This window comes from Thalassobaculum salexigens DSM 19539, assembly GCF_000423805.1.
Lineage (GTDB): Bacteria > Pseudomonadota > Alphaproteobacteria > Thalassobaculales > Thalassobaculaceae > Thalassobaculum > Thalassobaculum litoreum.
Genome location: NZ_KE384093.1, coordinates 1994164 through 2050737, shown reverse-complemented (window position 1 = coordinate 2050737; position 56574 = coordinate 1994164). Strand labels below are relative to the sequence as shown.

General features: G+C 66.9%; 51 protein-coding genes and 1 tRNA gene. 21 read left to right on the top strand and 31 right to left on the bottom strand.

Annotation, left to right across the window (positions count from 1 at the left end):
- Positions 1-35: 35 nt before the first annotated feature.
- Positions 36-1427, bottom strand: coding sequence for a sodium:proton antiporter (locus G578_RS0113950; protein WP_245565612.1), 1392 nt, complete (start codon positions 1425-1427; stop codon positions 36-38).
- Positions 1428-1692: 265 nt separating this feature from the next.
- Here G578_RS0113950 and G578_RS0113945 point away from each other — a divergent pair, with 265 nt between their 5' ends.
- The 10 genes from G578_RS0113945 to G578_RS26365 all read left to right on the top strand — a co-directional run bounded on the left by G578_RS0113945 (position 1693) and on the right by G578_RS26365 (position 14229).
- Complete coding sequence (locus tag G578_RS0113945) at positions 1693-2469, top strand: SRPBCC family protein (protein WP_342664898.1); 777 nt, start codon at positions 1693-1695, stop codon at positions 2467-2469.
- Positions 2470-2534: 65 nt separating this feature from the next.
- Positions 2535-3644, top strand: coding sequence for an S-(hydroxymethyl)glutathione dehydrogenase/class III alcohol dehydrogenase (locus G578_RS0113940; protein WP_028794756.1), 1110 nt, complete (start codon positions 2535-2537; stop codon positions 3642-3644).
- A gap of 313 nt (positions 3645-3957) precedes the next feature.
- Positions 3958-4419 (top strand): (2Fe-2S)-binding protein, encoded by a 462-nt coding sequence (locus tag G578_RS0113935; RefSeq protein WP_028794755.1) that lies wholly within the window; start codon positions 3958-3960, stop codon positions 4417-4419.
- A 105-nt stretch (positions 4420-4524) separates the two neighbouring features.
- Positions 4525-6900 carry a xanthine dehydrogenase family protein molybdopterin-binding subunit gene (locus G578_RS0113930; RefSeq protein WP_028794754.1) on the top strand — a complete coding sequence of 792 codons (2376 nt, stop codon included), beginning with the start codon at positions 4525-4527 and terminating at the stop codon, positions 6898-6900.
- Between the two features lie 41 nt (positions 6901-6941).
- On the top strand, positions 6942-7739 hold the full coding sequence (locus tag G578_RS0113925; protein WP_028794753.1) for an FAD binding domain-containing protein: 798 nt from the start codon (positions 6942-6944) through the stop codon (positions 7737-7739).
- Positions 7740-7847: 108 nt separating this feature from the next.
- Positions 7848-8330: an anti-virulence regulator CigR family protein gene (locus G578_RS0113920; protein ID WP_028794752.1), complete on the top strand. Its 483-nt coding sequence runs from the start codon at positions 7848-7850 to the stop codon at positions 8328-8330.
- Positions 8331-8410: 80 nt separating this feature from the next.
- The gene (gene ppa / locus G578_RS0113915; RefSeq protein WP_028794751.1) at positions 8411-8950 is read left to right on the top strand and encodes an inorganic diphosphatase; all 540 of its coding nucleotides are present in this window, start codon (positions 8411-8413) and stop codon (positions 8948-8950) included.
- A 135-nt stretch (positions 8951-9085) separates the two neighbouring features.
- Positions 9086-10276, top strand: a complete 1191-nt coding sequence (locus G578_RS0113910; protein ID WP_051244791.1) for a CaiB/BaiF CoA transferase family protein — start codon at positions 9086-9088, stop codon at positions 10274-10276.
- Positions 10273-11802 (top strand): aldehyde dehydrogenase family protein, encoded by a 1530-nt coding sequence (locus G578_RS0113905; RefSeq protein ID WP_084618880.1) that lies wholly within the window; start codon positions 10273-10275, stop codon positions 11800-11802. Before G578_RS0113910 ends, G578_RS0113905 begins: the two co-directional genes overlap by 4 nt.
- A 39-nt stretch (positions 11803-11841) precedes the next feature.
- A complete protein-coding gene (locus tag G578_RS26365) occupies positions 11842-14229 on the top strand; it encodes a penicillin acylase family protein (protein ID WP_051244790.1) in 2388 nt (795 codons plus the stop codon).
- 105 nt (positions 14230-14334) lie between these two features.
- Here the strand turns inward: G578_RS26365 and G578_RS0113895 are convergent, their stop codons facing one another.
- A complete protein-coding gene (locus G578_RS0113895; RefSeq protein WP_156907319.1) occupies positions 14335-14955 on the bottom strand; it encodes a hypothetical protein in 621 nt (206 codons plus the stop codon).
- A gap of 292 nt (positions 14956-15247) precedes the next feature.
- Here G578_RS0113895 and G578_RS0113890 point away from each other — a divergent pair, with 292 nt between their 5' ends.
- Positions 15248-16510 (top strand): threonine ammonia-lyase, encoded by a 1263-nt coding sequence (locus G578_RS0113890; RefSeq protein WP_038014188.1) that lies wholly within the window; start codon positions 15248-15250, stop codon positions 16508-16510.
- A gap of 8 nt (positions 16511-16518) precedes the next feature.
- On the opposite strand, the gene G578_RS0113885 is transcribed toward G578_RS0113890, so the two are convergent.
- A complete protein-coding gene (locus tag G578_RS0113885; RefSeq protein ID WP_028794746.1) occupies positions 16519-17007 on the bottom strand; it encodes a flavin reductase family protein in 489 nt (162 codons plus the stop codon).
- Between the two features lie 166 nt (positions 17008-17173).
- Between G578_RS0113885 and motA the strand changes: the two genes are divergently transcribed.
- The 3 genes from motA to G578_RS0113870 all read left to right on the top strand — a co-directional run bounded on the left by motA (position 17174) and on the right by G578_RS0113870 (position 20008).
- The gene (motA, locus tag G578_RS0113880) at positions 17174-18034 is read left to right on the top strand and encodes a flagellar motor stator protein MotA (protein WP_028794745.1); all 861 of its coding nucleotides are present in this window, start codon (positions 17174-17176) and stop codon (positions 18032-18034) included.
- Positions 18035-18136: 102 nt separating this feature from the next.
- Entirely contained in the window at positions 18137-19267 is a 1131-nt protein-coding gene (locus tag G578_RS26360) for a flagellar motor protein MotB (protein WP_084618879.1), read from the top strand.
- 9 nt (positions 19268-19276) lie between these two features.
- Positions 19277-20008, top strand: coding sequence for an arginyltransferase (locus tag G578_RS0113870; protein ID WP_028794744.1), 732 nt, complete (start codon positions 19277-19279; stop codon positions 20006-20008).
- A gap of 81 nt (positions 20009-20089) precedes the next feature.
- Here the strand turns inward: G578_RS0113870 and parC are convergent, their stop codons facing one another.
- The 9 genes from parC to folK form a co-directional block, all read right to left on the bottom strand.
- Complete coding sequence (gene parC / locus G578_RS0113865) at positions 20090-22345, bottom strand: DNA topoisomerase IV subunit A (protein WP_038014186.1); 2256 nt, start codon at positions 22343-22345, stop codon at positions 20090-20092.
- The gene (gene recO / locus G578_RS0113860; protein ID WP_084618878.1) at positions 22342-23115 is read right to left on the bottom strand and encodes a DNA repair protein RecO; all 774 of its coding nucleotides are present in this window, start codon (positions 23113-23115) and stop codon (positions 22342-22344) included. Before recO ends, parC begins: the two co-directional genes overlap by 4 nt.
- Positions 23116-23297: 182 nt before the next feature.
- A complete protein-coding gene (era, locus tag G578_RS0113855) occupies positions 23298-24200 on the bottom strand; it encodes a GTPase Era (protein ID WP_028794741.1) in 903 nt (300 codons plus the stop codon).
- The gene (gene rnc / locus G578_RS0113850; protein ID WP_028794740.1) at positions 24197-24880 is read right to left on the bottom strand and encodes a ribonuclease III; all 684 of its coding nucleotides are present in this window, start codon (positions 24878-24880) and stop codon (positions 24197-24199) included. The genes era and rnc overlap by 4 nt, the downstream gene beginning before the upstream one ends.
- Positions 24877-25605: a signal peptidase I gene (gene lepB / locus G578_RS0113845; protein ID WP_028794739.1), complete on the bottom strand. Its 729-nt coding sequence runs from the start codon at positions 25603-25605 to the stop codon at positions 24877-24879. The genes rnc and lepB overlap by 4 nt, the downstream gene beginning before the upstream one ends.
- Before the next feature lie 127 nt (positions 25606-25732).
- Complete coding sequence (acpS, locus tag G578_RS0113840) at positions 25733-26161, bottom strand: holo-ACP synthase (RefSeq protein WP_028794738.1); 429 nt, start codon at positions 26159-26161, stop codon at positions 25733-25735.
- 11 nt (positions 26162-26172) lie between these two features.
- Entirely contained in the window at positions 26173-28317 is a 2145-nt protein-coding gene (locus G578_RS0113835) for a RelA/SpoT family protein (protein ID WP_028794737.1), read from the bottom strand.
- Between the two features lie 78 nt (positions 28318-28395).
- Positions 28396-28827, bottom strand: coding sequence for a DNA-directed RNA polymerase subunit omega (gene rpoZ / locus G578_RS26355; protein ID WP_038014184.1), 432 nt, complete (start codon positions 28825-28827; stop codon positions 28396-28398).
- A 128-nt stretch (positions 28828-28955) separates the two neighbouring features.
- Positions 28956-29459: a 2-amino-4-hydroxy-6-hydroxymethyldihydropteridine diphosphokinase gene (gene folK, locus G578_RS26350; RefSeq protein WP_038014181.1), complete on the bottom strand. Its 504-nt coding sequence runs from the start codon at positions 29457-29459 to the stop codon at positions 28956-28958.
- A gap of 253 nt (positions 29460-29712) precedes the next feature.
- On the opposite strand from folK, the gene G578_RS0113820 reads away from it, so the two are divergent.
- Positions 29713-30393 carry a LabA-like NYN domain-containing protein gene (locus G578_RS0113820; RefSeq protein WP_028794736.1) on the top strand — a complete coding sequence of 227 codons (681 nt, stop codon included), beginning with the start codon at positions 29713-29715 and terminating at the stop codon, positions 30391-30393.
- A 32-nt stretch (positions 30394-30425) separates the two neighbouring features.
- Positions 30426-31064, top strand: a complete 639-nt coding sequence (locus tag G578_RS0113815) for a uracil-DNA glycosylase (protein WP_028794735.1) — start codon at positions 30426-30428, stop codon at positions 31062-31064.
- Positions 31065-31207: 143 nt separating this feature from the next.
- On the opposite strand, the gene smpB is transcribed toward G578_RS0113815, so the two are convergent.
- A complete protein-coding gene (smpB, locus tag G578_RS0113810) occupies positions 31208-31678 on the bottom strand; it encodes an SsrA-binding protein SmpB (protein WP_028794734.1) in 471 nt (156 codons plus the stop codon).
- Between the two features lie 138 nt (positions 31679-31816).
- Positions 31817-32719, bottom strand: a complete 903-nt coding sequence (gene dapA, locus G578_RS0113805) for a 4-hydroxy-tetrahydrodipicolinate synthase (RefSeq protein ID WP_028794733.1) — start codon at positions 32717-32719, stop codon at positions 31817-31819.
- 197 nt (positions 32720-32916) lie between these two features.
- Here dapA and G578_RS26345 point away from each other — a divergent pair, with 197 nt between their 5' ends.
- From G578_RS26345 to G578_RS0113790, 3 genes are read left to right on the top strand one after another with little or no spacing between them, the layout of a single operon-like run.
- Positions 32917-35037 (top strand): lytic transglycosylase domain-containing protein, encoded by a 2121-nt coding sequence (locus G578_RS26345; protein WP_051244789.1) that lies wholly within the window; start codon positions 32917-32919, stop codon positions 35035-35037.
- A 10-nt stretch (positions 35038-35047) separates the two neighbouring features.
- Positions 35048-35758 carry a haloacid dehalogenase type II gene (locus G578_RS0113795; RefSeq protein WP_028794732.1) on the top strand — a complete coding sequence of 237 codons (711 nt, stop codon included), beginning with the start codon at positions 35048-35050 and terminating at the stop codon, positions 35756-35758.
- A 10-nt stretch (positions 35759-35768) separates the two neighbouring features.
- Positions 35769-36617, top strand: a complete 849-nt coding sequence (locus tag G578_RS0113790) for an alpha/beta fold hydrolase (protein WP_051244788.1) — start codon at positions 35769-35771, stop codon at positions 36615-36617.
- Between the two features lie 153 nt (positions 36618-36770).
- On the opposite strand, the gene G578_RS0113785 is transcribed toward G578_RS0113790, so the two are convergent.
- Genes G578_RS0113785 through G578_RS26340 form a run of 9 tightly spaced genes read right to left on the bottom strand, consistent with a single transcriptional unit; the run spans position 36771 to position 46093 of the window.
- Positions 36771-37757, bottom strand: a complete 987-nt coding sequence (locus tag G578_RS0113785; RefSeq protein WP_028794730.1) for an NADPH:quinone oxidoreductase family protein — start codon at positions 37755-37757, stop codon at positions 36771-36773.
- A gap of 4 nt (positions 37758-37761) precedes the next feature.
- Positions 37762-38904 carry a CaiB/BaiF CoA transferase family protein gene (locus tag G578_RS0113780; protein ID WP_038014172.1) on the bottom strand — a complete coding sequence of 381 codons (1143 nt, stop codon included), beginning with the start codon at positions 38902-38904 and terminating at the stop codon, positions 37762-37764.
- Positions 38904-39554, bottom strand: coding sequence for a 3-hydroxyacyl-CoA dehydrogenase family protein (locus tag G578_RS0113775; protein ID WP_211228903.1), 651 nt, complete (start codon positions 39552-39554; stop codon positions 38904-38906). Before G578_RS0113775 ends, G578_RS0113780 begins: the two co-directional genes overlap by 1 nt.
- Positions 39555-39557: 3 nt before the next feature.
- The gene (locus tag G578_RS0113770) at positions 39558-40433 is read right to left on the bottom strand and encodes a 3-hydroxyacyl-CoA dehydrogenase family protein (protein WP_028794727.1); all 876 of its coding nucleotides are present in this window, start codon (positions 40431-40433) and stop codon (positions 39558-39560) included.
- A 4-nt stretch (positions 40434-40437) separates the two neighbouring features.
- On the bottom strand, positions 40438-41613 hold the full coding sequence (locus G578_RS0113765) for an acyl-CoA dehydrogenase family protein (protein ID WP_051244787.1): 1176 nt from the start codon (positions 41611-41613) through the stop codon (positions 40438-40440).
- Positions 41613-42383 carry an enoyl-CoA hydratase/isomerase family protein gene (locus tag G578_RS0113760; protein ID WP_028794725.1) on the bottom strand — a complete coding sequence of 257 codons (771 nt, stop codon included), beginning with the start codon at positions 42381-42383 and terminating at the stop codon, positions 41613-41615. Before G578_RS0113760 ends, G578_RS0113765 begins: the two co-directional genes overlap by 1 nt.
- A 13-nt stretch (positions 42384-42396) precedes the next feature.
- Positions 42397-44049: a class I adenylate-forming enzyme family protein gene (locus tag G578_RS0113755; RefSeq protein WP_028794724.1), complete on the bottom strand. Its 1653-nt coding sequence runs from the start codon at positions 44047-44049 to the stop codon at positions 42397-42399.
- Between the two features lie 11 nt (positions 44050-44060).
- On the bottom strand, positions 44061-44846 hold the full coding sequence (locus G578_RS0113750) for an enoyl-CoA hydratase-related protein (protein ID WP_028794723.1): 786 nt from the start codon (positions 44844-44846) through the stop codon (positions 44061-44063).
- A 41-nt stretch (positions 44847-44887) separates the two neighbouring features.
- Complete coding sequence (locus tag G578_RS26340) at positions 44888-46093, bottom strand: CaiB/BaiF CoA transferase family protein (protein ID WP_051244786.1); 1206 nt, start codon at positions 46091-46093, stop codon at positions 44888-44890.
- Positions 46094-46192: 99 nt separating this feature from the next.
- Here G578_RS26340 and G578_RS26335 point away from each other — a divergent pair, with 99 nt between their 5' ends.
- Positions 46193-47809, top strand: a complete 1617-nt coding sequence (locus G578_RS26335) for a sigma-54 interaction domain-containing protein (protein ID WP_038014169.1) — start codon at positions 46193-46195, stop codon at positions 47807-47809.
- Between the two features lie 22 nt (positions 47810-47831).
- Here G578_RS26335 and G578_RS28475 read toward each other — a convergent pair whose 3' ends face one another.
- On the bottom strand, positions 47832-48500 hold the full coding sequence (locus tag G578_RS28475) for a DUF4286 family protein (RefSeq protein WP_051244784.1): 669 nt from the start codon (positions 48498-48500) through the stop codon (positions 47832-47834).
- 42 nt (positions 48501-48542) lie between these two features.
- Positions 48543-49262, bottom strand: a complete 720-nt coding sequence (locus tag G578_RS26325) for a DUF502 domain-containing protein (RefSeq protein WP_051244783.1) — start codon at positions 49260-49262, stop codon at positions 48543-48545.
- Positions 49263-49543: 281 nt separating this feature from the next.
- On the opposite strand from G578_RS26325, the gene G578_RS0113720 reads away from it, so the two are divergent.
- Positions 49544-50716: an aminotransferase class V-fold PLP-dependent enzyme gene (locus G578_RS0113720; RefSeq protein WP_028794722.1), complete on the top strand. Its 1173-nt coding sequence runs from the start codon at positions 49544-49546 to the stop codon at positions 50714-50716.
- A gap of 23 nt (positions 50717-50739) precedes the next feature.
- Here the strand turns inward: G578_RS0113720 and G578_RS0113715 are convergent, their stop codons facing one another.
- From G578_RS0113715 to gyrA, 6 genes are all read right to left on the bottom strand, one after another.
- A complete protein-coding gene (locus G578_RS0113715) occupies positions 50740-50970 on the bottom strand; it encodes a hypothetical protein (RefSeq protein ID WP_028794721.1) in 231 nt (76 codons plus the stop codon).
- Between the two features lie 122 nt (positions 50971-51092).
- A complete protein-coding gene (locus tag G578_RS0113710) occupies positions 51093-51404 on the bottom strand; it encodes a hypothetical protein (protein WP_028794720.1) in 312 nt (103 codons plus the stop codon).
- Positions 51405-51633: 229 nt separating this feature from the next.
- Positions 51634-51709, bottom strand: a tRNA-Lys gene (locus G578_RS0113705).
- A gap of 117 nt (positions 51710-51826) precedes the next feature.
- Positions 51827-53086: an HD domain-containing phosphohydrolase gene (locus G578_RS28470; protein ID WP_051244782.1), complete on the bottom strand. Its 1260-nt coding sequence runs from the start codon at positions 53084-53086 to the stop codon at positions 51827-51829.
- Between the two features lie 116 nt (positions 53087-53202).
- Positions 53203-53775 (bottom strand): pantetheine-phosphate adenylyltransferase, encoded by a 573-nt coding sequence (gene coaD, locus G578_RS0113695; RefSeq protein WP_028794719.1) that lies wholly within the window; start codon positions 53773-53775, stop codon positions 53203-53205.
- The gene (gene gyrA / locus G578_RS0113690; RefSeq protein WP_028794718.1) at positions 53772-56474 is read right to left on the bottom strand and encodes a DNA gyrase subunit A; all 2703 of its coding nucleotides are present in this window, start codon (positions 56472-56474) and stop codon (positions 53772-53774) included. Before gyrA ends, coaD begins: the two co-directional genes overlap by 4 nt.
- Positions 56475-56574: the final 100 nt, after the last annotated feature.

The window sequence follows — 56574 nt, the reverse complement described above, 5'->3', positions numbered from 1 at the left end:
CCGGCCTTTTTTCATGCCGTCGTGTCGACGCCCCGTCAGGCGAAGAACACGAAGCTGATCAGGAGGAAGATCGGCATCAGGATCAAACCCGACCAGATCATATATCCGAAGAAGCTCGGCATCGCGATGCCACGCTCCTCGGCGATGGCCTTGACCATGAAGTTCGGTGCGTTGCCGATATAGGAGTTGGCGCCCATGAACACCGCACCGGCGGAGATCGCCAGCAGGGTGTTGGCCATCGGCCCCATCAGCTCCTGGGCGTCGCCGCCGGCGGTGTTGAAGAACACCAGGTAAGTCGGTGCGTTATCCAGGAAGGACGACAGAATGCCGGTCAGCCAGAAATAGGCCATATTCACCGGCTCTCCCGTCTCCGTCGACACCGCCGACACCACGTCGCGCAGGGAACCGTCGGTGCCCGCCTTCAGAATCGCGATCGCCGGAATGATGGTCAGGAAGATGCCGGCGAACAGCTTGGCCACCTCCAGGATCGGGAACCAGGTGAACCCGTTGGCCAGGCGACTCTCCAGGCTGGTGACCTTCCAGGAGATGAAGGCGATCGCCAGCAGCAGGACGTCGCGGACGATATTCTGGATATCCCACGGCACATGGTAGATCACGAGGCTGATGCCCGGCTTCCACACGCCGGACAGCAGGACCGCGCCGACCACGCCGGCGAGCAGCAGAATATTGAACTTGCCCTCCAGAGCGATTTTTTCGCCCGCCGTGCTCGGAACCGCCCGGACCTCCTCGCTCTCCTTGGCCCAGAAGTACTTGTCGATCCCGTAGAACAGCACCAACAGGATTACCGAGACCAGCGCCATCGGCGCCAGCATATGCGTGGTCGGCCAGAAGAACGACACGCCCTTCAGGAATCCAAGGAACAGCGGCGGATCCCCGAGCGGCGTCAGCGAGCCGCCGACATTGGCCACGAGGAAGATGAAGAACACGACGACGTGGACCTTGTGCTTGCGGTCCTCGTTGGCGTTCAGGATCGGCCGGATCAGCAGCATGGCCGCGCCGGTGGTTCCCATCCAGCTCGCGATCACCGTGCCGAGCAGCAGGATGCCGGTGTTCATCTCCGGCGTGCCGCGCAGGGTGCCCGTCACCCGGACGCCGCCGGCGACGGTGAACAGCGACAGCAGCAGAATGATGAAGGGGATGTACTCCAGCAGCCCGACATGGATGACCTCGTACAGGGCGAGGTCGAACCCGAAGATCAGCGCGAAGGGCACCAGGAAGGACAGTGCCCAGAGTGCCGAGATCTTGCCGAAGTGATGGTGCCAGAACTCACCGGCCACCAGCGGAAAGATGGCGATGGACAGCAGGATGCCGGCGAAGGGGATCACCCAGAGGAGATTGAGCTCGGCGCCGTTCAGATGCGGCGCCCCCTCGCCCGCCGCCATGGCCGACCCGGCGCTGAGCGCCATCAGGGCCATCGCCGCCGGCACGGATCTGAATAAATGGCGCGCCCCGTTCCGGCCAATCGCCCAACTTCCGCCAATCAACGTCTTCGGCATCCTCGTTCGTCCTCCCACGGCGTCTTCGCGACCGATACCCCGCCGATGCTCGGACACCGGCCTTTAAAAGCGCGCGAGTATGCCCGATGCCCCACGCCGCCGAAACCCCGGATGCGCCCGAACTGACACACCGCCGGGTCGGTGACAAGCCGCGCGCAATCATGATAGATCCCGTGTGATACGTGACTGCGACGACAGCCCGCCGACCGAGGAGATCGTCCCGATGGACATGACCGGCAAACAGATCATCCCCGCTCCCCGCCAGACGGTTTGGGAGGCGCTGAACGATCCGGACGTGCTGAAGGAATGCATTCCGGGCTGTGAGGAAATCGAGAAGACCGGTGAACATGGTTTCACCGCGAAGGTCTCCGCCAAGGTCGGCCCGGTGAAGGCGAAATTCGCCGGCGCGGTCGAGCTCCAGGATCTCAATCCGCCGGTCAGCTACACGATCGTCGGCGAAGGCAAGGGCGGCGCCGCCGGCTTCGCCAAGGGCGGGGCCAAGGTCAACCTCGAGGAAACCACCGAGGACGGCGCCCCCGCCACCATCCTGACCTATGAGGTCAATGCAAGCGTCGGCGGAAAACTCGCCGCGATCGGCAGCCGGCTGATCGATTCGACGGCGAAGAAATACGCCAACGACTTCTTCGAGAAATTCAAGGAAATCGCCTCGGAACGCGCACCCGGCGACGCTGCCGCCGCGCCGGCCGCCGAAACCCCGGCGTCCGACGCGAAGCCCGCCGGCGCCCAGACCGCGGCGGCCGCTCCCAAATCTGCCCCTGCCAAGAAGGAGGACCATGCCGTGACCGAAACCGCCGACCCGCGTAGCGAAGAGATGAAGCGCCTCGGGATTCCCGCCGAGAACGTCTACGACGGCCTGCATTGGGCCGCCGCCCTTTCCTGGGTGGCCCTGGCCGCCGCCACCGTGCTGCTTGTCGTCACAGCGAACGCCTGATCCGACACGATGAGGACCGGGCACCAAGACCCGGATCCGTTGCCGCCGAGCCCGAGGGGGAAACCATGAAGACACGCGCCGCCGTCGCTTTCGCCGCCGGCAAGCCGCTGGAGATCTGCGACGTCGACCTGGATGGCCCGAAGGAGGGCGAGGTCCTGGTCGAGGTCAAGGCCACCGGTATCTGCCATACCGACGCCTTCACCCTGTCGGGCGGCGACCCGGAAGGCATTTTCCCCTCGATCCTCGGCCATGAGGGGGCGGGCGTCGTCGTCGATGTCGGCCCCGGCGTGAAGACCCTGAAGAAGGGCGACCACGTGATCCCGCTCTACACCCCGGAATGCCGGGAGTGCGAGTACTGCCTGAATCCGAAGACCAACCTGTGCCAGAAGATCCGCGTCACCCAGGGCCAGGGCCTGATGCCGGACGGCAGCTCGCGGTTCTCGCTCGATGGCAAGCCGCTGTTCCACTACATGGGCTGCTCGACCTTCGCCAACCACACGGTGCTGCCGGAGATCGCGCTGGCGAAGGTCCGCCAGGACGCGCCGTTCGACAAGATCTGCTACATCGGCTGCGGCGTGACCACGGGTATCGGCGCCGTGGTGAACACCGCCAAGGTCGAGCCGGGCTCCAACGTCGTCGTCTTCGGTCTCGGCGGCATCGGCCTGAATGTGATCCAGGGCGCCAAGATGGTCGGTGCCAACATGATCGTGGGCGTGGACCTGAACCCGGCGCGCAAGGCGCTGGGCGAGCAGTTCGGCATGACCCACTTCGTCAATCCCAAGGAGATCGACGGCGATATCGTCGGCCACCTGGTGGAGCTGACCGGCGGCGGGGCCGATTACTCCTTCGAGTGCATCGGCAACGTCACCACCATGCGCCAGGCCCTGGAATGCGCCCATAAGGGCTGGGGCGAGAGCATCATCATCGGCGTCGCCGGCGCCGGCCAGGAGATCTCCACCCGCCCATTCCAACTGGTCACCGGCCGGTCCTGGCGCGGCACGGCCTTCGGCGGGGCCCGCGGCCGCACCGACGTGCCGAAGATCGTCGACTGGTACATGGACGGGAAGATTGATATCGACTCCCTCATCACCCACACCATGCCGCTCGACGAGATCAACGAGGGCTTCCACCTGATGCACGAGGGCAAGTCGATCCGCAGCGTCGTGGTGTACTGAGGGCTCTTCCTTCTGATCTCCACATTGATCGATGGCCGCCGGGAGCACTCCGGCGGCCATTTTCGTTTCGCCCCCTCCCCTTACCTCACTCCCCGGAATAAATCCGGGGAGTGTTTGAGAGGAGGAAGGTTGGTGGCACACCCCGACAAGCCGGCGCGACATAACGGGGCACCCGCATCGCGGCCTCGCCGCTTGACCTTGGGCGGGCGGGGAATGAGACTGCACCCAGAGAGGGGCGGCACCGTATACGGGAACGCCAAAACGCCCCCTGCCAACCAAACCAGTCGACTGCTTCACGAGGGAGTATAAGGGCATGCCCACGGTATCCATGACGGTGAACGGCAAGAAGGTCTCCGGCGAGGTCGAGGGCCGGACCCTGCTCGTTCAGTTCCTGCGCGAGAATCTCCGACTGACCGGCACCCATGTCGGCTGCGACACCAGCCAGTGCGGCGCCTGCGTCGTCCATGTGAACGGCGACAGCATGAAGTCCTGCACCCTTCTGGCCGTCCAGGCCGAGGGCGCCGAGGTCACCACCATCGAAGGCCTTGCCGACGGCGATACCCTGCACCCGATGCAGGAAGCCTTCCGCGACAACCACGGCCTGCAGTGCGGCTTCTGCACCCCGGGCATGGTGATGAGCGCGGTCGATCTGGTGAAGAAGAACCCGAAGGCCAGCGAGCACGAAATCCGCGAGTGGCTCGAAGGCAACATCTGCCGCTGCACCGGCTACCACAACATCGTGAAGTCGATCCAGCAGGCCCAGCAGACGATGTGACCGGACCGGCGACTCGCGTGGTTCGCTTAGACTGATCTCGAAACAATGTCCGGCAACCCCTTGTCAGAAAAAGAACAAGGGGACCGGCGACTAGGGAGAGAGAGCATGCCTGAGGGAGGTACCGGCATCGGCGCGGCCGTGAAGCGCGTCGAAGACAAGCGGTTCCTGACCGGTCGCGGCAACTATACCGACGACATCAACCGTCCCAACCAGACCTACGCCTATATCCTGCGCAGCTCCCACGCCCATGCCACGCTCAACAGCGTCGACACCGGTGCCGCCACCTCGGCGCCGGGCGTGCTGGCGGTCTTTACCGGCGCGGATATGGAGACCGGCGGGCTGCCCTGCGGCTGGCAGGTGCATTCCAAGGACGGCTCGCCGATGCACGAGCCGCCGCACCCGCCGCTGGCCAAGGGCAAGGTGCGCCATGTGGGCGACCCTGTGGCCGTGGTGATCGCCGAGACCTACGCCCAGGCCAAGGACGCGGCCGAGCTGATCGCCGTCGACTACGGAGAGCTTCCGGCCGTCGTGCACATGAACGACGCCCTGGCCGGCAAGTCTCTGGTGCATGACGAGATCGGCACGAACCTCTGCTACGACTGGGAGATCGGCGACGAGGCGCAGATCGACGAGGCCTTCGCCAAGGCCCATCACGTCACCGAGATCGACATCGTCAACAACCGCCTGATCCCCAACGCGATGGAGCCGCGGGCGGCGGTCGGTGAGTACGACCGGTCGACCGACGAGTACACCCTGTTCACCACCAGCCAGAACCCGCACGTGATCCGGCTGCTGATGGGTGCCTTCGTCCTGTCGATTCCCGAGCACAAGCTGCGGGTTGTCGCCCCCGATGTGGGCGGCGGGTTCGGCTCGAAGATCTATCACTATGCCGAGGAGGCGATCGTCACCTGGGCGGCCCCGCGGGTCGGCCGGCCGATCAAGTGGACCTGCGACCGCTCGGACGCCTTCATCTCCGACGCCCATGGCCGCGACCACATCTCCAAGGCCAAGATGGCGATGGACAGCGAGGGCAAGTTCCTGGCGCTGAAAGTCGAGACCAAGGCGAATATGGGCGCCTATCTGTCCACCTTTGCCCCCTGCGTTCCGACATATCTCTACGCCACGCTGCTGGCCGGCGTGTATTCGACGCCGCTGATCTACTGCAATGTGAAGGCGATCTTCACCAACACGGTGCCGGTGGACGCGTATCGCGGTGCCGGACGGCCGGAGGCGACCTACCTGCTGGAGCGGTTGGTGGCCAAATGCGCCCGCGAGATGGGCATGAGCCAGACCGATATCCGCCGGGCAAACTTCATCCCGGCCGACGCCTTCCCCTACCAGACGCCGGTGGCGCTGCAATACGACAGCGGCAACTACACCGCGACCCTGGACAAGGCGGAGTCCGTGCACGACGTCGCCGGCTTCGAGGCGCGGCGCAAAGAGTCGGAGGCCAGGGGCAAGCGCCGCGGCATCGGCTACTCCACCTATCTGGAGGCCTGCGGCATCGCGCCGTCGGCCGTCGTCGGCTCGCTCGGCGCCCGCGCCGGTCTCTACGAGTCGGCCGAAGTGCGGGTGCACCCGACCGGCTCGGTGACGGTCTTCACCGGCTCGCACAGTCACGGCCAGGGCCACGAGACCACCTTCGCCCAGCTCGTGTGCGAACGGCTCGGTCTGCCGATGTCGAATATCGAGATCAGCCACGGCGACACCAACAAGGTGCAGTTCGGCATGGGCACCTACGGCTCGCGCTCGCTGGCCGTCGGTGGCGAGGCGATCATGAAGGCCATGGACAAGGTGGTGAACAAGGCCAAGAAGATCGCCGCCCATATCCTGGAGGCGTCGGAAAGCGACATCGAGTTCAAGGACGGCACCTTCACCGTCGCCGGCACCGACCGCTCGATGGCGTTCGGCGAGGTCGCGCTGGCCGCCTACGTCCCGCACAACTTCCCGCACGATGAGCTGGAGCCCGGGCTGGACGAGAAGGCGTTCTACGATCCGCTGAACTTCACCTTCCCCGGCGGCTGCCATATCTGCGAAGTGGAGGTCGACCCCGATACCGGAGTCGTCTCCGTGCAGCGGATGACCGCAGTGGACGATGTCGGGCGGGTCATCAACCCGATGATCGTGGAAGGCCAGATCCATGGCGGCCTCGCCCAGGGAATCGGCCAGGCCCTGCTGGAAGGCTGCGTCTACGACGCCGACGGACAGCTGGTGACCGGTTCCTACATGGACTACTGCATGCCGCGGGCCGATAACTTCCCCAGCTTCTCGGCCGGCACCGAAATCACGCTGTGCGCCCATAACTCCCTTGGGGTGAAGGGGTGCGGCGAGGTCGGAGCCATCGGCTCGCCGCCGGCGGTGATCAACGCGGTGGTCGACGCGCTCTGGGATTTGGGCGTACACGACATGCCGATGCCCGCAAGCCCGCAGACGGTGTGGAAGGCCCTCAAGGCCGCCTCCCCCGCCGTCGCCGCCGAATAGACGACAGATGACCTGACCAAGGGTTACAGGAGACACAAGCCATGTACGATTTCGCCTATCACAAGCCGTCGTCCGTCGCCGATGCGGTCGCCGCCCGCAGCGGGGCCGAGGACGGTACCTTCGTGGCCGGCGGCATGACGCTGGTGCCGACGCTGAAGCAGCGTCTGGCCCAGCCGTCGGATCTGGTCGATCTGGGGGGCATCGGCGAGCTCCACGGCATCGCCGTGTCCGGGGATACCGTCACCATCGGTGCGATGACGACCCACGGCGCCGTCGCCAAGTCCGCCGAGGTCCAGTCGGCGATCCCGGCCCTGGCCGCCCTTGCCAGCGGCATCGGCGACCCGCAGGTCCGCAACCGCGGCACCATCGGCGGCTCGGTGGCCAACAACGACCCGGCGGCGGACTATCCCGCGGCCTGTATGGCGCTCGGTGCCACCATCAAGACTGACAAGCGCGAGGTACCGGCGGACGAGTTCTTCACCGGCCTGTTCGAGACCGCGCTGGACGAGGGCGAGATGATCGTCTCGGTGTCCTTTCCCAAGCCGGAGAAGGCGGCCTACCAGAAGTTCATCAACCCGGCCTCGCGCTATGCCCTGGTCGGCGTGTTCGTGGCCAAGACCGGCGGCGGCGTAAAGGTCGCGGTCACCGGAGCGGGCCAGGACGGCGTGTTCCGGGTACCGGAGATGGAGAGCGCGCTGTCCTCCAACCTGTCGGCCGACGCCATTGCCGACGTGGCCGTGGATGCCGACACGCTGAACTCGGACATCCATGCCAGTGCGGAGTACCGCTCGCACCTGATCACCGTGATGGCCAAGCGCGCGGTCGCGGCACTTTCCTGACCGTCTATCGGAATTTCTGAAGGCCGGGCCGGTTCTATCAGTGGAACCGGCCCGTTGCTTTGGCGTGTGTGATATCGTCAAGCGTTTGAGCTTTCAGGAGACACCCCCATGGCTTTCAAGCCAATCGCCCTTGCCGCAGCCCTGTCCATCGCCCTCGCCGGCCCGGCCCTGGCCAAGAACGACAAGGCACCGGGCAATGCTGGCAACGGTAAGCCCGCCCATGCGGGTAATCCCGGCAACAAGGGAGGCGGCGGATCCAGCAGCACCTCCGACGGGGTGGCGGCGGCCGCTGCGGCCGGTGCCGTGCTCGCGGGCATTCTGCTGAGCGACAGCGAGCGCGCGACGATCACCCGCTACTTTCAGACCCATCCGCAGCCTGCGAAGCCGCTGCCCCCGGGCATCGCCAAGAACCTTGCCCGCGGCAAGCCGCTGCCCCCGGGCATCGCCAAGCAGGTGGCGCCGAACGACCTGCTGCGCCAGGTCTCGATCCCGAGGGGCTATTCGCTGGAGACCGTCGGCACCGACGTCGTGCTGATCGAGATCGGGACACGGATCGTCGCGGACATCCTCAAAGACGTGGTGCGCAACTAATCGCGCCTTGCCCTCGGCTCGCGGGCGGTCTATGTCGCAGCGCAACATAATCCACTTCACGCGAGCCCGGGGACTTTCCCATGCGCATCTCCCACATTCCCATCGGCAAGAACCCGCCCTACGACGTCAACGTCCTGATCGAGGTATCGCTCGGCTCCGACCCGGTGAAGTACGAGTTCGACGAGGACAGCGGCGCGCTGTTCGTCGACCGCTTCCTGCACACCGCGATGACCTATCCGTGCAACTACGGCTTCGTGCCGCACACCCTGGCCAATGACGGCGACCCGGTGGACGTTCTGGTGGTCGGCAGCAACCCGATCATGCCGAAGGCGGTGATCAACGTGCGGCCCGTCGGCGTGCTGATCATGGAGGACCAGGAAGGCATGGACGAGAAGATCCTGGCCGTGCCGGTCGACAAGCTGCACCCGTACTACTCGGACGTCGCCTCCTGGACCGACCTGCCGGCGATCCTGACCGACCAGATCAAGCACTTCTTCACCCACTACAAGGACCTCGAGGTCGGCAAGTGGGTACGGGTCGACCGTTGGGGCGACGCCGAGGAAGCCATGGAACTGATCCGCCAGGGGATCGAAAGCGCGAAGAAGAAGGCCGAGGCCTGATCACAGGCACGATCGTCCCCTCTCTCCCCTGGATCGAGACAGACGGCGACAGGCGGCAGATCGCCCGCTTGTCGCCCTCCCGCCCGTGGTCTAAAACCGGCCAAAAGCGTGTAATCCAGGAAGGGAGAGCCCCGCATGGCAGCAGAGCAGACAGCGGCCGGGACATCTGCGGCCGACAAACAGGCCGGGCCGCTCAGCGGCATCACCGTCGTCGATTTGAGCCGCATTCTCGCGGGCCCCTACTGCACCCTGATGATGGCCGAGCTCGGCGCCCGGGTGATCAAGGTGGAGACCCCCGGCACCGGCGACGACGCCCGGCACTACGGCCCCTTCGTCAACGGCAAGTCGGCCTATTTCCAGTCGGTCAACCGCGGCAAGCAGAGTATAGCGCTCAACCTGAAGGACGACGGCGACCGCGCCACCTTCGAGAAGCTGCTGGCGAAGGCCGACGTCATCGTCGAGAACTTCCGCCCCGGCACGATGGAGAAGCTCGGCTACGGCTGGGAGGATCTCCATCCCAAGTATCCCAAGCTGATCTACGCCTCGGCCTCCGGCTTCGGCCATTCCGGCCCGGAGATGAAGCGCCCGGCCTATGACATGGTCGTCCAGGGCATGGGCGGCATCATGAGCATCACCGGTCACGAGGGATCGCCGCCGACCCGGATCGGCACCTCCATCGGCGACATCGGCGCCGGCCTGTTCACCGCGATCGGCGTGATGTCCGCCCTGTTCGGCCGCGCCATGACCGGCGAGGCGCGCAAGGTCGATATCGGCATGTTCGACTGCCAGGTGGCGCTGCTGGAAAACGCCGCCATGCGCTATTTCGTGACCGGCAAGGCGCCCGGTCCGCTCGGCGCCCGGCACCCGTCGATCACCCCGTTCCAGGCTTTCAACACCCAGGACGGCTACATCATCATCGCCGCCGGCAATGACGGACTGTTCCACAAGATGGCCGACGCCCTGGGCAAGCCGGAGTGGAAGACCGACGACCGCTACACCACCAACGACCTGCGGGCGACCCACGTCACCGAACTCGAGGCCGAAGTGGAAGCGGTGCTGAAGACCCAGCCGACCGCCCACTGGATGACCGTGATGGACGCCGCCGGCGTGCCGGCCGGGCCGATCAACGATATCGGCCAGGCCGTCGAGTATCCGCAGACGGCGGCCCGCAACATGGTCGTCACCGTGGACGACCCGGTCACCGGCCCGATGAAGGTGGTCGGTAACCCGATCAAGATTTCCGGCTTTCCGGACCCGACAACGCGGCTCCCGGCTCCGAACCTGGACCAAGACCGCGATGCAATTCTGAGGGAGATCGAACAATGAACCTGATGGTGAGCGATCTCGACTACGGCCAGGAGCCGTCGCTCGAGCCGAACCTGGACCCCTACGCGCTGGCCAAGGCCCTCAGCGGCCGCCACCTGATCGGCGGCAAGCTCGTTCAGGCCGCGTCGGGCAAGACCTTCGAGGTCATCTACCCGGCGACCGGCGAGATCATCGGCTTCGGAGCCGCCGGCGATGCGGAGGACGTGAACCGGGCCGTCGAGGATGCCGCCGCCGCGCAGAAGGCCTGGGGCAAGATGCGTGCCCGCGACCGCGGCAAGCTGCTCTACAAATGCGCCGAGGCGCTGGAGGAGCATGTCGAGGAGCTGGGCCGGCTGATCGCCCTGGAGACCGGCAAGGCCCTGCGCACCGAGAGCCGGGTGGAAGCCTCCATCCTGGCGGACGCCTTCCACTTCCATGCCGGTCTCGGCTCGGAGCTGAAGGGCGAGACCGTCCCGCACCATCCGGACATGCTCACCATCACGGTGCGCGAGCCGATCGGCGTGGTCGGCGCGATCATCCCGTGGAACGTGCCGCTGCTGCTGATGGCGCTGAAGATCGCCCCGGCGATGCTGGCGGGCAACGCGGTGGTGGTGAAGTCGGCCGAGGAAGCGCCGCTGACGGTGCTGCGCGTCTGCCAGATCATGAACTCGATCCTGCCGCCGGGCATCTTCAACATGCTGTCGGGCTTCGGCCCGGAATGCGGCGCGCCGCTGGTCGAGCACAAGAAGGTCGGCAAGGTAACCTTCACCGGCTCGGTGGAGACCGGCAAGATCGTCTACAGGACCGCCGCCGACAAGCTGATCCCGGTCACGCTGGAGCTGGGCGGCAAGTCGCCGATGATCATCATGGCCGACGCCAATATCGACAAGGCGTTGAACGGCGCCGTGGTCGGCATGCGCTTCACCCGCCAGGGCCAGTCCTGCACGGCGGCCAGCCGCATCTTCGTGCATGACAGCCTCTACGACACCTTCGTGGAGAAGCTGCGCGCCCAGGTCGACGCCATGGTCATGGGCGACCCGCTGGACGAGAAGACCGATATCGGCACCATCATCTCGCCGGAGCAGTTCAAGAAGGTCACCGGCTATATCGAGCACGGTAAGTCCGAGGCCGGCGCGAAGCCGATCGAATGCTCGGCCATGCCGACCGACGAGAAGTTCAAGGACGGCCTGTTCGTGCGCCCCGTGCTGTTCACCGAGATGACCAACGACAGCAGGCTGTCGCGCGAGGAGATCTTCGGACCGGTCACCTGCATCATCCGCTGGACCGACCTGGACGAAGTGGTCGCGGCGGCGAACGATACCGAGTACGGGCTGGCGGCCACCCTGTGGACCAACGACCTGCACGCGGCGCTGAACGTGACCGAGAAGCTGGAAGCCGGCTTCGTCCAGGTGAACCAGAACCTGGTTGTGCAGCCGGGCCTCAGCTACGGCGGCGTGAAGAATTCCGGCCTCGGCAAGGAAGCCACGCTGGAGGCGATGCTGGAGCACTTCACCCACAAGAAGACGGTCATCTTCAACAAGACCTGATACCGTCGGGATCGCGCAGACACAGAGCGGGAGAGCGGTATGGGCTCCAGCCTGATCCGTCGCCTGGTGATCGGCGCGGTCCTCGTCTTTCTAGGCCTGAACTTCATCGGCGCCCTGGGGCTGTTCTGGCTCCAGGGCTCCGTGCCGGAGATCGACGGCGAGATCGTCGGCCTCTCCGCCCTCGCCGCCCCCGCGCTTATCGAGCGCGACGAGGCGGGCACCGTCACCATCCGCGCCGCCCGCCCGCAGGACGCCAGCTTCGCGCTCGGCTATGCCCATGCCCAGGACCGTCTGTGGCAGATGGAGATGATGCGCCGCGCCGGGGCCGGCCGCCTGTCCGAGATCGTCGGAGAGGCCACCCTGCCCACCGACAAGCTCCTGCGCACACTCGGCCTGCGCCGGCTCGCCGAGGTCGCCTACGGTCGGCTGTCGGACCGCGCGAAGGCCCATGTGGACAGCTACGTGGCCGGGGTGAACGGCTATCTGGAGACCCGCACCGGCCCGCTGCCGCCGGAATTCCTCATTGCCGGTATCGATCCGGAGCCCTGGGAGCCGGCGGACAGTCTGGTCTGGGCGCGGCTGATGTCGATGCAGCTCGCCGGCAACTGGTTCGGCGAGATCACCCGGGCCCGGATGCTCAAGGCCGGGCTCTCCACCGATCAGATCGACCTGCTCTATGCCCCGTTCGAGGGCAGCGACGGCAGTCTCACCGCTCCGGACCTCTCGGGCGTTGATCTGGTGGGCGGCACCCGTCTCGCCGCACTGGATCGGATGCTGCCGGAGATCCTGCGGCCGCGCCGCGCCTCCAACGCCTGGGCGGTGGACGGGCTGCTGTCCCCCTCGGGCGTGCCGATCGTGGCGGGCGATCCGCATCTCGGCCTGCAGAGCCCGAACCTGTGGTGGCTGGCCCGGGTGGAGTCGCCGGGTTATCTGCGCGTCGGCGCCTTCGTGCCGGGCGTGCCGTTCCTGGTGATCGGCCATAACGGCGCGGTCGCCTGGACCTTCACCACCACCCATTCCGATACCCAGGACCTGTTCGTCGAGCGCATCGATCCGGCCGATCCGAGCCGATACCTGACACCGGACGGATCCGCACCGTTCGAGACCCGGGTGGAACGCTTCCGCGTGGACGGCGGGACCGTCGAGCACACGGTGCGCACGACCCGCCACGGTCCCGTCGTCTCCGATGCGATGGGCGACGCCGCAGACGCCGCCGCGGATGGCACGGTGCTGGCCCTGGCGTCGGCCTCCTTCACCGAGGACGACGACACCTCCCAGGCGCTGTTCGACATGGGTGCCGCGATCGACGTCGACGGCATGGTCCGGGCACTGCGCAAGTTCCACGCCCCGCAGCAGAACGTGCTCTTCGCCGATACGGCGGGCCGGATGGGACTCGTGTCGGCCGGTCGGGTGCCGCTGCGTGCCACCGGCGACGGCTTCTATCCCAGCCCGGGCTGGACCGGCACCCACGACTGGACCGGCTGGGCGCCGTTCGAGGCCCTGCCCCAGGTGCTCGATCCGGAGGACCGGGTGCTGGTGAACGCCAACGAGCGGGTGATCGGTGCCGATCCCGACCTGTTCATCGCCCGTTCCTTCGACGCGCCGTACCGAGCCCGGCGCATCGCCGACATGCTCGCCGACGGCGACCGCTCCGTCGCCGGGATGGCATCGATGCAGATGGATACGGCCTCGCTGTTCGCCAGGGACCTGCTGCCGCTCATGCTGCCCCACCTTCCCGAGGCCGAGGGCAAGGGGCTGGAGGCGCGTGCCGCCGCCCTGCTGCGCGACTGGGACGGCACCATGGCGGCCGACCGGGCCGAGCCGCTGATCTTCGCCGCCTGGGTGCGGGCGCTGACCGTCCGGCTGTTCGCCGATGAGCTGGGTCCCCTGCTGGCCGACTACAGCCGGGCCCGGGCCGCCACCCTGCTGACGGTTCTGCGCGACGAGCACGCCTTCTGCGACGACACCCGCACGGCCCCGGAGCGCGAGAGCTGCGCCGACATGATCGCCGGCGCCTACGAGGACTCGCTGACGCTCCTGGCGCGGCTGCACGGCAACAGCATCGACACCTGGACATGGGGAGCGGCACACCGGGCCTGGTTCTCCCATCCGCTGTGGACCCGTGTACCGGTGGTCGGCGAGGTCCTCACCACCCGAACCCCGACCGGCGGCGGCGACTACACCGTCTCCCGAGGCAGCTTTTCCGGGCCGCAGGACGATCCGTTCCGCCATCGCCACGGGGCCGGCCTGCGGGTGATCTACGATCTGGCCAACCTGGAGAACTCGCGCTTCGTCGCCGCCCTGGGCCCGTCCGGCAACCTGCTGTCGCCCATGAGCCTGACCTGGCACGAGGCCTGGGCGCGGAACGAGGGCCTGCGCCTGGTCGCCCAGGAAGAGCCGACCCACGAACTGACTCTCTCCCCGTAAGGGATCGGCTTTCGTCGGACGGGAAAGGCTCATCCCGGAACCGGTCATGGCCGGCGTTTCTGCGATGCCGACTTAGAATGTCTATTATAATTAAATATCAAATCGTTAGAAGCGCAACCTCGCCCCAATCATGAACTTCTGATCGAGTTGCGGTTCCTGCTCCACGCCGGAATCGGCGGCGCCGCGTACCGAGGCGCGGTATTCGGCACTCAGGTCGAGGCTGGCGGACAGGCTCACATCCGCACCGATTCCCACCTGCATGGCTGGGGCCATCTCGCCCCCCGCGCCGCCGTCCTGGCGAAGCCTGGTGGGGACGGCGTTCGAATCCAGGTAGCTGACGCCGACACCGGCCATGAAGCGCGGCGTGACGATCGTGCCCGTATGCCAGTCATAGGCGCCCGACACCAGGAAGGTGAACCGGTCCTCGGCATCGCCCCCGAGGTCCGTCGACGGGGCCGTGAAGCTCAACGTGCGTTCGGCCTCGGCATTGGAGAAGGTCAGCCCGAGCCCCATGCCGCGGGTGCCCTCGTCCGCCAGGACACGGCGGTCGTCGAACCCGACGAAGCGGTCGATTTCGGTATGGTCGTCGCGGTCGACATTCCCGACCACGTACCAGGCGGCCGGCGGCGCGTCCTTCGCAGCCCCCGTCTCCGAGGGAGCAGACGATCCGGCGAGCGAATGGCCTGAGAGCGGCTGGCCTGAGAGCGATTGGGCACCGGCAGGCATCGCCAGACACAGCATGGCCGATACCGCTACGACGCTCGCCGCGGAGGTCCAAAGCCGATGCTGAATGCGACTGCCAGACAAGGACGCCTCCACGAAAAGGCAATAAATAGGCGGGCCACCAGACGATGCCCGCACCCCTTCCCCCTGACGTCTTAGTGTTACCATTTTGCAATGCGGAATCCAATCGGAGGATCGCCGGACCGGACGGAAATCGGACTCGCATCACGCGCATTTTCGGCAACCAACGGGAATCGCTTCCGTTCCGACGGCCCGCGAGTATGATCCCGCCGCCATGACAACCTCACCCGAGACGCTCCCCACCGACCTGCCGGTCACCCCGGACATGGTCGAGGACGCCGCCCGTCTGCTCGACGGCGCCGTTCTGCGCACCCCGCTGATCGAGGCGCCGAACCTGAGCGCCACCCTGGACTGCGCCCTGTCGCTGAAGCTGGAGAACCTGCAGCACACGAGTTCGTTCAAGGTGCGCGGCTCCTTCGTGAAACTCCAGGGGCTGAGCGAGGCGGAACGCAGGCGCGGTGTCGTCGCCATGTCCGCCGGAAACCACGCCCAGGGGGTAGCCTACCATGCCGCCCGGCTCGGCATCCCCGCCACCATCGTGATGCCCGCGACCACCCCGTTTTCAAAGGTCGAGCGCACCCGTGCCCATGGCGCCCGGATCGTACTCGAAGGCCGCACGGTAGCCGATTGCGTCGCCCGCACCCAGGCGCTGATCGACGGCGAAGGCCTGGTCCCGGTTCATCCGTACGACGATCGGGACATCATCCGCGGTCAGGGCACGCTCGGCCTGGAGATCGATGCCGATGCGGGCCACCTGGACAGCGTGATCGTCCCGATCGGTGGCGGCGGGATGATGGCGGGCATGGCGGTCGCCCTGAAGGCGCGTCGCCCGGACATCCGCATGATCGGTGTACAGGTCGACAGCTATCCGTCCATGTACGACGCGGTGAAGGGCCTGCCCAACCGGGCCGGCGGCTCGACCCTGGCCGAGGGGATCGCGGTCAAGGAGCCCGGCGTTCTGACCCGCCGGATCATTGCGGCCTTGGTCGACGAGATCATCCTGGTGCCGGAGCGGGCGATCGAGCGCGCGGTCCAGTTGCTCGTGGAACAGCAGCGCGTGGTTGCGGAAGGTGCCGGTGCAGCCGGTATCGCCGCCCTGCTCCATGCGCCGGAACGGTTCGCCGGACAGTCGGTGGCGACGGTGATCTGCGGCGGCAACATCGATTCCCGGCTGCTGTCCTCGGTGCTGATGCGCGGGCTGGTGCGCGACGGGCGGCTGATCCGTCTGCGCCTGGAGATTCACGACGAGCCCGGCATGCTGGCGACGGTGGCCGAAACTATCGGCAAGACCGGCGGCAACATCGTGGAGGTCCTGCATCAGCGGATGTTCCAGGACACGCCGATCAAGAACGCCGACCTGGACGTGGTGGTGGAGACCCGCAACCCGGCCCATGTGGACGAGATCCTGGCCCGGTTCGTCGAGTTGGGGATCGAGGCCCGGCTGCTCGGCACCGAAGCCGGCCCCGGCAGCGGCTGACGCGGTGCTCAGCCGAGCTTTCGGTAGACACCGCGCCAGTAGATCAGCGGCTCGTCATCGGACAGCACCGCAAGCCGCCGCACCCGGCCGACCAGAATGATGTGATCGCCGCCGTCGTGGCGCGCATGCACGGTGCAATCGAGCGCCGCCAGGGCGTCCGCCAGGATCGGCGCGCCGGTCGACCAGTCGGCCACCCCCTCGCCGTCGAAACGGGCTGCCTGCGGATCCGCAAAGCGGTTCGACACCGCCGCCTGATCCGCGCTCAGGATGTTCACCGCGAAACCGTCCGCCGTCTCGAAGGCCGGCAGGCTGCCCGCCTCGCGGTCGAGGCAGAACAGGACCAGCGGCGGATCGAGGGAGACCGAGGTGAAGCTGTTCACCGTCAGCCCGACGGGTTCACCGTCGGGCGCGCGCGTGGTCACCACGGTCACGCCCGTCGCGTAGCTTCCTAGAACGGCCCGGAAATCTCCGGGCGACACGTCGGCAGGGGCGGTCATCGGAACCTCGCGTTAAGGCGGCGGGACGCTACATAGCGCGCGCGGCGGCCTGTTTCAAACCGCCGCGCTTCGAAAGGCTCGCGAATACGCTCAATACCGGGTATTCTGTTTCATCGTACCGGAAGCGGTGCATGGCAAAGCGGCAGAATCGCGAGCGGGGCCGGGGATGTTCATTATCATCGGATGGGTGGTTGTCACCGTCTGTGTGATCGGCGGCTACATGGCGATGGGCGGAAAGCTCGCGCCGTTGTGGCAGCCGTTCGAGCTGGTCATCATCGGCGGCGCCGGCGTCGGCGCGTTCATCGTCGCCAACCCCAAGCACATCCTCGCCAAGGCCGGGTACGGATTCAAATCCGCGCTGAAGGGTGCGAAATACAATAAGGACGATTATCTGGAGTTGCTCTCCCTGCTCTACGCCATCTTCAAGCTGGCGAAGACCAAGGGCATGCTCGCGATCGAATCCCATATCGAGAGACCGGAGGAGAGTTCGCTCTTCCAGGCCTTTCCAAAATTCTCCGCCGACCACCATGCCATGGAGTTCTTGTGCGACTACCTGCGCATGATGACTCTCGGTACCGACAACCCGCATGAACTGGCCGACCTGCTCGACGAGGAGCTGGAGACCCACCATGCGGAAGATGCCGCGGTTCAGAGCGCTTACCAGACCATGGGCGACGGCTTCCCAGCGCTCGGGATCGTGGCCGCCGTGCTCGGCATCATCAAGACCATGGGCTCCATCACCGAGCCACCCGAGGTGCTCGGCAAGCTGATCGGCGGCGCCCTGGTCGGAACCTTCCTCGGCATTCTGCTGGCCTATGGCTTCGTCAGCCCGCTGGCCGCGGCTATGAAGAATACTTTTGATGCCGACGCCAAATATTTAGCATGCATCCGCGCCGGGTTGCTGGCCCATGTGTCCGGCTATGCCCCGGCCGTGTCCGTGGAATTCGCGCGCAAGACGCTGCTGTCCAAGGACCGGCCGTCGTTCTTCGAGGTGGAAGAAGCCGTTGCCGCCCTGCCCCCGGTCTAGCCGACGCATCTGCGAGGGCCCCCGTCCGGGGGTTGACGGGGTCGGGTTCGGCACCGACCTTGCAAGAGCGTAGCCACTGGTCACGATTAGGGGACGCGAACGGTGGACAACCACGCCACAATCGTCATCAAGAAGGTCAAGAAGGGCGGACATGGCGGACACCATGGCGGCGCCTGGAAGGTGGCGTATGCCGACTTCGTGACCGCGATGATGGCCTTCTTCCTGCTGCTCTGGTTGCTGAACGCGACCACGGAGGAGCAGAAGATGGGTATCTCCAACTATTTCGACCCCACGGCCATCAGCCGCTCCACCCGCTCCGGCTCCGGCGGCGTGCTCGGCGGCACGTCGATCACCGTGCCCGGCGCGCTGAAATCCGCCTCCTCGCCGCCGATGATCTCGACCCCGCAGGTCGCCCGACCGCAGGCGGAGCGCACTGAATCCCTCGATCCGGACTCCGACGATCCCGAGAACATCGAATCCCGCCTCGGTTCCCGCGAGGACGAGGAAGGCACGGTGAACCAGGAAGTCATGGAGCAGATGCTGCGCGAGCGCGAGCAGCAGCAGTTCGAAGAGGCCGAGGCCGCCCTGAAGGAGGCGATCGAGCAGACGCCGGAGCTGTCGGAGGCCGGTGAGTCGCTGAAGATCGACGCCGTGCCGGAGGGCCTGCGCATCCAGCTCATCGACCAGGAGCGTATCGCCCTGTTCCCGAACGGCAGTGCCGCCATGTACGACCAGACCCGCGCGCTGCTGGAGAAAGTGGCCGAGGTCATCAAGAAGATGCCGAACAACATCGAGATCTCCGGCCATACCGACAGTTCGCAGTTCGCACCGGGGTCGACCTATACAAACTGGGAGCTGTCCTCCGACCGCGCCAACGCCTCGCGCCGGGTGCTGGAGGAGAACGGCATTCCGATCAGCCGGATCGAGAAGGTCGCCGGCCGCGCCGACCGAGAGCCGCTGGTGGCCGACGATCCCGCCGATCCGACCAACCGCCGCATCAGCATCGTGCTGAAGAACCTGACACCGGAACAGGCGCAGGAGCTGAACCTGCTCGATCCCTCGGTCGCCGGCAACAGCCCGGGCGTCTCCCTGGGCGGCAGTCCCGCCGGCGGCGCCGACGATTCCGGCGCGCCTCCGGGCACACCGCCACGTACACCGCCGGCCGCCTCGAACGATCGGGGCGGACCGGTCCTGAACGACACCGGGGGCCCCGCCCCACGGGTGGGAGGCTGATCACCCCGCATGCATGACGCCACGCTTGCTCCGCCGCTGACCTTCTTCCATACGCTGCCGATGCCGTGCCCGTACCTCCCGGATCGTCAGGAGCGGCGCCTCGTCTGCGATCTCTCGACCCGGCGCGGGCGCCACGCCCACGACACCCTGGCGCGGGCCGGTTTCCGCCGCACCCAGCACCTGGCCTATCGTCCCGCCTGCGAAGGCTGCCGGGCCTGCGTACCGGTGCGGGTCCGGGTGGCGGATTTTCACTGGACCAAGGGACAGCGCCGAATCCTGCGCGCCAATGCCGACCTCACCGGCGAGGTGGTGCCCAACGAGGCCACCCGCGAGCAGTTCGATCTGTTCTCCCGTTACCAGTCGGGACGTCACGGCGATGGCGAGATGGCTCTGATGGACGAGGCCGACTACGCCGCCATGGTCGAGCGTTCGCCTATCGAGTCCTCGCTGATCGAATACCGCGACGCCCGGCGGGTGCTGTGGGCCACGATCCTGATCGACCATCAGGATGACGGGCTCTCCGCCGTCTACAGCTTCTTCGAACCCGGTGCGCCGAAACGGGCGCTCGGCCGGTTCATGGTGCTCGACGCGGTCCGCCGCTCGACCGAGGCGGGCCTGCCCTACGTCTATCTCGGTTACTGGATCGAGGGCTGCCGGAAGATGTCCTATAAGACGCTGTACCGCCCGGTGGAGCTTCTCGGACCGGACGGGTGGGAAACCTATACGGCACCGGCGGAATAGGCGCCGCCCCTTCCCCACTTCCAAGTTCGTCATCCCGAAACGAGTTCGGGATGACGATAGGCGATGGGATAATGAGCGCGGCTACGTGAACCGCGGCGGACGGGGGAAGCCGGTCGGCGGCATCTTGCCCGCACCGGCGCGCTTGCCGCGCCACGGCGTCAGGTCGGTCTCCGTGCGCCGGCGACCGCCCTGGAGCGACCAGGACAGCCCCTCCTCCGCCTTGAACACCGTCACGTCGGCCAGAGTGCCGCCCGCCTTGTACTTCTGCAGGATCACGCCCTTGCCTCGGCCCATCTCCGGCAGGTCGGCGACGTCGAAGACCAGCAGCTTGCGGTTGGTACCGACCACGGCCACGGCGTCGCCGGCGACGGGGATACAGACCCGCGCCTTCGATTTCGCGTCGGTGCCGAGCACCTGCTTGCCCGAGCGGGTCTGGGCCAGCACATCGTCGGCCGGCACGATGAAGCCCCGCCCCTCGGTCGACGCCACCAGCAGCTTCTCGCCGGTCTTGTGCGGGAAGATGGTGACGATGTCCTCGTCATTGGCGAGGTCGATCATCAGGCGGATCGGCTCGCCATGGCCGCGTCCCGACGGCAGCTTGTCGCCGCCGATCGTGTAAAAGCGACCGTCGGTGGCGAAGACCAGGATCTTGTCGGTGGTCTCGGCATGGACGCGGAACCTTTCGCCGTCGCCCTCCTTGTATTTCACCTCCTGATCTGCCCCGATATGGCCGCGCAGGGCGCGGATCCAGCCCTTCTCGGAGCAGATGACGGTGATCGGCTCGCGTTCCACCATGGCCTCGGTCGGGATGACCACCGCACTCGGCGCGGTGCCGATATCGGTGCGGCGGCGGCCGATTTCGGTCGACTTGCCGAAGGCCCGGCGGATCTCGCCGATCTGCTGGCCGATCACCTTCCAGCGGCGCTCCTCGTTGCCCAGCAGATCGTTGAGGTCGTCGCGTTCGGCCGAGAGCTGCTCGTGCTCCTTGCGCAGCTCGATCTCCTCCAGCTTGCGCAGGGAGCGCAGGCGCATGTTCAGGATCGCCTCGGCCTGGACATCGGACAGCTCGAAGGTCCGCATCAGTTCGGCCTTGGGCTCGTCCTCCTCGCGGATGATGCGGATCACCTCGTCCAGATTGAGGAAGGCGATCAGATAGCCGTCCAGCACCTCCAGGCGGTGGGCGATCTTGCCCAGCCGATGGTTGGTGCGCCGGACCAGAACCTCGTGGCGGTGATCGAGGAACGCCTTCAGTGCCTCCGGCAGGCTCATCACCCGCGGGACGTTGTCCTTGTCGAGCACGTTCAGGTTCAGCGAGATCCGGCTTTCCAGATCGGTCTGACGGAACAGGCTCTCCATCATCACGTCGGGGTCGACGTTGCGGCTCTTCGGCTCCAGCACCAGGCGGATATCGGCCGCCGACTCGTCGCGGATGTCGCCGAGCAGCATCAGCTTGCGGGCCTGCAGCAGCTCCGCCATGCGCTCGACCAGCCTCGATTTCTGCACCTGGTACGGGATCTCGGTGACCACGATCTGCCAGGTGCCGTTCTTCAGCGGCTCGACTTCCCAGCGCGCCCGCACGCGGAACGATCCGCGTCCCGTGCGATAGGACTCGATGACCGACTCGCGCGACTCGACCAGGATGCCCCCGGTCGGGAAGTCCGGGCCGGAGACCTTGTCCACCAGAGTCTCGATGCGCGCGTCGGGAGACTTGATCAGGTGCTGCAGCGCGTCGCAGAGCTCGTCCACGTTATGCGGCGGGATCGAGGTCGCCATGCCGACGGCGATGCCCTGGGCACCGTTGGCCAGCAGGTTCGGGAAGGCGGCCGGCATGACGACGGGCTCCTCACCCTCGCCGTCATAGGTGGCGCGGAAGTCGACGGTGTCCTCGTCGATACCCTCCAGCAGCCGCTGGGCGACCTCGGTCAGCCGCGCCTCGGTGTAGCGCATGGCCGCGGCGTTGTCGCCGTCCACATTGCCGAAATTGCCCTGGCCGTCGACCAGCGGGTAGCGCACGGCGAAATCCTGGGCCAGGCGCACCATGGCGTCGTAGATCGCCGAGTCGCCATGGGGATGGAACTTACCCATGACGTCGCCGACCACGCGGGCCGACTTCTTGAACGCGCTGCCCGGATCGAGTTTGAGCTGCCGCATGGCGAACAGCAGCCGTCGGTGAACCGGCTTCAGCCCGTCGCGCACATCCGGCAGCGAGCGCGCCATGATGGTCGACAGGGCATAGGCCAAGTAGCGCTCGCTCAGCGCATCGGCCAGCCAGGTGTCGCGGACGGTGCCGGGCTCGCTCGGGGGCGGCGGCGGCAGATCAGAAGATGTCGTACTCATGCGTTGGAACCTCCACCAGATACTGTAGCGCGCTCGGCGAACCGTTCAACGAATCGCGTCCGCGCCGGGGGCGGTTGGCGGCCATGGGTCGCAAACACATGGCGCTCAAGGAAGAATCCCGTCAGGGCCAGGCCGGCGAACAGATCGTCCGAGTCGCCCCCGCCGCGACTCCCAGGGTTTCCGACAAGGAATCGGGGCAGGGTCAGCAGCTTGTCGCGATACGGTTCGCCCGCCGCGAGCGACACCGCCCGGCCGGAGCGTGGACTGACATAGGCGAGGTCGTCGTTGGTGCCGGTCGCGGCACAGGTGTCCAGGTCGAGCCCGTAGCCGAGATCGGTCAGCAACCCGATCTCCCAGCGGACATAGACCGCGATCCAGGCATCGCCCAGGCTGTCGTCGGCCATGACCTCCAGCAGAGCGCCGAGCGCCTCGTACAGACGCGGATGCGGCTCGCGCTCCGGCAGGGCGGCGTCGGCGAGGGCGCAGACGGCGGAAAGACCGGCCAGCCGCAGCGGGTCGTGCATCACCCCGGCGGCATATCCGGTGTCCAGCTCGCAGGTCCAGCTTCCCAGATGTTCCGCCAGCCGGGCGCGCCATTCCGCGGTGACCCGGTTGCCCGGCTGATACACCCCGCGTCCACGCCCGCCGAAGGCCCCCCGCGCCAGACCGGCATGGCGGCCGTGCTCGGCGGTCAGCAGGGTGACGATCGCCGAGCCTTCGCCATGCGGCCGGGCGGAGAGAACGATGCCGGTGTCTTGCCAGTCGATCATGGGGCCGTGTGGTCGTGGGCGGAAGACGGAACTCTTTTCATCCCCACCTTAACCGTCATCCTGATGCACATCAGGATCAACGCTCTGGCGGTAGTGCCCCGCAGCTCCTGACGTTCGTCAGGATGACGGTCGAGGCGTGGAGGTGTCTAGGTAAGGTCCCGACTGTCGTCAGGATCACGGCACTAGACGTCCCATTCCAGGCCCCATTCGCGCAAGTGCTGGCGGTCGTCCTGCCAGTTCTCGCGGACCTTCACGAACAGGAACAGGTGCACCCGGCGCTCCAGCATCTCCTCCAGTTCGGTGCGGGCCAGGGAGCCGATCTCCTTGATCTTCTGCCCACCCTTGCCGAGCGCGATCTTCTTCTGGCTGTCGCGCTCCACATACAGCGTCTGGTCGATCCGCACCGAGCCGTCGTCGCGCTCGGTCCACTGGTCGGTCTCAACCGTCGCCGAATACGGCAGTTCGTCATGCAGACGCAGGAAGACCTTCTCGCGGGTGATCTCAGCCGCCATCAGCCGCATCGGCAGGTCACTGAGTTCGTCCTCGGGATACAGCCACGGACCAGGCGCCATGCGTTCGGCCAGATACGTGCGCAGGTCGGCGCAACCGTTGCCGTTCAGGGCGGAGATCATGAACACCCGCTCGAACTCGAACGCCTCGCTGAACTCGGCGGCGATCGGCAGCAGCTTCTCGCGTTTGATGTCGTCCACCTTGTTCAGGGCGAGCACCGCCTTGCGGCCGGCTGCCTTCAGGCCCTCGATGATCCGCATTGTGTCGTCGTCGAGGCCCTGGCGGGCATCGGCGACCAGCACGACCACGTCGGCATCCCCGGCCCCGGCCCAGGCTGCGTGCACCATGGCCCGGTCGAGCCGCCGCTTGGGCTTGAAGATGCCGGGCGTGTCGACCAGAACGATCTGGGCGTCGCCTTCCAGGGCGATGCCGCGGATCCGGGTGCGGGTCGTCTGCACCTTGTGGGTGACGATGGAGACCTTGGCCCCGACGAGCTGGTTCACCAGCGTAGACTTGCCCGCGTTCGGCGCGCCCAGCAGGGCGACGAAACCGCAATGGGACTTGGGCGCGTTCATGCTCCAACCCGTTTGATGAGTTCGGCGGCCGCCGCCTGTTCGGCGAGCCGCTTGGATCGGCCGATGCCGGTCGTCGGCTCCTGGCCCTCGACGATGACCTGGACCGTGAATTCAGGCGCGTGTGCCGGACCGGACTGGGTCACCGTGACATAGCGCGGCAGCGCCAGCTTGCGACCCTGTGCCCATTCCTGCAACGTGGTCTTCGGGTCCTGGGGCGGACGCAGGTCCAGCTCCAGCAGCCGGTTCCATTCAGTCAGGATGAAACGCCGGGCCGCCTCCAGCCCGCCATCCAGATAGAGCGCACCGATCACCGCTTCCATGGCGTCCGACAGGATCGTGTCGCTGTTGCGCGATCCGGCATCGTCCTCACCGCGCGACAGGATCAGGAACCGTCCCAGGTCGATCGTACGGGCCACCTGGGCCAGCGCCTCGCGGCGCACCAGGTTCACGTGACGCTTGGCGATGGCGCCCTCGCGCTCGTGCGGAAAGCGGTCGAGAAGCTGCTCGGCGACGACCAGCGCCAGCACCCGGTCGCCCAGGAATTCAAGGCGCTCATAAGCGTTCCAGGCCCGCGGCTCTGCGCTGGCATGGGTGACGGCACGGCGCAGAACCTCGGTATGCTCGAACTCATGGTTCAGGATCGTAGCCAGGGTCGCCAGATCCGAGTCGTCGGAGGTCATTCGATGCCGTCCAGCAGACGGCCGTACCGGATCGCGAAGGGCCACTTCCAGACCTCCCAGAGCCGGGCATCGCCGTCATGAGAGAAGAACAGGATGTCGGCCCGGCCGACCAGGTTCTGCTCGGGAATGGGTCCGACCTCCGGGAAACGGCTGTCGCGGGAATTGTCCCGGTTGTCGCCCATCGCGAAGTAGTGACCGGCGGGCACGTGATAAACCGGCGTATTGTCGGCGCTCATGGTGTCGCTGAGTTCCAGGATCCGGTGCTCCCGGCCGTTCGGCAGGGTCTCGATGAACTGCGCCACCGGCCGCGCGCCGTTCTCCGGCTGGAAATCCTCGATCTGCCGGCGTTTCACCGCCGCGCCGTTGATGTGCAGGATGCCGCCCTTCACCTGAACGGTATCGCCCGGCAGGCCGACGATCCGCTTGATGTAGTCGGTGCTGTTGTCGCTCGGCAGTTTGAAGACGACCACGTCGCCACGCTCCGGCGGGGTGAACAGCACCCGTCCGGGGATCAGCGGCAGCGCCAGCGGCAGCGAATAGCGGCTGTAGCCGTAGGATGCCTTGGAGACGAACAGGTAGTCGCCGACCAGCAGCGTCGGGATCATCGAGCCCGAGGGAATGTTGAACGGCTCGTAGAAGAACGTCCGGATGCCAAGCGCGATGGCACAGGCGATTACCACGGTGCGGATCAACTCACCGTACCCGCCCGATTTTTTTGCAGCCATCGAAACCCATCCTGACATGATCCTGGCACCCTCCGCCACATGCGAGAGCATGGATGGGTATGCCGAATTTGACGCGCCGGAGCAAGCAATGCCCTCGGCCTTTCGCCGCGAGGCGACGGTTTGCCGCCTAACCGTCCGCCGGCCGCAAGACCTCCAGGGAGGCCGGTGCCGCCGAGACCACGACGAACGCCTGTGCGTAAGGCGGTTCGTCCGACAGAGACAGATCGATGCGCGCAATCATTCCCTTGGGCGTCAGTTCCGCCAACCGAGCCGCCGCCCGACCGCTGAGCACGAAGCGCGGCTTGCCCGAGCGGGCGTTCTCCACCACCAACTCGCGCCACTTGATGCCGTCGCGGGCCTCGTCCCCCAGGGCCTTCCAGACCGCCTCCTTGGCCGCGAACCGCTTGGCATAGACCAGGGCGGGGTTCGACGCGCCTTCGGCCCGGGCGATCTCCAGGTCGGCGAAACAGCGGTTGCGGAAGCGGTCGCCGAACCGGGCCAGCGCCGCGGCGATCCGCCTCGTGTCGACCAGATCGGCGCCGATGCCCAGGATCATGCCGCTCCCCCTCAGCCGCGCGCGCGGTCGACGGAGTTGATGACCGGCGTCGCCCGTAGGGCGGCGATGATCGTCGTCAGATGGCGGATATCGGCCACCTCCACATCGATCAGCATCTCGAAGAAGTCGATGGAGCGGTTCACGATCTTCAGGTTCATGATGTTGCCGCCGTTCTTGCCGATGACGGTCGACAGCGATCCAAGACTGCCCGGCTCGTTGGCGATCACCACGTACAGCCGGCCGACATGGGCCGAGTCCGCATCGTCGTCCCAGGCCACGTCGACCCAGCGTTCCGGCTGATCCTGGAACCCCTCCAGGGTCTCGCAGTCGATGGTATGGATGGTCACGCCCTTGCCGGTCGTGACGATACCGACGATCCGCTCGCCCGGCAGCGGATGGCAGCACCGCGCGAAATGCATCGCCATGCCGTCTATCAGGCCACGGATCGGTAGCGCGTCCTTCTGCCGTCCGCGCTTGGTCCGGCCGCGCGCCCGGGCGATCGGAACGACGTTCTCTTCCTTCTTCGGCTCGACCACCGGCGGATGGACGGCGTGGACCACCTCCAGGGCGCTCTCCAGCCCCTCGCCGATACCGGCGTAGAGATCCTCCACCGCCTCGGCGTGGAAGCGTCCCAGCAAGGGTTCGATCTGTTTTTCGGAGAACGGGTGGCCCTCCTGGCGGAACGCCTTCTGCAGCATCGCCTTGCCGAGGTCGGAGAACTGCTGGCGCCGTTTCAGGCGCACGAAGCGGCGGATCCGCGCCTTGGCCTTGCCGGTGACGACGATCTGTTCCCAGTTCGGCGACGGCGTGGAGGTCTTGGAGGTGACGATCTCCACCTGATCGCCGTTGCGCAGCTGGGTCATCAGCGGCACCAGACGCCCGTTCAGCTTGGCACCGACGGTGCGGTCGCCGACCTCGGAATGGACGGCATACGCGAAGTCGATGGGGACCGCCCCCTGCGGCAGGGCGATCAGGTCGCCCTTCGGCGTGAAGCAGAACACCTGGTCCTGGTACATCTCCAGCTTGGTGTGTTCCAGGAACTCTTCCGGGCCGGATGCCTGCTCGAGAATGTCGAGCAGTTCGCGAATCCATCGGTACTGCTTGCCTTCGTTGATCCCGTCGCGCTGCTTGTAGTTCCAGTGGGCGGCGACGCCGAGTTCGGCGATGTCGTGCATCTCGCGGGTGCGGATCTGCACCTCGATGCGCTGCCGGTGCGGGCCGATCACGCCGGTATGCAGCGAGCGGTAGCCGTTCGGCTTCGGCGTGGAGATGTAGTCCTTGAAGCGTCCCGGCACCACCGGATAGGAGCCGTGCATGGCGCCGAGGCACTGGTAGCACCCCCCGATATCGTCGACCACCAGCCGGAACGCCATGATGTCGGAGAGCTGCTCGATCCCGACCTCCTTGCGCTGCATCTTCTGCCAGATCGAATACGGCGTCTTCATCCGCCCGGAGATGTCGGCGATCACGCCGGCATCGGCCAGCTTCTCGTGCAGCTCGGCGATGATGCTGTTGACCATGTCGCCGCCCTGGCTGCGCAGGTAGTCGAGCCGGGCTTTTATGGAGGTGCGGGCGTCCGGGTTGATCTCGGCGAAGGCCAGATCTTCCAGCTCGTCCTTGATCTCGTTGATGCCGATGCGCGCGGCGAGCGGCGCATAGATGTCCATGGTCTCGGCGGCGATCCGCCGGCGCTTGTCCGGGTTCTTTATGAAATGCAGGGTGCGCATGTTGTGCACCCGGTCGGCCAGCTTCACCAGCAGCACGCGGATGTCCTGGCTCATGGCCAGCACGAGCTTGCGGAAGTTCTCGGCCTGCTTGGTGCGGTCGGACTGCAGCTCGATCCGGGTCAGCTTGGTGACGCCATCGACCAGCCGGGCGATCTCATCGCCGAACAGGTTGCGCACATCGGCGAGCGTCGCCTCGGTATCCTCTATGACGTCGTGCAGCAGCGCGGTGATGACCGTGCCGTGATCGAGTTTCATCTCGGTCAGGATGCCGGCGACTTCCAGGGGATGGGAGAAATACGGATCGCCGGAGGCCCGCGTCTGCGAGCCGTGCATCTTCATCGCGTAGACATACGCGCGGTCGAGCGCCGCCTCGTCCGTGGTCGGATCGTAGGCACGCACGCGCTCGACGAGTTCGTATTGCCGGATCATGGCGTCAGCACCTCAGGCAGGTGCTGACGAGTGTGGGGTCGCCGGGCCGGGCCGCAAGCCGCGCGCACAGCAGTCGGATCAACCTTCGCGGTCGAGCTCGCTGTCGTCGACATCCTCGAACTGCTGGCCACCGTCACTCTGCTCGATTCCCATGCCGAGACCCGCCGCCGCATCCTCATCGAGAGTTTCACCCTCTGCGAGCCGGCCGTCCAGTCCGACGCTGCCCGAACCGGCATCGGAGCCGATCAGGCGCTCCATGTCGTCGTCCTCGGGCTCGTCGACCTCGACATGCTTCTGCAGACCTTTGATGAGGGCTTCGTTCAGCGCGGCGATATCGACAGTCTCGTCGGCGATCTCGCGCAGGGCGATGACCGGGTTCTTGTCGTTGTCGCGTTCGACGGTAATGGCGGAGCCGGCGGAGACGTCGCGCGAGCGCTGGGCCGCGGCCATCACCAGGTCGAACCGGTTCGGGATCTTGACGATGCAGTCTTCGACAGTAACGCGGGCCATCAAAAGCCTCTCGATCGGGTGCGCACAATATTAGGCGGAGCCGCGGAATATAGTGGCCGGATGCCCGGAAAACAAGCGCCTATCCGGGTTTCCCGAGGCAAAACCGACGCGACGGCGCGCAGTGGCGGTCAGCCGACCAATGGACGGATCGCCCCGCCCGCCCCGGGCAGGCCGTCGATCAGCACAGAAACCCGCTCGCCGGTGACCGGGTGGCGCCACTCCGCATCCAGATCCTGAAGCGGCAGCAGCACGAAGGCGCGCTCCGCCGCGCGCGGATGCGGCAGCGTCGGGGCGACCGCGCCGATGCGCACCTGGCCGTGATAATCGATCAGGTCGAGATCGAGCGGCCGCGCCTCGTTGCGCACCCGCCGCACCCGGCCGAAGGACTCCTCGATCAGATGCAGCCGGGCCAGCAGGACCTCCGGCAGGAGATCGGTCTCGACAGCGACTGCTCCATTCACATACCAGGGCTGGTCCGAAACCGGCACCGGCTCGGATTCGTACCAGCGCGAGCGGCCGGTGACCCGGATATCCGAGTCCTCCGCAAGACAGGTCACGGCCGCCTCGCAGGTGGCCAGCGGCGTCTCGTATCCGGTTGCCGCAAGATTGGCGCCGACGGCGACGACGATCATGCCGACACGCCCGCGCAAGGCGCCGTGATCGGGCCGCCGGGCACCGTGTCGAGACCTCCCCGGCGCGGTGTCGCCGGTGCGAAATTAACCATGTGATCGATGCCTCCGCGGCAGCCCTTTAGCCTGTACATCAGCCCATAATCGGACCTAGACTGCAAACAGTTCGACGCGGGCGGCCTCATTACTCAGCCGACCACCGAATTCTAAAGAATTCAGCTCAATATGAGCGTAAAAGCAATTGAAAGGATTGCATATGTTATTCCATCCTGATGAGCGGATGGCCCTCTTTATAGATGGCGCCAACCTCTATTCCGCCGCAAGATCGCTGGGCTTTGACATCGACTACAAACGTCTGCTCGACCTGTTCGCAGGTAAAGGGCGGTTGATTCGCGCGTTTTATTATACCGCATTGCTGGAAGACCAGGAGTATTCGCCGATCAGACCGCTGGTCGATTGGCTCGACTACAATGGTTACACGCTGGTCACCAAGCCTGCCAAAGAGTTCACCGACAGCGCCGGGCGCCGGAAGGTGAAGGGCAACATGGACATCGAACTGGCGGTGGACATGATGGAAATGGTCGACCGGGTCGACCATGTGGTGCTGTTCTCCGGAGACGGCGATTTCCGCTCGCTGATAGAGGCCGTGCAGCGCAAGGGCGTGCGCGCGTCGGTCGTCTCCTCGATCCGCACCCAGCCTCCGATGATCGCCGACGAGCTCCGCCGCCAGGCCGACCAGTTCATCGAACTGGATCAGTTGGCCGCCCAGATCGAGCGCGTCCATTCCGACCGTGGTCCACGTCGAGAGCGGCCGGGTGCACCGCCATCCGCCCCTGTCGAGGCGGATGACGATCTCGACGAGGATTACGTCGACGACGAGTACGAGGACGACGAGCCTCCTGCGGTGGTGCGTCGCACGCCGCCGCCACGGCGCTGACCCGGCCGAGTGCTGAGCGATCGCCTGTCGTCATGCTGAGTGACCCGCCTGCGGATTGCGGTCTCTGCCCGCGCCTTGTCGCGTTCCGGCACGAGAACCGGCGTCTGTACCCCGACTTCCACAACGCACCGGTGCCGAGCTTCGGCAGCGCCGGTGCGCGACTGCTCGTGGTCGGCATGGCGCCGGGGCTGAAGGGGGCGAACCGAACGGGCCGCCCCTTCACCGGCGATTATGCCGGCGACCTGCTCTACGACACGCTGCTGACATTCGGATTCGCCACCGGCGCCTACGACAAGCGGGCGGATGACGGCCTGTCCCTGGTGGACTGCCGGATCACCAACGCGGTGCGGTGCGTGCCGCCGCAGAACAAGCCGGTCGGCGCGGAGGTCGCGAACTGCCGGCCGTTCCTCGCCGAGACGATCGCCGAGATGCCGGCGCTCAAGGTGATCCTGGTCCTCGGCTCGCTGGCCCATGGGGCGACCCTGGCGGCGCTCGGCCGAAAAAAGTCGTCGGCGAAGTTCGGCCACAACGCGGTGCATGAGCTTGGGGATGGCCGCAGAATGGTCGGCTCCTACCACTGCTCGCGCTACAACACGAACACCGGTCGGCTGACGGAAGAGATGTTCCACGACGTGTTCCGGCGGGTCCGCGGGTTGTTGGACGCGGGGTGAGTCTCCGCCTCTTTCCTCTCCTCGGATTTTTTCCGGGGCCCACAGGTCAGACGGCACTCATTCAAGCGCTCGCAGCGGCTGTGGCGTAGGCCCGGAACATGCCCGGAGACAGGGCAGACGTCGGGCACCAAGCGCCGCCGGCCTTACCCTTTCTCGCGCAGGAGCCTGGCCTTCTGGCGTTCCCAGTCGCGTTTCTTGGCGTCCTCGCGCTTGTCGACCAACTTCTTGCCGCGGGCGAGGCCGATCTCGAGCTTGGCGATGCCCCGGTCGTTGAAATACAGCGACAGCGGAACCAGCGTGTAGCCCTCGCGCCGGATCAGGCCCAGCAGCCTGTCACGCTCCCGGCGATGGGCCAGAAGACGCCGCACCCGGCGCGGCTCGTGGTTGAACGGCTCAGCCGGCTTGTACTCCGGAATATGGGAGTTGATCAGGGCGAGGTCGCCATGCTCGCTGCCGGCATAGGCCTCGTTGATCGAGGCGCGGCCCTGCCGCAGCGACTTCACCTCCGAGCCGGTCAGGATAAGACCGACCTCCAGCGTGTCCTCGATGCTGTATTCGTGTCGGGCCCGCCGGTTTCGAGCAACCTCTTTGCGGGCGCCTTGCTTACCCGCCATGGCGCTCTCTCCTCAAATGCTGACGTGCGTATATAGGCAGCCCCGCCCTCATGTCGAGTGTCGGGGTCGCGAGCCGCACCCGAAACGGCGACGGCCCGCCACCAGGGACGGGCCGTTGCGTTTTCGCAGATGCGATGATCAGTTCAGCAGACCGGCATGGCGCATGGCGCTCTCGACCTTCGCCTTGTTCTCGTCGGCGATCTCGTAGATCGGCAGGCGCGCCGTCGACTCGCAGATCCCCAGCAGGCTGGCCGCGTATTTCACCGGCCCCGGGCTGCTCTCGCTGAACAGCGCGGCATGCAGCGGCTGGAGCCGTTCGTTGATGGCGAAGGCCGTATCCAGGTCGCGGTTCTGCCAGGCCACATGCATCTCGGAAAGCTGCTTGGGCGCGACATTCGCCGTGACCGAGATGCAGCCGTGCCCGCCATGCGACAGGAACGGCAGCACCGAGGCGTCTTCGCCGGTGAGCTGGCAGAAATCCGACCCCATGGCCATGCGCTGCTTGATCGGACGGACCAGATCGGCGGTCGCGTCCTTCACGCCGGTGACGTTCTTCAGCTCCTCGTAGCACCGCTTCATCGTGTCCACCGACATGTCCACGATCGAGCGACCGGGAATGTTGTAGATGATGATCGGGATATCGACAGCGTTATTGATCGCCTCGAAATGCCGGAACATGCCTTCCTGGGTCGGCTTGTTGTAATACGGCATGACGTGCAGCACCGCGTCGGCACCGGCCTCGGCCGCGTGCTCGGTGAACTCGACCGCTTCCTGAGTGGAGTTCGAGCCGGCGCCGGCGATCACCGGCACGCGGCCGGCGGTCTGCTCGATGCAGAGCTCGATCACACGCTTGTGCTCGGCATGGCTCAGGGTCGGGCTTTCCCCCGTGGTGCCGACCGGAACAAGGCCATGGGTGCCCTGCTCGATCTGCCAGTCCACGAGTTTTCGGAACGCATTCTCATCCACCGCGCCGTTTTTGAACGGCGTGATCAAGGCAACGAGTGATCCCTTGAACAACGGCTGTCCGAATGCGTAGCCCATCGGCTTTCTCCCGAGTCGGCAGTTTCGTGGAAGTTGAGCGGGCGACATTACGCCCGCACCCACCTGGGGGCAAGTATGCCTCGGCGGCTATTTTTTCTTGCCCGCTTGGCGGTTAGCGGCCGCAGCATTACCTTGGTCGTTCGACGTCGGCTCCCACCTCCCCCCGCAGGGCGCCGTCGATCGTGCGGAGAAGAGCTATGATCGCTCGCGGTCTCTCGTTCGTCTTCGGCGTCGCCGCGCTGGCCTGGACAGGCACAGTGCTGGCCGCCGCCACCGCGCCGGCGCCGGAGCTACGCCCCGGATCGGCGGCGCCGGTCGCCGCCGGAGCCGTGCCGGTTCCGATGCCGCGGCCGGACGGGTTGGCGGGACTGTCGCGATCCGATGCCGCCTGGCGCACCACCCTCGCCTTCGCCGGATCCGGCGACTGGGCGGAGGCGGCGGCCGTACGCGGCCGCGACCGGGATCCGAGTCTGGAAGCCCTGTTCCAGTGGACCCGGCTACGCGACGGCAACCAGCCGACGACCTTCGCCGAGATCGAGCGCTTCCTGCACGACCATCCGGGCTGGCCCGACGAGGCGACCCTGGTCGCACGCGGCGAGGAGCTGATGGGCAGCGATATCGGCCTGGCGCGCCGGTTGGAGTGGTTCGCCAAGCACCCGCCCCGCTCGACCCGGGGCCGCCTGGCCCACCTGGAGGCCGTCGCCCGGACGGGTGACGCGGCGGCGGTGGAGACCCTGGCGCGCGAGACCTGGCGCCATATCGAACTCGGCAAGCGCGACGAGACGCTGTTCCTGAACCGCTACGGCAAGCATCTGCGCCAGATCGACCACATCGAGCGCCTGGACGAGATGCTATGGCGCGGTCATTCCGGCGCCGCCCGCCAGGCCATGGACCATGTGCCCGACGGATGGCGGAGGCTGGCCGACGCGCGGCTGCGCCTGCGCTTCAAGCAGGCCGGCGTGGACGACGCGATCCGTCGGGTGCCGAAGGATCTGCAGGACGATCCGGGCCTGCATTACGAACGTCTGCGCTGGCGCCGGCAGGCCGGCATGGAGATCGGCGCGCGCGAGCTGATGTTCGCCGCACCGCCCTCGTCGGAATTCGCCGCCCTGTGGTGGCGCGAACGGGCCTGGCACATCCGCGAGGCCCTGGACGACGGCAAGCTGGAGGACGCGTATCTGCTTGCCGCCTCCCACAACCAGCGCTCCGGCGCGCCGTTCGCCGAGGCGGAATGGCTGGCCGGCTGGATTGCCCTGCGGTTCCTCGATCGGCCGACGGACGCTCTGCGCCACTTCACCCAGCTCCACGGCAACGTCTCCACCCCGATCAGCTCCGCCCGCGCCGCCTATTGGGCCGGACGGGCCGCCGAGGTGGTGGGCAATCCGGATGCCGCCCGCGAATGGTATGCCCGGGGCGCCGCGTTCCAGACCACGTTCTACGGCCAGCTCGCCGCCGCCCGGATCGGTGCGAAGCGGATCTCCCTGCCGGTTCCGGCCGCGCCCGACGCGGCGGCCCGGGCGGCCTTCCTCGCCGATGACGAGGTGCAGGCGGCGCGGGCCCTGCTCCGTCTACGCATGGACGGGACCGCGCGCCTGTTCCTGCGGCATCTGGCCGTGTCCAGCGACGATATCGACCGCTCCGCACTGATCGCCGAGATGGCCGCGGAGGCCGGCGAACTCGGCACGGCGGTCTTCACCGCCCGCCGGGCGGCGACCGGCAGGATGATCCTGCCGGCGCTGGGCTATCCGCTGCTCGACCCGATTCCGACCCAGGGTCCGGAGCCGGCCTTCGTCCACGCGATCATCCGCCAGGAGAGCAGCTTCGAGGCCACCGCCATCAGCCGTGTCGGCGCCCGCGGCCTGATGCAGCTCATGCCGGCGACGGCGCAGGCAACGGCCAAGTCCATCGGGTTGGAGTACGATCTGGGCTCGCTGATCGCCCGACCGGACTACAACGTGCGCCTCGGCAGCACCTACCTGAAGCAGATGGTCGACCGCTTCAACGGCCACTACATCAAGGCGATCGCCTCCTATAACGCCGGCCCGGGCCGGGTTGCCGCCTGGGTGCGGGCGCATGGCGACCCGAGCGATCCGAGTGTCGACGTCATCGACTGGATCGAGCGCATCCCGTTCTCGGAGACCCGCAACTACGTGCAGCGGGTTCTGGAAGCCCTGCACGTCTACCGCGAGCGGCTTGCCAACGATCACGATCAGACGACCGCAATGGCCGCCCTCGCCCCCGGCGCCCAGAAAGTCTGGTGCGTCTATTCCTGCGGCGTATTGTTGGACCGGCAACAGGCAGCGCTGAAAAGAAACTGAGGGGGACACCATGACCGAACGGTTCGAGGGCATCGAGGCCTGCGTCTTCGATGCCTACGGGACGCTGTTCGATGTCCATTCCGCCGTCGCTCGATGCCGTGACGATTTCGGTCTGGAGGTCGAGGCGGCGCAGGTCATGTCCGACACCTGGCGCAGCAAGCAGCTCGCCTATTCCTGGCTGCGCAGCCTGATGGGGGCCGAGCACTACGTGCCGTTCTGGCAGGTCACCGGCGAGGCCCTGGACTTCGCGCTGGAGACCGCCTTTCCCGGCGGCCCGCCCACCGGCCTGCGCCAGGCGCTGATGGACAGCTACCGGACACTGGAGACCTATCCGGAGGTGATCGGCGTGCTGCAGGCGCTGAAGGCCGCGGGGATGAAGACCGCGATCCTGTCCAACGGGTCGCCGGACATGCTGGAAAGCGTGTGCGACAGCACCGGCTGCACAGCCCTGCTCGATGCGGTCCTGTCGGTCGACGAACTCGGCGTGTTCAAGCCGGATCCGAGGGTCTACCAGCTCGCCATGGCCGGCCTCGGCGTCTCCACCCCCGGCGCCATCAGTTTCCAGTCGTCCAACGCCTGGGACGCGGCGGCGGCTTCCGCCTTCGGCTTCCGGGTCGTCTGGTGCAACCGTTTCGGCCAGGCTCGCGAGCGGCTGCCGGGCTCGCCGGACACCGAGCTGAAGACGCTGGAGCCCCTGCCCGCAATCCTCGGCCTCGCCTGACGGGATGCCCATGGTCGACTGCCGGGAGCGCTTCGTCACCAGCCGGTCGGGGGCGCGGCTGTACACCGCCGACTGGGGGGATCCGCTGGACCCGCGCGTGCCGGTGCTGGGCCTGCCCGGCTATGCCCGCACCACCAAGGACTTCGTGCATGTGGCCGAACGCATCGCGCCGCGCCGTCTGGTGAGCCTGGACTACCGCGGCCGGGGACGGTCCGAATATGCGGACGACCCGGCCGCCTATGCGCCACCGGCGATGGCCGACGACATCCGCGCGGTGATGGTCGCTCTAGGCCTTCACAGAGTCGTGGCGATCGGCACCTCCTTCGGCGGGCTGATGGCCATGGCGCTGGCGGCGATGGCGCCGACCTGCCTGGAGGCGGTGGTGCTGAACGACATCGGCCCGGACATTCCCGACAGCGGCGGCGACTTTCTCATCGAGGTCATGGGCCGAGAACGCCGGCCGGCGAGCTGGGCCGACGCGGCGGCGGAGATGCGCAGGATCCTGCCGGACCTGTCCTTCACCACGGAGGAGGAGTGGGTCGCCTTCGCCAGGACCACCTATCGCGAGGAACCCGACGGCAGCCTGCGCCAGGACTGGGACCCGGCGATCGTGAAGCCGCTGGCCGGCGCCGAGGCTAAGGACACGGACCTCTGGGCCCTTTTCGCCGCGCTGACGGCGGTGCCGGTCCTGCTGGTGCGCGGCGGCAGGTCCATCGTGCTGTCGGCCGAGACGGCGGCGGAGATGCAGCGCCGGCACCGGGCAATGGAGGTGGTCGTCCTGCCGGAAATCGGCCATGCCCCGACCCTGGAAGAACCCGCCGCTCGGGAGGCGTTGGAGCGGTTTCTGGGACGGTACTGACCGTCGCCCCTCCCCCGTCTTCCCGGCCCCGCGCCGGGACCTAAATCTGGGCTCGCTGGAGCGCCGGAGATCTCAAATCCAATGCTCCAAAACGCGGAAGGCCGGGTCCCGGGTCAGGCCCGGAAGCCGGGTGAGAATTGGGTCTTGGAGGGTTCACATCTCCAGCACGACCTTCCCCACCACCTTGCGGTCGGAGATCACCGCCATGGCCTCGGCCATCCGCTCCAGCGGATAGGTCGCCATCACGTTGGCCGACAGCTTGCCCTCGGCGTGCAGGCCGAAGATCTCCGCCTGGGCCTCGGCCATGCGCTCCGGCGTGCGGTCGCGGTAGTCGGACCATTGCAGGCCGCTCACCGCGATGTTCTTCACCAGCAGGTAGTTCGCCTTGATCACCGGGATGCGCCCGGCGGCGAAGCCGACGACCACCATCCTTCCGCACCAGGCCAGCGCCCGCATCGCCGCATCGAACGGGTCGCCGCCCAGCGGGTCGATGCAGACATCGGCGCCTTGGCCGTCGGTCACCGCGTGGACCTGATCGCGCAGCCCGTCGCGCAGGTTCTCCACCGACAGGTCGATGATGTGATCCGCCCCCGCCTGCCGCGCCGCATCGGCCTTCGACATGGTCGACACGCCCGCCAGCGCGGTGCCGCCCAGGGCCTTCACCAGTTGGATCGCCGCCATGCCGACCCCGCCGGTGGCGCCCATCACCAGCACCCGCTCGCCGGGCACGAAGCCGCCGCGGTCGAGCAGCGCGAACCAGGCGGTCTGATAGACCAGCCCCATGGCCGCCGCATCGCTGAAGGCCATGGCATCGGGAATGGCGAAACACTGGTCGACGCCGGCGACGACCTCCTCGGCGAAGGCGCCGTATTCCATCTGCGCCATGACCCGATCGCCCGGCTTCCAGGCGGTCACGCCGGCGCCGACCGCCGTGATCTCTCCCGCCAGTTCCTTGCCGGGAACGAAGGGCAGCGGCGGCTTGTGCTGATACCTGCCTTCCACCACCAGCAGGTCGGGATAGTTCACCCCCGCCGCCCGGGTGCGGATCGCCACTTGACCCGGACCCGGCACGGGCGACGGCAGGTCCTTGACCATCGCTGTCTCCGGCGCGCCGAACGCCTCCATCATCACCGCGCGCATGGATCTATTCCTTTCGCAGATCGGGCATCAGGTCGGTATTGGCATCGCCCAGGGCCGGGAACGACTGCCCGCCCTCGGGATCGCGGTAGATCGGGGCGATCGGCGGCGGCAGCGGGGTCATGGCCGTGCCGCCGGCCTGCATCGCGCCGGCAAACAGGCCGCGCTGCTGGAAATGCGGGTCGTCCGCCGCCTCGGAAATCGATTTCACCAGGGTGACGCAGGCGTCCACGCCCTCGAACGCCGCAAGCCAATCGGCGCTGGTGCGCGAGGCGATGATCGCTCGGACTTCCGCCATGGTCGCCGCAGGGTCCTTGGCGTCGTCGCGCAGGGCCGGATCGAGGTTGATCACCTCGCAGAAATTGGCCCAGAACTTCGGCTCCAGCGGCGCGCAGGCGAGCCAGCGGCCGTCGGCGCAGCGGTAGACCTGATAGCGGGGTGTGCCACCCGTGACCAACTCGCCGCCCGGCGTCGGATCGCCCTTGCCGGCCGCCCGCTCGCCCAGCGCCCAGTAGCCCCAGGCAAACAGGTTGTCGGCCATGGCGACATCGAGGAACGCGCCCTCTCCCGTCTTTTCCGCCTCGCGCAGGGCCAGCAGGATGGAGATCACCGCCGGCATGGTGCCGCCGCCGATATCCGCCACCAGAACCGGCGGCAGGACCGGATCGCCCCGGCTGTCGGCCCCGAGATTGAGAATACCGGTCTCCGACATGTAGTTCAGGTCGTGGGCCGCGAGGTTGGCCTTCGGTCCGGTCTGGCCGAAGCCGGTGATCGAGCAGTAGACCAGGGCCGGGTTCAAAGCCCTGACCGCCTCGTAGCCCAGGCCCAGCCGGTCCATGACGCCGGGTCGGAACTGCTCGACCAGCACGTCGGCATCCTTGATCAGAGCCTTTACCTGTTCGACCGCCGCCGGGTCCTTCAGGTCGACGGCAAGCGAGCGCTTGCCCCGGTTCAGCAGGGCGAAATTGACCCCGCTGTCCTCGGTCACCATCGGCGGGTAGGCCCGCATGTCCTCGCCACTGCCGGGGCGCTCAAGCTTGATCACCTCCGCTCCGGCCTCGGCCAGGATCAGGGTCGCCATGGGCCCCGGTAGCAGGGTGGAGAAGTCGATGACGCGGACGCCGGCGAGCGGTTTGCGTGCGCCTGCCATCAGGACAGCCCCCGTTTCGCGCGCTTCTTCGCCACCCGTGCCCGACGGGCCGGGGCATAGTGCCGGGTGCCGTAGACCTCGAACAGTGCCTGGGTGACGTCGTGGTGGTGATGCAGGCCGGTGCGTTCCAGCAGCTCGATCGGCCCTTCCGGATAGCCCAGGCCGAGCTTCACCGTCAGATCCATGTCGTCGGCGGTGGCGAGTCCCTCGTCCAGCTTGGCCAGCGCCTCGTTGTAATAGGGCCGGATCAGCCGGTCGAGGATGCGGCCGGCGAAGTCGAAGCACTCCGAGACCTGCAAGCCGGCGCCCTCAAGCACCATGCGGGCGGCCTCCAGGGCGGCCGGATCGGTATGGGGCTGGCGCACCAGTTCCACCAGATCGGACGGTGCCCCGTCGCCGACGCGGAAACGGGAAAAGCCGATCGTGTTGGAGCCCTCCTCGCCCCGGCTCTCGCCGGTCACCTCGCCCAGGGTCTCGGTATGGAGTTCGACCAGGATGGCGGTGCGCGACGGGTCCTCCTGCCAGGCGGAGATGGCGCCGGCCCCGATATAGGCGACGACCTCGCCCTCCGCGCCGGACCCGGCCAGGAAGGGATGGTCCTCGGGAAACGACCGGCTGTCGCCGGTATCGACGATCGAATAGCTCACCATGGCTCAGGCCCCGTACATCTTGTCGGTGTCATAGGAGAAGAAGCCGCGTCCCGACTTCCGGCCGAGATGCCCCGCGGCGACCATGCGGTGGAGCAGCGGCGGCGCGGCGCAGCGCGGGTCGTGGGTGACGCCGTAGAACGCGTCGCAGAGCAGCACCTGGGTGTCGAGCCCGATCAGGTCCAGCAGCTCGCACGGCCCCATCTTGTAGCCGAGGCCTGCCTTGATCGCCCGGTCGATATCCGCCGGCTCGGCCACGCCGGCCTCGATCAGGCGGATGACGTCGTTGTTAAACGGCACCAGGAAGTAGTTGAGGATGAAGCCCGGCGCGTCCTTGGTCTTTACAGGCTTCTGCCCCAGCGCCTCGCAGAACGCCCAGGCGGCGGCGAATGAAGTGTCCGAGGTGTTCAGCCCCGGCGACATCTCCACCAGCTTCATGAGCTGGGCCGGCAGGCAGAAGTGCATGCCCACCACCCGGTCCTCGCGGCCGCAGCCCGAAGCGATCTGAGTGATCGACAGGGTGGAGGTGTTCGAGGCGAACAGGGTGTGTTCCGGGCAGATGTCGTTCAGCTTGCCGAACAGCTCCTGCTTCACGGCCAGGTTCTCGAACACTGCTTCGATGACGATGTCGCACTCGGCGAGGCGGTCCAGCGTGTCGGAGGTCTTGTAGCCGGCCAGGGCGGCGTCGACCTGCTCCTGGGTCAGCTTGCCGCGCTCCACCGACATGGCGAGGAAGGCCTCGGTCTGGCCCCTGGCCCGGTCCAGCGCCTTGGCATTGGTGTCGTAGAGCACGGTGCGGTAGCCGGCGCGGGCCGCCACGATGGCGATCCCCGCCCCCATGGTCCCCGCCCCGCACACGCCGACGGTCTGGATGGTGGTCATGCTGTCACTCCTTGCGCGCGAAGCTGCGGCCAATAAGCTGGCGGTGGATCTGGTTGGTGCCTTCCCAGATCTGGGTGATCTTGGCGTCCCGCATCAGCCGCTCGACCCGGTAGTCCTGGCAGTAGCCGTAGCCGCCATGGAGTTGCACCGCCTCGTCGGCGATCCGCATGGCGAGGTCGGAGCCGCGCATCTTCAGCATCGAGGCCTCGATGCCGAAATCCGTCGCCCCGCCGTCGACCATACGGCCGACCTTCCACAGCCACGCCTCGCACATCGCCAGATCCGTGGCGAGATCGGCCAGGGTGAACTGGATGCCCTGGAACTCCACGATCCGCTTGCCCGACTGGCGGCGGTCGTTGATGTAGTCGATGGCGTCCTCGAACGCCGCCCGGGCGATGCCGAGCGCCTGGGCCGCCACGCTGGGCCGCGACTTGTTCAGCGAGGACAGCAGGATGCGCAAGCCATCGCCCGGCTCGCCGATGATGTTCTCGCGCGGGATCTTCATGTCCTCAAAGGATAGCGCCACCGTCGGGGCGGCCCGGTGGCCCATCTTCTCCTCCTTGCGGAGAACCTCCAGGCCGGGCGTGTCCTTGTCGACCACGAAGGCGGTGATCGATTTGCGCGGATCGTCGATCTCGCTCCACTTGCCGAAGACCAGCAGGTGGTCGGCCACGTTGCCGTTGGAGATGAAAGTCTTTCCGCCATTGACGACGACGGTCTCATTGCCGTCCGGCGTGATCCGGGTCTTCATGCCCGTGGCGTCCGAGCCGGCCGTCGGCTCGGTGATGCAGAGCGAGCCGATGCCGCCGGCGGCGATGGTCGGCAAGATGCGCTGCTTCTGTGCCTCGGTGCCGAAGTCCATCACCGGTTTCATGCCGTGGAAGTTGGTGGCCCAGATGATGCCGGTCGAGGCACAAGCCTTGGAGATCTCCCGCACGCAGGCGAGATAGACCGTGTAGGACAGGCCGAGCCCGCCATATGCTTCCGGCACGAACATGGCGTTCATGCCGAGGTCGTTCATCTCGGCGATGTTGTCGGCCGGATAGGTGCCGTTGCGGTCGTGACCCGCGGCGCGCGGTGCGATCTTCTCGGCGGCGAGCTGGCGCACGCTGTCCAGCACCATGGCCTCGTCCTCGGGCAGGTCGAGGCTGGCGTCCAGGCGGTCGAGTACGGTGGCCATCAGCGGTCCTTAAAGCTCGGTTTGCGCTTCTCCACGAAAGCGGCGAGGCCCTCCTCCGCGTCCTCGGTGCGGAAGGACAGGGTGGAGAGATCCGCCTCCACCTTCAGCCCCTCGTGGATCGGCAGGTCCAGGGCGCGGGTCACCGCCTCCTTGGCGAAGCTGATCGCCGGCAGGCCGTAGCGGGTCACCTCACCCAGGAAACCCTGGGCGTCTGCAACTGAGTCCGCGGTTTCGGTCAGCCGGTTCACCAGACCGATGCGAAGCGCCTCTTCGGCGTCCACCGTACGGCCGGTCAGGATCATCTCCAGTGCCCGGCCCTCGCCGATCAGGCGCGGCAAACGCTGGGTCCCGCCATATCCGGGGATCAGGCCGAGCTTGATCTCCGGCAGGCCCATCTTCGCGGTCGGCACCGCCATGCGGAAGGTGCAGGCCAGCGCCATCTCCAGCCCGCCGCCGAAGGCGAAGCCGTTGATCAGGGCGAGCGACGGGATCTCCAGGGCGGCGATCTTGGCGAAGGTCGCCTGTCCCGCCTCGGCCCCGCGCTTCTGCGCCATCAGGTCCCGACCCATCAGTTCCTTGATGTCGGCGCCGGCGCAGAACGCCTTCTCGCCCGCCCCGGTGATCAGCAGGCCGCGGGCGTCGGACTCCCTGACCTCGTCCAGTTTCTCAGAGATATCCGATATCAAACTGAAATTAAGGGCATTCAGTGCCTTCTGACGGTCGATAGTCAGGGTGGCGATCCCCTCGGACAGGGCCAGGGTCACGGTCATGTCGGCGCCCTCCTCAGGCGTCTTCGGGCTGTTTGAACCGACAGGGCTCGGGCGCGATCCGTCCGGTCTTCGCCCACTCCGCCAGCTCGCGTTTCAGGATCTTGCCGCTGGGGGTCAGCGGAAAGCTGTCCATCACCAGGAAGTATTCCGGCATGTCGTATTTCGACAGCCCCACCGCGTAGAGATGGTTCAGCACTGTGGCGGCATCGGGGCTCTGGCCGCTCGGCAGGATCGCCAGGGCCAGTTTCTCGCCCAGCCGTTCGTCCGGCACCGGAAAGGCTGCGGCCTTGGCGATGTCGGGGTGCTTCACCGCGAGGTCTTCCACGCGGGCCGGGAAGATGTTGTGGCCGCCGCGGATGACCACGTCCTTCAGGCGCCCGACGATCGAAAGATTGCCGTTGCCGTCGAGCACGCCGAGATCGCCGGACAGGAACCAGCCGTCCCGATTGAACGAGCCTTCGGTGGCGGCCTGGTTGTCGAAATAGCCGAGCATGAGCGCGGCGCCCTTGCCGCCGATCTCGCCGGTCGTGCCGACGGGCACCTCCTCGTCCCGGTTCTCCTGGGAGAAGATCCGCACCTCATAGCCCGCCCCGCCGCGCCCGCAGGTCGCACAGATCGTCGCCTCGTCATCCACCGGGTGGGTGTACTGGTGCGAGGAGTTCTCGGTCATGCCGTAGATGTTCTGCGGCCGCACGCCCTGGCGCACGAAGCGCTCCGCCACCGCCGGCGGGATCGGCGAGCCGGCCATGTAGAACAGGTTCACCGACCCCAGCTTCTCGATGCCGCGCCGGGCCTGCTCCGCTTGGATGTCCATGGCATGGGTCGGCACGCCCATCACATAGGTCGCCCCGGTCTCGACCATCCAGTCCAGCCGCGACCGGCCGGGCGCCGGATCGTCGATGATCAACTCCATGCCGGCGACCAGCCACTGGCCCACCGCCACCCAGGCGATATGGTGGCTGAGCGGAGACAGGGTCAGCAGGACGGTCGAGGTGTCGTGGTGCCAGTCCTTCACCAGGTCGCGGCAATTGGCCAGCAGCGAATTGTCGGAATGCATCACGCCCTTGGGCCGCCCCGTCGTGCCGCTGGTGAAGGCGAGATAGCAGACACTGTCCGGGTTCGGATCGGGTGCGCGAAGACTGCGCGGCGCGGTACCGATCTTCGGCAGGTCGCCCTCTTCGCGCTGCGGCGGCAGCACGAACACCTTGCGCATGGCCTCCAGTCCGCGCAGGGCGGCGACCGGGTCGTGCCGGTCGGTATCGGCCCCCCAGCCGGTCTCCACCACCGCCGCCGTCGCTCCGACCCGATGCAGCAGGCCGGCGATCTCCTCCACCGTGTAGTTGCGGTGGAGCGACGGGTTGCAGACATAGCCGTTGCGCGAGCAGGCCAGGAACGACGCGACCACTTCCACCCGGTTCGACGCCCACAGCGCCACCCGCTCGCCGGTGACCACGCCCGCCTCGTGCAGACTGTCGGCGATGGCGTCGACCCAATCCTTCAGCTGTCCCCAGGTCAGGTGGCGGGCGGAATCCCGCACCGCCTTGGCGTCGGGCCGTGCCGCCGCGTGCTTGGCCAGCAGGGCGTAAAACGTCTCGTCGTGCCACAGCCCGGCCTCGTAGTAGCGCCGGGCGGTGGCCGGGTCGTGCAGGGTGAGCAGCCGGCTCATGGGGCGCCCCCTCAGTGGCCGAACTTGTCCGGATCGGGCGTGCGGCGCTCGCCGAAGGCCTTGGACAGCTCCTGGCTCTCCTCGGTCTTCAGATACAGCTTGAGCAGCATGTCGTGGGAGACGCGGCCGAGACCGCCGACACCGCCGTGGCGGGCGAGGAAGGCGTGCTTGATGCCGGCCAGCGCCATCGGGCCGCGCTCGGAGATGGTCAGGGCCCAGGCCCTAGTTTCCTCGCGCAGTTTGTCGTCGGGCACCACACGGTTGATCAGGCCCCAGTCCAGCGCCTCGGCGGCGGAGAGCTTGCGGTTGGTGTACCACATCTCCTTCGCCCGCTTCTTGCCGATGGCGTCCTCCAGGTACCAGGTGCCGTAGCCGGCATCGAAGCTGCCCATCATCGGGCCGACCTGTCGGAACACCGCGCTTTCCTTGGCGATGGTGAGGTCGCAGACCGTATGCAGCACGTTACCGCCGCCGACGGCGAAGCCGTTGACCATTGCGATGACCGGCTTCTGCAGCTTGTCGATGGCGTCGTACATCTCAAGTGTCGGCAGCACGCCGGCATAGAGATTGGTGTCCTCCATCCCGTCCTTGCGGCCGCCGATGCAGAAGAACTTTTCGCCGGCGCCGGTCAGCACCACGACGCGGGTCCGGGTCTCGCGGCGGATCGCTTCGATGCAGTCGCGGATCTCGATACAGGTGACGGGGGTGAACATGTTCCCGTCGTCCGGCCGGTTGATGGTGATCCAGCCGATGGGGCCGTCTTCCTCGTACAGGATGGTCTCGAACGTCTGGGACATGCGTCTCTTCCCTTGGGATGGTGCTCTTCAGGTGGCCGGGGTCAGCTCTCGCCGAGCCAGTCGGCGCGGATGTCGGTCTCGTGGGCGCCCAGATCCGGCGGGGCGCGGCGCGGCGCATTGGCCCGGCCGTCGATCTGCACGCCGGTGCCGACCTGGGGCGACGGGCTCTTGCCCTCCCGCGCGATCGTATAGAGGAAGCCGCGCTCGTACAGGTGGCGATCGGCGCAGACCTCGTCCACCCGCTGGATCGGACCGGCGGGCACCTTGTTGGCGTCGAACAGGTCCAGCCACGCGGCGCGAGGCCGGGTCTTCAGGATCGCCTGGATCTCGGCGACCAGCTCGGCGCGCACCTCGCGGCGACCGGCATTGGTAGCGGTGGCCGGATCCTCGCCGCGCTTGGGATTGCCCACCGCCTGCCAGAAGCGCTGCCAGATCGCGTCGTTGCCGAGACCCAGGGTCATCGGGTCGTCGGCGGTGTCGAAGACCTGGTAGATGGCGATCACGCTGTCGCGCGCGCCGGAGCGGGCCGGCACCTCGCCGGAGCCCAGATAGCTGGCGATGCGCGGCACCATGAAACGGGTCATGCTCTCGACCATGGAGACGTCGACCACGGCCCCCTGCCCGGTGCGGCCCTTGCGCACCAGGGCGGCGGCGACTGCGAGCGCCAGATCGTGACCGGCCAGCAGGTCGGCGGCGGGGGTGCCGACCTTCTGCGGCGGGCTGTCCGGCTCGCCGGTCAGGTCCATCACGCCGGAATAGCCCTCGGCGATCAGGTCATAGCAGGGTTTATCCTTGCGTTCCCCGGTCAGCCCGAAACCGGTGACCGAAGCGACGATCAGGCCGGGATTAAGTGCCTGCAGCGTGGCGGCATCCGTCTTCAGCTTCTCCTGCACCCGGGGTACCTGGTTCAGCACCACCACATCGGCGGCGGAGACCAGCTTCTCGAACAGGGTGCGGCCCGGATCGGCCGTGTAGTCGACGGCTACACTGCGCTTGTTGCGGTTGACCGACATGAACCAGAGGGAGTCGCCGTCCAGGAACGGCGGGCCCCAGGCGCGGGCGTCGTCGCCGCTGCCGGGCCGCTCGATCTTCACAACATCGGCGCCGTAGTCCGCCAGCAGCAGCGTGGCGTATGGCCCGGCGATGGACGTGGTCAGGTCGAGCACCCGCACGCCCTCGAGCAGGTCGAACGGCGCGCCTTTCGGCGCGGGCGGTAGATCGTCCAGGGGCAGTTTCGGATCGGTCATGAGCGTTTCCTCCACCCCTCCAGGGGGCAATGGCCGTGCCAGCGTGAAAACCGGCAGACATCCGCCAATTCGTGTAAAGAACTGTTCTCGACGCGGACAATGCGATTTTCTACTGTCCGCATCATGGACACATCGCCCAGCATCCGCCTTCTCGCCGCCGACGGCACGCCTGTCTTCACCGACGGGCCGCGCCTGCCCGATGCTGTCGACCGTGCGCTGACCGCGGCCGATCCGGACCGCCGGATCTGGAGCGTGGACCTGGGCGACACCCTCTGGTCCGTGCTGTCGCGCCATACCGCAAGCGGCGTCGCCCTGCATCTGGTCTGGCCGGCAGGGGCCGAGGACCCGGTGGTGGATTTCGCCGCCAGCGTCGATTTCGCCCACGAGATCCTCGCCCATTTCCTGACCAACCCCTACGAGGCGATCACCGTGGTCGATGCCGAGGGGCTGCTGCGCTGGGTCAGCCCGGTGCATGCGAAGTTCTTCGGCATGAAACGCGGCGAGGGCCTGGGCCTCCCTGCCGAAGACGTGATCGAAAACACCCGCCTGCCCGAGGTGGCGAAATCCGGCCGCGCCCAGATCGGCCGGCTCCAGGAAATGAACGGCGTCGCCCGCATCGTCAGCCGCTTTCCGATCAACCGGGACGACCGGACCGTCGGTGCCATCGGCCAGGTCATGTTCAAGGGGCCGGATCAGGCGCTGGAGTTCGGCCGCGAGATCGCCAAGCTGCGGGCCGAGGTCGACTATTACCGCCGGGAGCTGGAGGAAATGCGGCCGCGTCCGGCCGATCTGGAGGCGATCATCGGCGACAGCCCGCCGATCCGGAAGCTGAAGGCCGATATCGCCCGGGTCGCTCCGCTCGACATCTCCGTCCTCATTCGCGGCGAGAGCGGCACCGGCAAGGAGCTGGTCGCCCGCGCGCTGCATGGCCAGTCGAACCGGGCGGCCAAGCCCCTGGTGGTGTTGAACGCCGCCGCCCTGCCCGCCACCCTGGTCGAGGCGGAGCTGTTCGGCTACGAGCCAGGATCCTTCACCGGGGCCGACAAGCGCGGCCGGTCGGGCAAGTTCGAGCTGGCCGACAAGGGCACCCTGTTCCTCGACGAGATCGGCGACATGGGCATCGACATCCAGGCCAAGGTGCTGCGGGTACTGGAGGAAGGCACGTTCGAGCGCCTTGGAGGCCACCGCTCGCGCAGCGCCGACTTCCGCCTGGTCACCGCCACCAACCGGCCGGTGGAGCGGATGATCGAGGCGGAGGATTTCCGCGCCGACCTGTATTTCCGCATCGGTGCGCTCACCCTGTGGCTGCCGCCGCTGCGCGACCGGGCGGCCGATATCCCGGCCCTGGTGCGCACCTTCCTGGCGCGCACGGTGAAGCGCCACAACCTGCCCAGCCGGGGGGTGCGGGCCGACGCCATGGCGCTGCTGGCCGCCCATTCCTGGCCCGGCAATGTGCGCGAGCTGTTCAACACGGTGCAGAAGGCGGCGATCTTCTGCGAAGGGGATGAGCTGACGCCGGCGGACCTGCCGGATCTGGTAGGCGACGAGCCGCATCCCGACCCGGCGGCGCCCCTGGAGGCGCAGCTGCGGGCGCTGGAGGAGCGGTTGATCGCCGAGGCGCTGGACCGCGCCGACGGCAACAAGAAACGCGCCGCCGAAGCGCTCGGGATCAGCCGTACCTACCTGTACAAGCGACTGGGGGAAATGTCGGGTTAGCCGGCGAAACGCGCGTGCGCGGTCAGCCGTGCAGCGCGAACAGCATGCTGTACAGCCCGCTCTCCACCTTCCGGGCGCCACGGTCGGCCAGGCCCTCGACGATCCCCGCCTCCACCAGCGCCGCCTCGACGAAGGCGCGCTCCGTCCCTTCGACGACGGCGGTGAACGGCGCCTCGCCGTCCCTGCCGGCACGGATCGCCTGCTCGGCGGTCTTGGCCAGCGAGCGGCCCATGTCCGCCTGCCAGTGCTGCACCCGGGTGATGCCCTCGCGGTTGCGCAGATCGTGCAGCGCGGTGCCGGCGAGCCAGCGGGCGATCTCCTCGTCATCGCCGGTGCCCGGGTCGTAGCGCACCGTTGCGATGACCGAGCCCAGGGCCTCGCCGCTGGAGAACCGCACCCGGCTGGTGGCGCGCACGAAATTGCGGAAATGCCCCATCATCCGGCTGGTCCACTCGGTCGGATGGTCGAGCGCGTGGCGATAGGCCGGGTCATCGAAGCAGGCCATGCTGTCGACATCGTAGACCGCGAGATACCTGTGCTTGCCGCGTCCGATCTTGCGGTAGCGCCGGCCGTTGCGCCAGCCGGGCATGCCGACCCGCTCGGGAATGTGCTCGCGGTGGTACCATTCGCTGAATTCGGCGTCGCCTTCGGGCGCGGTGTCGCCCCAGACCGCCATGGCCGCGTCGGTCATGTGCCTCTGTCCTCCCTGATATGCCGTTCTTTTTGATTGATGTCAGGCCGCGTCGATCTGCCGGGTGGGCCCCTCGGGATGCTCCGGCGAGGCAGCGGGGATGCGCGGAACCTCGCGATCGTCCTTCGGCCGGCGGTCGGGTGGCGTGACGATGCCGCCGGAGACCACCATCTTGATCCCCTCCTCCACGGTCATGGACAGCACGTGACAGTCCTCGCGCGGCACGAACAGCAGGAAACCGGAGGTCGGGTTCGGCGTGGTCGGGAGGAACACGTTCATCACGTCGTCGGTGGTCAGGTTCTGCACCTCCCCGACCGTGTCGCCGGTCAGGAACCCGATCGCCCAGATGCCGCGGCGCGGATACTCGATCAGCACCACCTGCCGGAACGCCTTGGACTGCTGCGCCAGCACGGTCTCCAGGATCTGCTTCAGCGCGCTGTGCACGTTGCGGATCACCGGCATGCGGGCCATCAGCCGCTCCGACAGGCTGACGAGCCAGCGGCCCACCAGTCCCGCGGTGAAGGCGCCGACGACGGTCAGCACGACGGCGGCGACGATCAGGCCGAGGCCCGGGATGCTGAAGGGAAGATAGGTCTCGGGGTTGTAGCGCGCCGGGATCAGCGGGGTGACCCGGTTATCGATGAAATCGATGATCAGCCAGGCGAGATACAGGGTTATGCCGATCGGCGCCGTGACCAGGACGCCGGCAAAGAAATAGGTCCGCAACCGGGAAAACAATGAGACCTTGGTGCTCGGCGCCATCTGTGGCGGCCTCCTCTGCGCGAATAAGCCGACAGGCGATCACGATAATCTAGGGAGCCTCGCCCCCCGCCGCCAGGGTACGCGGCAAGTTGCGTGTGCGGTGCAATATCGACGTCCACCATAACGTCAAGCCACCGCGCGGCACAATCGCCGCTCCCGTGCCCCGCTGTTCTTGCCGTCGCCAAGTAGCGACAGGGTCCGGCCAAAATAAGGCACGGTTTCATTGTCCCGGGGACAAAGTGACCTTGGCGGACACCGGCGCCGTGCGGCAAACTCCCGCCATGACGACCGCTCCTTCCGCCTTCGGGACCGATCTCCGCCCGCTCTTCTGTCTGGAAGAGGCGTCCCTCCACCTCAACCACGGGTCCTACGGGGCGACGCCGCGTCTGGTGCTGGAGGCCCAGCGCGACTGGCGCGACCGGATGGAGGCCGAGCCCAGCCGGTTCATGGAGTTCGAGTTCCGCCCGGCCCTGCGCGCCGCCGCCGCCCGGCTGGCGCCCTATGTGGGGGCAAGGGCCGACGACCTCGCCATGGTGGAGAACCCGACCCAGGCCGTGAACGCGATCCTGCGGTCCCTCGACCTGAAGCCGGGCGACCGGATCCTGATCAACGATCAGACCTACGGGGCGGTGCGCAACACCGTGCGTTTCGTGTGCACCATGACCGGTGCGGAGATTGCCGAGTGGACCCTGCCCTTCCCGGCGGAATCGCCGCAGCAGGCGCTCTCCGCCTTCGAAACAGCACTGGCGCAGAGCAAGCCCAGGCTCGCGATCATCGACCACGTCACCTCGCCGACCGCCCTCGCCCTGCCGGTCGAGGCGATGACGGCCGCCGCCAGGGATGCGGGCGCGCTGGTGCTGGTGGACGGCGCCCATGCGCCGGGAATGATGGGGCTCGACATCGAGGCGCTCGGCGCCGACTGGTACACGGGCACCTGCCATAAGTGGCTTTTCGCGGCCAAGGGTTGCGCCTTCCTTTGGGCCGGGCCGCGGGTCATCGATCGTCTGCACCCGGCGGTGATCAGCCACGGCTATCTGAACGGCTTCCACGAGGAGTTCGACTGGGTCGGCACCCGCGACGGCTCGGCCCAGCAGTCGCTGCCGGCGGCACTGGATTTCGTCGACCGGTTCGGGGTCGAGGCGATCCGGACCCACAATCACGCGCTGGCCATGGCGGCGGGACGCCGGCTGTCGGCCGCCTGGGGCACCGAGATGGGCCAGCCGGAGAGCATGGTGGGATCGATGGTGATGGTCCGCCTGCCGGACGGCTACGGCACCGGTTTCGAGACCGCCCGCGACCTGCGCCTGCGTCTGCTGCGCGAGGACCGGATCCAGACCCGGGTAAACCCGCTGGCCGGCGGCCTGTATGTCCGGGTGTCGAGCCAGATCTACAACCACATCGGCGAAATCGACGCCCTGGCCGACGCGGTGCTCGCCAAACGGCCGAATGCCTGACCGTCCGTCGCCGGGCTGGGCGATCAGTTCAGCTTGTGGCGAAATTTGCGCTCGAGCTCGCGCAGGATCTCGACGCGGCGCTTGCCGCCGTTCTCAAGTGCCAGCTTGAACAGGCGCGAGGCCTCGTTCTCCGGCTCCGGCGGCTTCTGGCCGATCTGAACGAGAGCGGCCCTCTGGGCGCGCGCCAGCACGTCCGGATCGATCTTCTGCCGGACCGCACGCAGGATCTTGAGGGCCTTGTCGCGTTCGCTCATTGCAGGAGTATGGCCGAATCGGCGGCGGGCGACAATGGACAGCGGCACCGGGGCCGCGGTCCAAGCGTGTGCGGTACGGGGCCTGGGTAGTGCAGGTCGGGTGTCGGACTGCGCGAACGGCTTCAGAAGAATTTCGTGAGGAACGCCGCGGCCAGCGCGTTGTCGACGATCTTGGTGACGACCGCCTCGGCCCGCCCCTTGATCTGCTTGTCCTTGTACATCGCGTCGATCTCGAACCGGAACCGCTGGCCGGAAACCACGATGTCCTTGTCGTAGGGGTCCAGGATAAACCCCTTGTCATTAATATCGCGAATATTAAAGACAAATTTGTCTATTTTTACGACACCCTTGGATTCGGCCTTTTTGGGTGTGTTCATCACCTTCGGCCGGATGGGCTTCTTCTTGTCTTTGCTGACCTTCAAAAAGTCGAACATCGTCGGACTCCCACGCCCAAACGCGATTCACGCATCTGCAATATACGATGCCCGCGAGGTCGTGAAAAGCGGATAGCCGTTCCGGGCTCGCCCATGGAAGTAAAACCGGAAAAACCGTCTGGTAATTAGCGAGTACTCGCAAGCAGCCTGCCTGTGCCGAAGTCCTGCGGCTTCCCGCCGGGGACGCCGCAAGGCGCAGGGAGTGATCGGGGATTGAAGTTCGGAGATCTGGTGAGCGCGACAGGGTTCGAACCTGTGACCGTCTGATTAAAAGTCAGATGCTCTACCAACTGAGCTACGCGCCCGCCAAAGGGTGGCCGGAAGCTAGGCAGCACGTCCCGCCGGGTCAAGTAAAAGTGGACGCAAAAAGCGCATCCATCGCCCTGCCCGACCACGCGGGTCGAGAGTAGACGGCTGCGCCGTCATGCCGTGCCGGGGGTGAAGGCGAAGCCGCGGGCGATGACCGTCTCGCAGGCCCTCACGACGTCGGCATCGTACCGGGTGCCGCTGCCGGCGCGCAGCTCGTCGAGGGCCGCATCGATGCCCAGGCCGGCGCGGTACGGCCGGTGACTCCACATCGCTTCGACCACATCGGCGACGCCGATGATCCGCGCCTCCTGGCAGATCTCCTCGCCCTTGAGCCCCTGCGGATATCCCGACCCATCCAGGCGCTCGTGATGCTGGCGGACGATGTCGGAGACCGGCCAGGGAAAATCGATCGAGCGCACGATGTCGTAACCGTGTTCGGCATGGGACTTCACCACGTCGAACTCGCTGTCGGTCAGACGTCCGGGCCGCGTCAGGATACCGGTGGGGACCGCCAGCTTGCCGACATCATGGAGCAGCGCGCCGTACTCCAGCCCTTCGCAGGCATCCTCCGACAGGCCCATTTCCCGCGCGATCTCGAGGCCGAGAACCGCGACACGCTTCTCGTGGCCCGCGGTGTAGGGATCGCGCTTCTCGACGGCCATGGCGATCGCGTCGACCGTCTGTTTCAGCACGTGCTTCACCCCGCAGAGCGCGCCGCGCAGCCGATCCTGGGTGTCCTTCAGGTCGGTCATGTCGATGCCGACCACGGCGATGTCGGAAACCGCGCCATCCGGGTCGAACAGCGGGGCGCCGTGCCAACGATAGGACAGGACCTTGCCGTCCGCCGTCACGACGCGGACATCGGCGCTGGCCGCGCGACCGGTCGTGCGAACGTGATCGATCGCAGCCTTGGCATTCGCCAGGTCGTCCGGGTGCGCCAGATCATCGACGCTCATGCCCGACAGGTCCTCGAACGAATAGCCGAGCACCGCCTGGTTCGCGGTGTTCCACTCGACGAGATCGCCGTCGAGATTCAGGACCACCAGAGGATTGGGAAGGGCGTTGCTCAGCTCATCCAGGCGTTTGCGGGTGTTCTCGTAGCGGGCGCGTTCGCGCCGCTCCCGCTTTTCGAGCGTCGTCCATGCCAGGAAGAGGGCTGTCGCCGTGACGGCGACGAAGGCCAGCCCCTTCGTCATCTGCAGGTCCATGAGCACCTCGGGATCGCTCGATATCAGCGCGACGAGGTGGTCGGAGAAGACGATATAGAGCGTGGCGATCGCGACATAGGACGCGGTGACCAGGATCCCGGGTCGGCACAGGTTATCGAAGACGCCCGGGGAAGCGGGCAGATCGTAGCTGGTCTCAAGCGCCATCAGCTCAATGCTCCTTGGTTATGGGAGCACTTTTACCGAGACATTCTTAAAATTGAGTTTATCGCCGGCCGCTCAACCCCGGACCGGGCGGCGCTCGCGCGCCCGATCCGGTGTCGTTATCCGGTAAACGGTCCGGTCTGCTTCGCCTGACTGTCCTTGGCGGGATCGCCGTCGAAGCGATGCATCACCCGCTCGGCCACCCTGGAAGAGACGAACTCGGTGATCTCCCCACCGAGCCGTCCGATCTCCTTCACGAAGCGGGAGGAGATGAACTGGTGGCGGTCCGAGGCCATCAGGAAGGTGGTCTCGATCTTCGGGTTCAGGCGGGCGTTCATGCCGGCCATCTGGAATTCGTACTCGAAGTCGGACACCGCCCGAAGGCCGCGGATGATCACGCTGGCCCCCTGGGATTCGGCGAAATGCATCAGCAGCGAACCGAAGGGCTTCACCTCGATCGTGCCGATGAACCCGTCCTCACGGTTGCGGACCAGGATGTCGGCGATCTCGTCACGCACCATCTCCACCCGCTCGTCCAGGCTGAACAGCGGACCCTTGCCGGCGTTGCGCGCGACGGCGACCACCAGGTGGTCGACCGTCTTGCTGGCGCGGCGGATGATGTCGATATGACCCTTGGTGATCGGATCGAACGTGCCAGGATAGACCCCCACGCGCGTCTTCTTGTCGGTCATTGCGGCGCCTCTCCCCCTTCGTCCGCATCACCCGAGGGAGCCTCTGGGGTGTCGTCCCCGCTCTCCCCCAACTCACCGGACTCGATCGCCTCGTCGATCACGTCCTCCACCGCCTCTTCCTCGCTGGTCTCCCCGACCAGGGAAACGGAGACGACGTTCTCTTCCTCGGCCACCCGGAAGACATAGACGCCCTGGGCCTGGCGCGAGGTCTCGCGCACGTCGCCGATCGGGCAACGGATCACCTGGCCCTTGTCTGTCACGGCCATGATCTGGTCGTTATCGGCCACCGAGAACGAGCCGGCGACCAGCCCGTTCTTGTCGGTCAGATCGACATTGGCGATGCCCTGCCCGCCCCGGTTCGTCAGGCGGTAATTGTCGATCAGGGTGCGCTTGCCAAAGCCCTTGGTCGTGACCGTCAGAATGTGCCTGCGCCGGATCTCGTCGGTCGCATCGACCTCGCCGCCGGCGGCCCCGTCGATGTCGAAGCGGCGCAGGATCGACATGGAGACGACCTTGTCTTCGCCGAGCAGCCGGATGCCGCGCACGCCCAGGGAATCGCGCCCCTGGAACACGCGCACATCGGTCACATGGAAGCGGATCGCCTTGCCGTCGCGGCTGGCCAGGAACACGTCGTCGGCGTCGGTGCAGGGCATCACGCCGATCAGACGGTCGTCGCCCTCAAGCCGCATCGCGCGCTTGCCGGCCTTGTTGATGTTGGTGAAGTCGCTGAGTGCGTTGCGCCGCACCGTGCCCGCCTCGGTGGCGAACATGACGTGGAGCTGCTTCCAGCTCTCCTCGTCCGCCGGCATCGGCATGACGGTCTGGATCCACTCGCCTTCTTCGAGCGGCAGCAGATTGACCATCGGCCGGCCACGGGACTGCGGCGTGCCTTCCGGCAGGCGGTAGGTCTTGAGCTGGTAGACCTGGCCGCGGGAGGTGAAGAACAGGATCGGCGCGTGGGAATTGGCCACGAACAGCCTGCTGACCACGTCCTCCTCGCGCGTCGCCATGCCCGAACGGCCCTTGCCGCCGCGCTTCTGCGAGCGGTAGGTGGTCAGCGGCACCCGCTTGATGTAGCCGGCATGGCTGACCGTGACGACCATGTCCTCGCGCGGAATCAGGTCCTCGATGTCGTGCTCGAACTCGCTCTCTTCGATCTCGGTCCGGCGCGGGTTGGCCCAGGATTCCTTCGACTGCAGGAACTCGCCGCGCATCACGTCGAGAAGACGCGTCCGCGAGGTCAGGATGTCCAGGAAGTCCTTGATCTTGGCGGCGATCTCCTCCGCCTCCTCGATCAGCTTGCCCCTCTCCATCCCGGTCAGACGCTGGAGGCGCAGCTCCAGAATGGCCCGGGCCTGAACCTCCGACAGGGTATAGGTGCCGTCGTCCTGGACCTTGTGCCCCGGATCGTCGATCAGCGCGATGAACGGCGCCACATCGCCGGCCGGCCAGGCCCTGGCGCACAGGCGTTCGCGCGCTTGGGCGGCGTCGGAGGATGCCCGGATCAGCTCGATCACCGGGTCCAGATTGGTGATGGCCACCATGAGACCGGCCAGGATATGCGCCCGTTCGCGCGCCTTCTTCAGCAGGAAGCGGGTGCGCCGGGTGATCACCTCCTCGCGGAACTGCACGAAGGCGTAGATCACGTCGCGCAGGTTCATCTGCTCCGGCCGGCCGCCATTCAGCGCCAGCATGTTCACGCCGAAGCTGGTCTGCAGCGGGGTGAAGCGGTAGAGCTGGTTCAGCACAACCTCGGGTACCGCGTCGCGCTTCAGCTCGACCACGACGCGCACGCCGTCCCGATCGCTTTCGTCGCGCAGATCGGAGATCCCTTCGACCACCTTATCGCGGACGACTTCGCCGATCCGCTCGATCATGCGGGATTTGTTCACCTGGTACGGGATCTCGGAGACGACGATTGCCATCCGGTCCTTGCGGATCTCCTCGATTACCGCGCGACCGCGCATCACCACCGAGCCGCGGCCGGTGTGGTAGGCGTCGCGGATGCCGGCGCGGCCGAGGATCAGGCCGCCGGTCGGGAAATCCGGTCCCGGCACGAGGCGCATCAGTTCGTCGACTGTGATGCCCGGATTGTCGACCATCGCCAGACAGGCGTCGATCACCTCGCCCAGATTGTGCGGCGGGATGTTGGTCGCCATGCCGACGGCGATACCGCCGGCGCCGTTGACCAGCAGGTTCGGGAACTCCGCCGGCAGCACCGAGGGCTCTTCCGTCGTCTCGTCGTAGTTCGGGACGAAGTTGACGGTTTCCTTGTCGATGTCGCGCAGCAGGCCCTCGGCGGCCTTGGCGAGGCGGGCCTCGGTGTAGCGCATGGCCGCCGCCGGATCGCCGTCCATGGAGCCGAAGTTGCCCTGGCCGTCGACCAGCGGCAGGCGCATTGAGAATTCCTGCGCCATGCGGACCATGGCGTCGTAGATCGCGCTGTCGCCGTGCGGGTGATACTGACCCATGACCGCGCCGACGATGTTGGCGGACTTGCGGTACGGACGGCTCCAGTCGTAGCCGCCCACCTTCATGGCGTAGAGAATGCGACGGTGCACCGGCTTCAGGCCATCGCGGACGTCGGGCAGCGCCCGGGCCACGATTACGCTCATGGCGTAATCGAGGTACGAGCGGCGCATTTCGTCTTCGATGGAGACAGGTGCGATGTCGTGCGGACCGGGTGTTGAGTCAGACAACCGAGGGGTTCCGATCGTAGGTTTCGACAAGGATCATGCCGGCGGTGAACAGGTCGGAATCGAATTGCCGACTGATTCGTTAAATCTTAGCAAAATCGCC

Bases quoted from the DNA above. Each gene is read 5' to 3' on its own strand.
- G578_RS0113950 (WP_245565612.1), bottom strand. From the start codon at position 1,427: ATGGCGCTCAGCGCCGGGTCGGCCATGGCGGCGGGCGAGGGGGCGCCG.
- G578_RS0113940 (WP_028794756.1), top strand. From the start codon at position 2,535: ATGAAGACACGCGCCGCCGTCGCTTTCGCCGCCGGCAAGCCGCTGGAG.
- G578_RS0113935 (WP_028794755.1), top strand. From the start codon at position 3,958: ATGCCCACGGTATCCATGACGGTGAACGGCAAGAAGGTCTCCGGCGAG.
- G578_RS0113930 (WP_028794754.1), top strand. From the start codon at position 4,525: ATGCCTGAGGGAGGTACCGGCATCGGCGCGGCCGTGAAGCGCGTCGAA.
- G578_RS0113925 (WP_028794753.1), top strand. From the start codon at position 6,942: ATGTACGATTTCGCCTATCACAAGCCGTCGTCCGTCGCCGATGCGGTC.
- G578_RS0113920 (WP_028794752.1), top strand. From the start codon at position 7,848: ATGGCTTTCAAGCCAATCGCCCTTGCCGCAGCCCTGTCCATCGCCCTC.
- ppa (WP_028794751.1), top strand. From the start codon at position 8,411: ATGCGCATCTCCCACATTCCCATCGGCAAGAACCCGCCCTACGACGTC.
- G578_RS0113910 (WP_051244791.1), top strand. From the start codon at position 9,086: ATGGCAGCAGAGCAGACAGCGGCCGGGACATCTGCGGCCGACAAACAG.
- G578_RS0113905 (WP_084618880.1), top strand. From the start codon at position 10,273: ATGAACCTGATGGTGAGCGATCTCGACTACGGCCAGGAGCCGTCGCTC.
- G578_RS26365 (WP_051244790.1), top strand. From the start codon at position 11,842: ATGGGCTCCAGCCTGATCCGTCGCCTGGTGATCGGCGCGGTCCTCGTC.
- G578_RS0113895 (WP_156907319.1), bottom strand. From the start codon at position 14,955: ATGCCTGCCGGTGCCCAATCGCTCTCAGGCCAGCCGCTCTCAGGCCAT.
- G578_RS0113890 (WP_038014188.1), top strand. From the start codon at position 15,248: ATGACAACCTCACCCGAGACGCTCCCCACCGACCTGCCGGTCACCCCG.
- G578_RS0113885 (WP_028794746.1), bottom strand. From the start codon at position 17,007: ATGACCGCCCCTGCCGACGTGTCGCCCGGAGATTTCCGGGCCGTTCTA.
- motA (WP_028794745.1), top strand. From the start codon at position 17,174: ATGTTCATTATCATCGGATGGGTGGTTGTCACCGTCTGTGTGATCGGC.
- G578_RS0113870 (WP_028794744.1), top strand. From the start codon at position 19,277: ATGCATGACGCCACGCTTGCTCCGCCGCTGACCTTCTTCCATACGCTG.
- parC (WP_038014186.1), bottom strand. From the start codon at position 22,345: ATGAGTACGACATCTTCTGATCTGCCGCCGCCGCCCCCGAGCGAGCCC.
- recO (WP_084618878.1), bottom strand. From the start codon at position 23,115: ATGATCGACTGGCAAGACACCGGCATCGTTCTCTCCGCCCGGCCGCAT.
- era (WP_028794741.1), bottom strand. From the start codon at position 24,200: ATGAACGCGCCCAAGTCCCATTGCGGTTTCGTCGCCCTGCTGGGCGCG.
- rnc (WP_028794740.1), bottom strand. From the start codon at position 24,880: ATGACCTCCGACGACTCGGATCTGGCGACCCTGGCTACGATCCTGAAC.
- lepB (WP_028794739.1), bottom strand. From the start codon at position 25,605: ATGGCTGCAAAAAAATCGGGCGGGTACGGTGAGTTGATCCGCACCGTG.
- acpS (WP_028794738.1), bottom strand. From the start codon at position 26,161: ATGATCCTGGGCATCGGCGCCGATCTGGTCGACACGAGGCGGATCGCC.
- G578_RS0113835 (WP_028794737.1), bottom strand. From the start codon at position 28,317: ATGATCCGGCAATACGAACTCGTCGAGCGCGTGCGTGCCTACGATCCG.
- rpoZ (WP_038014184.1), bottom strand. From the start codon at position 28,827: ATGGCCCGCGTTACTGTCGAAGACTGCATCGTCAAGATCCCGAACCGG.
- folK (WP_038014181.1), bottom strand. From the start codon at position 29,459: ATGATCGTCGTCGCCGTCGGCGCCAATCTTGCGGCAACCGGATACGAG.
- G578_RS0113820 (WP_028794736.1), top strand. From the start codon at position 29,713: ATGTTATTCCATCCTGATGAGCGGATGGCCCTCTTTATAGATGGCGCC.
- G578_RS0113815 (WP_028794735.1), top strand. From the start codon at position 30,426: ATGCTGAGTGACCCGCCTGCGGATTGCGGTCTCTGCCCGCGCCTTGTC.
- smpB (WP_028794734.1), bottom strand. From the start codon at position 31,678: ATGGCGGGTAAGCAAGGCGCCCGCAAAGAGGTTGCTCGAAACCGGCGG.
- dapA (WP_028794733.1), bottom strand. From the start codon at position 32,719: ATGGGCTACGCATTCGGACAGCCGTTGTTCAAGGGATCACTCGTTGCC.
- G578_RS26345 (WP_051244789.1), top strand. From the start codon at position 32,917: ATGATCGCTCGCGGTCTCTCGTTCGTCTTCGGCGTCGCCGCGCTGGCC.
- G578_RS0113795 (WP_028794732.1), top strand. From the start codon at position 35,048: ATGACCGAACGGTTCGAGGGCATCGAGGCCTGCGTCTTCGATGCCTAC.
- G578_RS0113790 (WP_051244788.1), top strand. From the start codon at position 35,769: ATGGTCGACTGCCGGGAGCGCTTCGTCACCAGCCGGTCGGGGGCGCGG.
- G578_RS0113785 (WP_028794730.1), bottom strand. From the start codon at position 37,757: ATGCGCGCGGTGATGATGGAGGCGTTCGGCGCGCCGGAGACAGCGATG.
- G578_RS0113780 (WP_038014172.1), bottom strand. From the start codon at position 38,904: ATGGCAGGCGCACGCAAACCGCTCGCCGGCGTCCGCGTCATCGACTTC.
- G578_RS0113775 (WP_211228903.1), bottom strand. From the start codon at position 39,554: ATGGTGAGCTATTCGATCGTCGATACCGGCGACAGCCGGTCGTTTCCC.
- G578_RS0113770 (WP_028794727.1), bottom strand. From the start codon at position 40,433: ATGACCACCATCCAGACCGTCGGCGTGTGCGGGGCGGGGACCATGGGG.
- G578_RS0113765 (WP_051244787.1), bottom strand. From the start codon at position 41,613: ATGGCCACCGTACTCGACCGCCTGGACGCCAGCCTCGACCTGCCCGAG.
- G578_RS0113760 (WP_028794725.1), bottom strand. From the start codon at position 42,383: ATGACCGTGACCCTGGCCCTGTCCGAGGGGATCGCCACCCTGACTATC.
- G578_RS0113755 (WP_028794724.1), bottom strand. From the start codon at position 44,049: ATGAGCCGGCTGCTCACCCTGCACGACCCGGCCACCGCCCGGCGCTAC.
- G578_RS0113750 (WP_028794723.1), bottom strand. From the start codon at position 44,846: ATGTCCCAGACGTTCGAGACCATCCTGTACGAGGAAGACGGCCCCATC.
- G578_RS26340 (WP_051244786.1), bottom strand. From the start codon at position 46,093: ATGACCGATCCGAAACTGCCCCTGGACGATCTACCGCCCGCGCCGAAA.
- G578_RS26335 (WP_038014169.1), top strand. From the start codon at position 46,193: ATGCGATTTTCTACTGTCCGCATCATGGACACATCGCCCAGCATCCGC.
- G578_RS28475 (WP_051244784.1), bottom strand. From the start codon at position 48,500: ATGACCGACGCGGCCATGGCGGTCTGGGGCGACACCGCGCCCGAAGGC.
- G578_RS26325 (WP_051244783.1), bottom strand. From the start codon at position 49,262: ATGGCGCCGAGCACCAAGGTCTCATTGTTTTCCCGGTTGCGGACCTAT.
- G578_RS0113720 (WP_028794722.1), top strand. From the start codon at position 49,544: ATGACGACCGCTCCTTCCGCCTTCGGGACCGATCTCCGCCCGCTCTTC.
- G578_RS0113715 (WP_028794721.1), bottom strand. From the start codon at position 50,970: ATGAGCGAACGCGACAAGGCCCTCAAGATCCTGCGTGCGGTCCGGCAG.
- G578_RS0113710 (WP_028794720.1), bottom strand. From the start codon at position 51,404: ATGTTCGACTTTTTGAAGGTCAGCAAAGACAAGAAGAAGCCCATCCGG.
- G578_RS28470 (WP_051244782.1), bottom strand. From the start codon at position 53,086: ATGGCGCTTGAGACCAGCTACGATCTGCCCGCTTCCCCGGGCGTCTTC.
- coaD (WP_028794719.1), bottom strand. From the start codon at position 53,775: ATGACCGACAAGAAGACGCGCGTGGGGGTCTATCCTGGCACGTTCGAT.